Genomic DNA, 57671 nt, shown 5'->3' with positions numbered 1-57671 from the left:
TTTGGTGGGGGAAGTGCTTACCTTGAATTAACCGGTGAAGATTTACTCGATACAGGGGTGACTATTATGGCAAGACCTCCTGGGAAAAAAAACAGTACAATTCATCTATTATCTGGTGGAGAAAAAGCGCTGACCGCTTTATCATTAGTCTTCGCTATTTTTAGATTAAATCCAGCACCATTTTGTATGCTAGATGAAGTGGACGCTCCTTTAGACGATGCAAACGTGGAACGTTTTTGTAACCTAGTCAGGGAAATGTCTCAAACGGTACAATTTATTTATATTAGTCATAATAAAATAGCGATGGAAATGGCTTCACATTTAACAGGTGTTACCATGTTTGAACCTGGGGTTTCCCGTATGGTGGCAGTAGATATAGATGAAGCTGTAGCAATGGCAGAAAATACATAAGAATAATAGGTTTAGTAATGGAAGATAATTTTAGAAATTCATTAATTATAATCAGTGCTGTAGTTATAGGCGCTATTTTTGTTCATGGTTTGTGGACCATCAGAAAAAATAAAAACCCCTATAAATTAAAAGCAAGCAAAGATAAAGTAAAACCTATTGAACGCAATTTTGATCATGGTGGTTTTGACCAAGACGGAGTCGGTAAACCTATTGTAAAATCACAAACAAACAAAGGTGAATCTGTACAACACTCTGCTGAAGATATTAAATCGAGTGATAATTTCTCTGCCCAAGCTCCAAGTTCTTTAGATAATGACAAACGTGAAAATGAGCACTTAACCCCTGAAAACGATTCATTAGATATTCCATCGTTTGATGCTTTTGAAAAAACAATGGAAGAAATATCAGCCAATGAAGACAAACAGCCGACACAAGCGGATGTAACTAAAACAACGTCGTTAGATGAGACCGCAATAAATCTGACTCAATCAACATCTATTGAAAACGACAAACCGTTAAGCGAAAAAACTGAAAATCCAAATATTCAATACCCAAGTACAGAATCTGAAGAGCTTAACGATAATTTAGCAAGTAAAAAAGAGGTTGTTCTCGAAGAGGTTGTAACTCAAAAACCTTTATATTCACAACCAGTTTCAAGGCCTAAGCCGAGAAAAAATACACCTACTAAGGCTGAGCTTAAACGTAATCAAATTGAAATTAATTTTGAAAACACCTCAAGTGAAGACAAACAACCTAAGGTGTCTGCTCAAAAGGAAAATAATGAACAACAAAAAGTTCAGCCTGAGGTGTTATCACTGTCAGTTGTGATGCCGCAAAATCAAATTATGCAAGGTGCTACTTTATTGCCAATGCTATTAACCTTAGGGCTTAAGTACGGTGAAATGAATATTTTCCACCGTCATCAAGACAATGCAGGCAATGGTCCAGTTACCTTTAGTCTTGCTAACATGGTAAATCCGGGATCATTTGAGCTTGAAACAATAGAAACGTTTGTAACACAAGGTATTACATTGTTTATGATGTTGCCAAATGCAGGAAATGCTTTTGATGTTTACCAACAAATGCTCTCGGCAGCTAAACAATTAAGCGAAGAGTTTAATGCCCAAATTTTAGACGATAAAAGAAACATAATGACTAAGCAAACTGAGCAGCATTATGTTAGTAGAATTCGCGATTTTGAAATAAAAAACCGTACGGCTCAAGGATAACTTTTCAATAGACCTTGTAATATTAGCAACCTCTACTAAAGAGGTTGCTTGTGTTGAACACCCCATTAATTCCTTTACCCAACGACCAATGAGATAAGCTACATTTATGTCAGACGCTACCATAGAAAATCGAGTGAACGAAATTCACCACTTAATACAAACTTATAATCACCAGTATTATGTACTTGATGAGCCGAGTGTACCTGACGCCGAATATGACAGATTAATGCGTGAATTAATTCAACTTGAGACTCAGTATCCACAATTTAAAACTCTTGATTCTCCTAGTCAGAAAGTTGGTGGCGAAGCACTAAAATTTTTCTCACAAGTGACCCACAAAATGCCGATGTTGTCTCTTGATAATGTGTTTTCAGAAGAAGAGTGGCAGGCCTTTGTTAAACGAGTAACAGACAAGCTAGGTTATCAACAAACCATTAAATTTTGTGCAGAGCCTAAACTTGATGGTTTAGCTGTAAGCATACGCTATGAAAATGGCCGATTAGTTCAAGCTGCTACAAGGGGCGATGGTGCAGTAGGTGAAAATATTACTGAAAATGTCAGAACAATAAAATCTATTCCGTTAAAGTTACAAGGTGAAAACTTTCCTTATATCTTAGAAGTTAGGGGAGAGGTATTTATGCCAAAAGCAAGTTTTGAAGCTATTAACCAGCAAGCGATTAAAAAAGGTGAAAAGACTTTTGCTAACCCACGTAATGCCGCAGCGGGAAGTTTGCGTCAACTCGACTCAAAAATTACTGCCAGCAGAAACTTATCTTTTTATGCCTATGGCATTGGCTTTGTTGGAGATAATGACAACCAGCTAAACGAGCAATGGTTAGCTAGCTCACACTTTGCAAGATTAGGGCAACTCAAAAGCTTGGGCGTGCCTATGTGCCCAGAGGTTAAGTTACTTGAAAACTCTACGTTAGTTGACGACTTTTATCAGCACATTTTGTCTCAACGTGAGGCATTAAGTTATGAGATTGACGGCACGGTTTTTAAAGTTGATGACATTAGTTTGCAACAAAAACTAGGTTTTGTTGCCAGAGCACCACGTTGGGCAACAGCTTATAAATTTCCAGCACAAGAAGAAACCACCAAGCTACTTGATGTAGAGTTTCAAGTAGGAAGAACAGGTGCTATCACGCCAGTGGCTCGATTAGCGCCAAAATTTGTCGGCGGTGTTACTGTTAGTAATGCGACATTGCATAATCAGGACGAAATAGATCGTTTAGGTATAAAAATTAACGACTTCGTCACTATAAGACGTGCTGGTGATGTAATCCCTCAAATTGTTAATGTGCAAAAACTTAAAAGAGTTGAAGATCAATCAAGCCTCACTGAAAGTGAACAACTTCGAGACATCGTTTTTCCAACACAATGTCCTGTTTGTCAATCAACGGTAATTCGAGCTGAAGGTGAAGCGGTTCTTCGTTGTACTGGTGGCTTATTTTGTGGTGCACAACGTAAAGAAGCGATCAAACACTTTTCTTCTCGTAAAGCGCTCGATATAGATGGATTAGGTGACAAGCTTGTTGAGCAATTAGTTGATGAGCAGCTTATTAAAACACCTGCGGATTTGTTTAAATTAACTGAACTTAATATTAGTACCATGGAAAGAATGGGGCAAAAGTCAGCACAAAACTTAATTAAGGGATTAGTTGCTGCCAGAACGACAAGTTTACCTAAGTTTATTTATGCCTTAGGGATTAGAGAAGTAGGCGAAACAACAGCAACCAATTTAGCCAACTACTTTTTAACTTTCGAAGCCATTAAAAGTGCTAATGAAGAAAGTTTACAAAAAGTACCTGATGTTGGCGCAATAGTGGCGAGAAATATTGTTCAGTTTTTTGCTCAAGCACATAACGTTGAAGTGATTACAGAATTAGAGACCGTGATTTCTTGGCCAGCTATTGAGAAAAAAAGTGAAGATCAACAACCGCTAATCGATCAAATTTTTGTACTTACAGGTACGTTAAGTCAAATGGGACGTAATGAAGCTAAATCAGCTTTGCAGGCATTAGGAGCTAAAGTTTCGGGAAGTATATCCGCTAAAACTCATTATTTAGTAGCAGGTGAGAAAGCTGGCTCTAAACTGACGAAAGCTCAAGATTTAGGCGTTACTATTTTAAGCGAAGATGACATGATTGCGTTATTAGCTAAATATCAGTAAGACTCTATCAAAAGAAGGTTTGTATGCAGTCATTATTTATTGAACTCGGGCTTTGGTTTCGACCTTATCAATACCAAACAGCTATGGCATTAATTGCTACTATATTAGTGATATTTGGCCAAGATATTAATAACTCAATTAAAAAACTAACATCGAAACAACATGTTATTGTTAGAACAGTGATCTTTGTTTTAGTGTGTGCTTTTGGATATGGTTTATTGACGGTGTGGTTAACACAATTGTTAGCTGAGCAGTTAAGCCGTATCCCTAATGTTTATATCCTGCCCACAGTTATCACAATGTTTATTTTACTTGGAGCTTATGCTCAGCGGCAACGGCATTTATAACTACAGACATGGTATTTTGTTAAAATTTAATATCGTTAACTTACCGACAAAATTGCGTACAAAAAGCTGATGGTGGGTAATGGCAGTAAAAATGTAAATAGTAAGGTTTCTGCCCACTCTATAACTCGATAAAAAATAAACCAAGCTTTGGCTGGGGCTTTAGTAGAGGGCAGTACTTGAAAAAAGAAAATAAATGATGAACACACTAATAACTGTAAAGCGGTAAATAAAATAGCTAAGGCAAGCCATATTAATACCTCAGGTGTTGCATGATTCATTTGAAACTCTAATAAAGTGTATAATAAAAAAGCAGCAAAACTCCAAGCAAGTAAACGCCATTTTAGATGAGATAAATTAGTGGCCAAAATATGAAAGGATTCTGGGGTAAACCAGTATTTCATTATGACTCCTTTTGAGCAGTTAAGAAGAAAAAATAATTGTATTCTAGTATACCTAGCTTAATAAACATTGGGTATACACGCGCTAAATATTATATGGGTAAATAAATAGTTACTAGGAAGAAAAATGATAAATAACAAGCTTTGTAAATTAACATTATTGTGTGTTTTATTAGCTAGTCTACCTTTGTTGAATGTGAATGCTAAGACTATGGGGGAATATTTAATGGAAGTGACAGAGCAAGAACTATTTGAAGAAGAGCAACAAAGTTGGCCCCAAAAAGAACACCTTATTGAGCAAGACACTAAAGGAAATGACGGCCTTACACTACAAAAAAACATTACTATTACAGTTAAAGAGCTGAAAGATAACTCTGGATTAGTCTATTTGGGTGGATTAGTTAGCAAAGCAGAAATATCAGCTTATTTAGCAACGCTTAAATTAATTTTGGGCGATAAATATACTCATTATCGTGAAAATCAAGCTAGGCGCGATCATCGGTTATTTCATTTAACATTGATTAACCCATACGAATATCAACATATTGATAAAACTAAGATCGTTCTTGGCCAAAAAATGAATGTGACCTTGCTCGGAGTAGGTCAAGTAAGTAAAGATCAAAAAGAAAGTTTTTTCGTTGTTGCACAATCTTCACAAGCCGATCTTTTTAGGCAGCGACATGTACTTTCAGTAAAAGATTTTCATGTCACTTTAGGTTTTTCACCAGAAGATATTTATAATACCAGTAAAGGAAAAGAAACTCTGATTAACCGAGATAACGTTAAATAACAATAACAAATATACGCTACAGATTTATTCATAACCAAATTGGAACTTTTATGAAATTTACAAACATAGTTACTATTGGCTGCTTACTCACTGCGATAACCGCTTGTTCAACATCTTCTACAGGACGAAACCAAGTTATCTTGTTTTCGTCTTCTGAGTTAAATACGATGGGAGAGCAATCGTTTGAAGAAATGAAGAAAAAAGAAAAAATTAGTAAAAATAAAGAAATCAATCAGTTTGTGCAATGTGTGGCATCTGCGGTAACGGTAAATGTACCTAAAACTGTTCATGACGGAACATGGGAAGTTGTAGTGTTTGAGTCGGATCAAGTTAATGCTTTTGCCTTACCTGGAGGTAAAATTGGTGTATATACTGGAATTTTAAAAGTTACAGAAAACCAAGATCAGCTCGCAGCTATCATTGGTCATGAAGTAGGTCATGTTATTGAAAAACACTCTAATGAACGTTTATCGTCAGATCATTTATCAAAATCAAGTATGGCAGTAGTCGGCGCAACCTTAGAAAGCCAAGGGGTTGTTAACCGTGATTTATATATGTCAGGGTTAGGTTTAGGTTTGCAGTACGGTGTTTTAATGCCTTATGGCAGAACACATGAAAGTGAAGCGGATATCGTGGGGCAAGACCTAATGGCGAAATCAGGTTTTAATCCTAAAGCAAGCATAAAACTGTGGAAAAACATGGCTGCGTTAAATTCAAATGCGACAACACCAGAGTTTATGTCTACTCACCCATCGAATAAAAGACGCATTAATGAATTAACCGAGCATTTACCAATTGCTGAAAAACTGTATGATGAAAATAAAGCGGTAAACTGTCAAAGACCTGCCATGTAATCATTTATGGTGTGTTAAAGGTTGTTGATGAAGGGATTTTAGTTTAACTAAAATCCCTTTTTATTTACTTGGTAATATAACTTATACCAATCTCATTAATTAACTGAGCTACTTTATACGCAGTAATGGCTTATTTTAACCAGAATAAATGATCATATAATTATTGAGGTTGGGTATCACTATACGTTCTCTATTTTCAGGTTATTTAAGTGCATTAGCGTGCCAGTATTGCCATAACATATGATTTTCATCTTCGATTAAATGACTTGGTTGTAAATAATCTTTATATGTGTAGCGATAAAACTGACGAGGTTTCTTAGGATCCGTTTTATCATTGGCTGTCGTAACATTCTCTTTATGATTGATTAACCATTGCTTAAAGTCAGCATTGTTATCTGTACCTGTTTTATCTAACAGTTTTTTATAACCGTCAAAGAAGTCAGTTTTCAAAAAATGCGCCATTTGACGATAGGCTTCTTTATGATTTTCATACATATACCTCACCGCTAAATACCCCCATTTATAAACTTGGTCTTGTCCGTCCTTATATTCGGTATTAAATACTTCCATTAAGCTAGGCCATTCTTCTTGCTCGGTCTCACTCATTAACTTAAAGGCTTTAGGGTTATCATCGCCTTGCGCTATATATTCAGCTAAACCTTCAGACCACCAAACCATATTAGACGGGAAATGATTAAAGGTATCGTACTTTATAAAGCGGCCATCTAAATAATGAACATATTCATGATTTAAATTCCAAACTTTAAATTCAGGTCTTACCCAAAAATGCTCATAAGAATAAAATGTCGCAATATTGTCTGGATCTTGTGTGGTACCTTCAATGTACATGCCACCATTATCAGTGTGAATATCAAACACTAACTGACCATATTTATTGTATTCAGCGGCATTATCAAAAACCACTACACGTAATTTATCATTAAAGTCATTAGGGGCAGGGATATGATTAGTTGCAAGCTTTTCATGAAAGGTCGCTTCTTGAGAAATCAAACGTTCACAAGAATCTTTTAACTGCTCTTGAGTCATTTCTTGCGTCAAAATGTATAAGCTATCAGAGCAAACATGATTAATTGGTAATGCTTGTTCAATGGTTGGTGCAATACATCTATCTTTTAACGTGCCTTCGCTACATTCGGATTTTCCTCGAAAAGTACTTACCACATAAGGCACACTAAATTGTTCTTTTATTGCTTCTGTATTAGCGGTTTTATTACTAGAAAGCGCAGACCATAAGGCATTATCTAAATCATCCATTTGTTGTTCAACAGGCAAAGATAGTTTGTCGTCATCTAGTTTTTGTTGCTCTTCTTCAGAACGCTTATAGTATTCATTCCAGTACTGTTTATTATAAACATTATAATAATTTGCAAGCGCCCATGTAGCATGTTCTTTCGGCCATGAATTTCCGTTTACTATGGCATTTTTAGACACAACAAAATCGAGTAGTGCTTGTTGAAGTTCACCTTTGCCAAGTACAGCATTAATATACGTTTCATTATTTTTACGACGCGCTTCATATGGAAGAATAGCACTTGCCCGTAGCACTTCCCATAATGCGTAATCAACGGCTTTATCGTTAGGTAATGCACCTTTTGCGTACAAATCAATCAATTTGCTTAATGGTTTCGTATGGTCGCTAACTAACGGTTGAAGTGGCTCTAAAAAATATAACCGATATAAAGCGACAGCATAGTTTTCATGTAAGCGTGCTGTCACTGGTGAAATATTATAAAAACCAGGCATGGCTTGAAGAGTTAATAACGCACGGTTTAGTGATTGTGCCGTACCGTCGACCCACGCTTTATCTGGGCCAAAACTACTATAAATGCGTAAGTAATAAGTTAACTTCGCTAATTCCTCTGCAGCTAAGTCACCTTGTTGTGCATAATAGGTGATTGAGTCACTGACATTTTTTAATAAACCCGTCTGATAGTGATCGTAATCTTGCGTCCAAAGATCTTTAACTTCACTAGATAAAATAGCATTAACCTCAGTATTGGTTTTTATATCAATAGAGGAATAAGTAATAGAGTGATTAGGTTGTTGCTCATTATTAACGCTCGTATTGTTCGAACATGCTGTTAAATACATTGCAGTAAATAGTACTGTTAATTTGGTTTTCATTTTCATTCCTATAACGTAGGGAGATATTGATGAAATTTGAAATACTGTACACTTTATACAAAAATAAAGAAAGTAGCTTAAAAAATAGAAGTTAACGAAAAAAAAGTAAATTCTCTCGTCTGATGACTACAGTCTAAGTGATAATTATGCTATGCTTTCGCGCGAAATTTTACTAAGAAGTCCTAATAATGTCTGAAAATAAATTTGAATCAATTGAACAACGTGTAAGTTACGGTGTAGGTCGTCAATTAGGTGACCAATTACGTAATAATCCATTTAAAGATTTCGACAGCACAGCAGTACAAGCTGGTGTTGCCGATGCATTAGCTGGTCAGCCAAGCCAAGTATCAGAAGAGCTTTTAAATGAAGCTTTTACTGTTGTATCTAAAAAGATGCAAGAATTAGAGCAAGCGGCTGCCAAAGAAAAAGCAGCTGAAGGCGAAGCCTTTTTAGCTGAAAATGCTAAGCGTGACGAAGTGACTGTTACTGAATCTGGTTTACAGTATGAAGTAATCGCAACAGGTGACGGCGAAAAGCCAACAGCAGCTAGCACTGTTCGTACACACTACCATGGTAGCTTTATTTCTGGTGATGTTTTCGATAGCTCAGTAGATCGCGGTCAACCAGCAGAATTTCCTGTTGGTGGCGTAATCCCTGGCTGGACTGAAGCATTACAAATGATGACTGAAGGCTCTAAATGGCGTTTATACGTACCATATAGCTTAGCTTACGGAGAGCAAGGCTCACAAGGAGCTATTCCTCCTTACTCAACATTAATATTTGATGTTGAGTTATTAGCCATTATCAGCTAATTACATTGTTTTATAAAGCCGGGTTTTCCCGGCTTTTTATTGCTTGTTAGTTATTACTTATTATTTTTTGCTATCAATGTGAACTTAAATGTTAACGACACAAATACACTCATTATTTACACGGTTTAAAACGGCAATACAAACAACCAATGTAGAGCAATTGCAAGCGTGTTACCACATTCCATGTACGTTAAATACGCCTGATAAATTTACGTTAATTAATAATGATGTTGAACTTGTTACTGCATTAAATGCAATTGTTGAGCAGTTACAACAAGAACAATTTTCACAAGTGGTGATCGAAAACATGAGTTATACCACACTAGATAATGATCTCTATTTGGTTAGTATGGATTGGACGTTTACTGACACAGCCAATCAAGTGTTTTCGGAGTTTTCAGCTTTTTATCATTTAATTTTAGTAGATAAACAATTGAAAATTATCAATGCAACCTCACATCAAATAACTAATTCACAGCAACTCGGTAAGCCTATTGCTTTAAAAGCGTAGCATTAAGTGTGAAATCAATTTTTAAGTAGGATTAATAATGAAAGTAAAAGTCGCAATTTTAGGGTGTAGTGGGCGTATGGGGCGCAATTTAATTCAAGCCTCAGTTGAACATGAAAGTGTAGACTTAGTTGGTGGCTGTGTAAGAGAAAACTCTTCATTTGTTGATTTTGACTTAGGCGAACTTGCCGGTATTGGTGCTATTGGCAGAAAAACAGTAACGGATATTAATCAATTAAGTGAAGCGGATGTATTGATAGATTTTACTTCGATTGAGTCAACGTTTGACAACCTTGCTTGGTGTAAAGCACATAATAAAGCGCTTGTTATTGGTACGACAGGCTTTAGCGATGAACAGGTCGATGAAATTGTAAATGCTGGTCAGAGTATTCCTGTTGTTTTAGCCCCGAATACTAGTGTGGGTGTTAATTTAATGTTTAAGTTATTAGAAGTAACTGCCAAAGCAATAGGCGACTATACTGATATAGAAATTTTTGAAGCGCACCACAGGTTCAAAAAAGATGCTCCTTCTGGTACAGCAGTTAAAATGGGGCAGGTAATAGCTGAAACGTTAGGGCGTGACCTCAATAAATGTGCTGTATACGGACGAGAAGGCATTACCGAAGAGCGAGATCGTGAAACCATTGGTTTTGCTACAGTAAGAGCTGGTGATATCGTTGGTGAACACACTGCATTTTTCGCTGATTTGGGTGAACGAATTGAAATAACCCATAAAGCTAGCTCGCGAATGACGTTTGCATTAGGTGCAATGCGCGCTGCTTTTTGGTTAAAAGATGCTGACGCTGGCTTTTACGATATGCAGGACGTACTTGGTCTTAAAGACTAATTACAATACTTGACCAATTGGATAACTGTTACTTTTGGCTGTTTTAATGTAATAACGTTTAAAACGCCTTGTTTTTATATATTTTACTAGACGAAAGGTCGTTATAGGCGTAGAATAAGTGGATTTTGTCAAAAATTTAGCTAATGCGATGCTTTTTGACCAATTAGCGCTATTCTCACTTGTAGATTAAACATTAATTACAAGTTGGTAAACGGCTAAAAGAACCTTGAGTCAGTTCAATTATTTTATGCTTAATGATAATTACTTCATTGTAATGTTGTTAAGTTACTTTCTTCTTTTTCGGAGGTTAAATTGTCTAAATCTGCTATTTTGGTGCTTGAAGACGGCACTGTATTTAAAGGCACCGCTATTGGTGCGCAAGGGGTATCTGTTGGTGAGGTAGTTTTTAATACTTCAATGACAGGTTATCAAGAAATTCTTACTGACCCTTCATACGCAGAACAAATTATTACGTTAACTTATCCTCATATAGGTAACACAGGCACCAACAGTGAAGATGAAGAATCTAGCACTATTTGGGCAAAAGGATTAGTTATCCGTGATTTACCTTTACTGGCCAGTAACTTTAGAAATGAAGAAAACTTAAGTGAATATTTAATTCGCCATAATATTTTAGGTATCAGTGATATAGATACCCGCAAACTAACTCGAATTTTACGTGAGAAAGGTGCGCAAAATGGCTGTATTTTAACCTGTGAAGATGTTGAAGATACAGCAACTATTAATGGTGCTTTGGCAAAAGCAGCAGCTTTCCCTGGATTAAAAGGAATGGACTTAGCTAAAGTCGTTTCTACTAAAGAACAATATGTTTGGGAAGAAGGAACTTGGCAGCTTGGTCAAGGCCATAGTCAACCATTAGCCAGTCAAAATAACTGCTTTCATGTGGTTGCTTATGATTTTGGTGCTAAACGTAATATTTTACGTATGTTATCAGATCGTGGTTGTAAGCTAACGGTTGTACCTGCACAAACATCTGCTGAAGATGTTTTAGCCATGAATCCAGACGGAATCTTTTTATCAAATGGACCTGGCGATCCAGAACCTTGTGATTATGCAATCTCAGCGATTCAACAGTTTTTAACAACCGATATTCCTGTTTTTGGTATCTGTTTAGGTCATCAATTACTTGGTTTAGCAAGTGGTGCTAAAACAGTTAAAATGAAGTTTGGCCACCATGGTGCTAACCACCCAGTAAAAGACTTTGATCGTGACGTGGTTATGATCACTTCTCAAAATCATGGTTTTGCCGTTGATGAAACTAACTTACCGAGCAACTTAAAAGTGACACATAAATCGTTATTCGATGATTCACTTCAAGGTGTTCACCGCACTGATAAGCCTGCGTTTAGCTTTCAGGGACACCCTGAAGCAAGTCCAGGTCCAACAGATGCTGCACCTTTGTTTGATCACTTTATTGATTTAATCAAGCAATACAAAGCTTAATTGTCCCCTAACAAGATAAACAAGAGAGAAAAAAGAAATGGCAAAACGTACAGACTTAAAAAGTATCTTGATTTTAGGCGCGGGCCCAATTGTTATTGGACAAGCATGTGAGTTTGATTACTCAGGTGCGCAAGCTTGTAAAGCTCTTCGAGAAGAGGGTTATCGAGTTATTTTAGTTAACTCAAATCCTGCAACGATAATGACAGATCCTGAAATGGCCGATGCTACATACATCGAGCCAATTCATTGGGAAGTTGTTCGTAAAATTATTGAAAAAGAGCGTCCTTGTGCTGTATTACCGACAATGGGCGGTCAAACCGCATTAAACTGTGCCCTTGAATTAGAAGCGAAAGGTGTTTTAGAAGAGTTTAATGTTGAAATGATCGGTGCAACTGCTGATGCAATAGATAAAGCAGAAGACAGAAGTCGTTTCGATAAAGCAATGAAAGCCATCGGCCTTGAAACACCAAGAGCTGAAATCGTTCACTCAATGGAAGAAGCTTTACAGGCGAGTAAGCATTTAGGCTTTCCATGTATTATCCGTCCTTCATTTACTATGGGTGGAACAGGTGGCGGTATTGCATATAATATTGAAGAATTCACCGAAATTTGTACTCGTGGCCTAGATCTTTCTCCAACAAGTGAATTATTGATTGATGAATCTTTAATTGGTTGGAAAGAATATGAAATGGAAGTGGTTCGCGACAAAAATGATAATTGTATTATTATTTGTTCAATTGAAAACTTCGACCCTATGGGCATTCATACCGGTGACTCTATAACGGTTGCACCAGCGCAAACACTTACAGATAAAGAATACCAAATTATGCGTAACGCCTCATTGGCAGTATTGCGTGAAATTGGTGTTGAAACAGGTGGCTCTAACGTACAGTTTGGTATTTGTCCTGATACTGGCCGTATGGTTATTATTGAAATGAACCCACGTGTGTCTCGCTCGTCTGCATTAGCGTCAAAGGCGACAGGCTTCCCAATTGCTAAGATTGCCGCTAAATTAGCCGTAGGTTACACTTTAGATGAATTATCAAATGATATTACTGGTGGCAAAACACCAGCATCATTTGAACCGACTATCGATTATGTTGTCACTAAAATACCACGTTTTAACTTTGAAAAATTCGCAGGTTCAGAAGATAGATTAACTACTCAAATGAAGTCTGTCGGTGAAGTTATGGCTATTGGTCGTAATCAGCAAGAGTCAATGCAAAAAGCATTACGTGGCTTAGAAGTAGGTGCTAGCGGCTTCGACCCTATGGTTGATGTTACTCAACCTGGCGCTAAAACTAAAATTATGCACGAACTGCAAGAAGCGGGTGCTGATCGTATTTGGTATGTTGCTGATGCTTTCCGTTTAGGTTTATCGGTTGATGATATCTTTAGATTAACCAAAATAGATCGTTGGTTCCTTGTTCAAATCGAAGACATTATTTTAGAAGAAGCTAAGGTTCGCAATGGTGGCTTAAAAGTATTAACGCCACAATATTTACGTCAATTAAAACGTAAAGGTTTTGCTGATGTTCGCCTTGCCGATATTATCGGTGTTTCAGAAGCTGAAATTCGTAAAAAACGCCATAACGCAGACATTTTCCCTGTTTACAAACGTGTTGATACTTGTGCTGCAGAGTTTAGTTCAGATACTGCTTACATGTACTCAACCTATGATGAAGAGTGTGAGTCTAATCCTACCGATAAAGAATCTATTATGATTTTAGGTGGTGGTCCAAACCGTATTGGTCAAGGTATTGAGTTTGATTATTGTTGTGTACATGCTGCATTAGCCCTTCGTGATGATGGCTATGAAACTATCATGGTTAATTGTAACCCTGAAACAGTATCTACCGATTACGATACATCGGATAGACTTTATTTTGAGTCGATTACCTTTGAAGATGTATTGGAAATTGTACGTATAGAAAAGCCTAAAGGCGTAATTGTTCAATACGGTGGCCAAACTCCATTGAAATTAGCTCGCGCACTAGAAGCAGCAGGCGTACCTATTATTGGTACCTCGCCTGATGCTATTGACCGAGCAGAAGATAGAGAGCGTTTCCAACAAGCCGTTGAACGTTTAGGCTTGTTACAGCCAGAAAACGCCACTGTAACTTCAATTGATGAAGCTATGGCGAAAGCTGAAGCTATCGGCTTCCCACTTGTTGTTCGTCCATCGTATGTGTTAGGTGGTCGAGCGATGGAAATTGTTTACGACTTAGATGATTTACGTCGTTATATGACCGAAGCAGTAAGCGTATCTAATGATTCTCCAGTGCTACTTGATCATTTCCTTGATGATGCGATTGAAGTTGATATTGATGTGATTTGTGATGGTACAGATGTCGTTGTTGGCGGAATTATGCAGCATATTGAACAAGCCGGTGTTCACTCTGGTGATAGTGCCTGTTCATTGCCTGCATATAGTTTAAGTCAAGAAGTTCAAGATGTTATGCGTAAACAAGTTACTGATTTAGCTTTTGAGTTGGGCGTTGTTGGTTTAATGAACACTCAAATGGCAGTTAAAGATAACAAAGTGTACTTAATTGAAGTTAACCCACGTGCTGCTCGTACGGTACCATTTGTTTCTAAGGCAACCTCAGTACCTTTAGCGAAAGTAGGCGCGCGAGTTATGGCTGGAAAATCATTAGCCGAGCAAGGTATTACTAAAGAAGTACTACCGCCGTATTTTTCTGTTAAAGAAGTTGTTATTCCGTTTAACAAATTCCACGGTAGCGATCCACTTGTTGGACCTGAAATGCGCTCTACAGGCGAAGTTATGGGCGTAGGGGATACGTTTGAAGAAGCTTATGCAAAAGCTAATTTAGGCGCAGGTGTTTCGGTTCCTAAATCTGGTCGTGCACTAATTTCTGTTCGTAACAGTGACAAAGTGCGTGTGGTAGAGCTGGCTAAGATTATGGTTGAACTTGGCTATGAACTTGATGCAACGCATGGTACTGCTATAGTTCTTGGTGAGGCGAATGTACCTGTTCGATTAGTGAATAAAGTACATGAAGGTCGTCCACATATTCTTGATAGAATTAAAAACAGTGAATATACCTATATCATCAATACAACAGAAGGTCGTAAAGCTATTGAAGATTCAAAGGTATTGCGTGGCGGTGCATTGCGTTATAAAGTTGCCTACACAACAACACTTAATGCAGCATTTGCTGCTTGTATGGCTCATGCTGCAGATGATAGAAATGTAGTAACGTCAATTCAAGAGTTACATCAACGTTGTTAGTGACAGGTTTCTAACAATTTGATTTTATATGAAAATATTTATATTAATTTGATGTAAAATTTTATAATAATTATACTCGTTATTTAAAGGTGGCTTTTACTGGTTAAGTAAGCCACCTTTGTTATTATAGCGAGTAGTAAAGTAATCGTTTATTTAACGACAATGGAAAAGGTTAATTAAAAATGAGTTTATACCCAATGACATCGCATGGTGCTGATGCACTTCGTGACGAATTACACCAGTTAAAAACAGTTAAACGTCCAGAAATTGTCGCTTCTATTGCTGAAGCACGTGAGCATGGTGACTTAAAAGAGAATGCTGAATACCATGCCGCTCGCGAGCAGCAAGGCTTTTGTGAAGGGCGTATTCAGGATATAGAAGGGAAGCTAGGTAATGCTCAAGTTATCGATATCACTAAAATTACCAATACGGGTAAAGTTATTTTCGGTGTTACCGTTACCTTATTAAATATTGATACAGAAGAAGAAGTAACTTATCAAATTGTTGGTGATGATGAAGCTGATATTAAACAAAGACGAATTTCAGTTAATTCACCTATAGCTCGAGGGTTAATTGGTAAAACGGTTGATTCAGAAATTGAAATTACCACACCAGGCGGTGTAGTTGAGTATGAAGTTATTGCTGTTGAGCATAAATAACTCAAATTTAAATTATTTTTGTCATGCTAAAGCCTTAACTATTTAATAGTTAAGGCTTTTTTATTTTGTTTTTTCATGTGAACCAACAATTTATTATTTGTTAATTGACACACTTTAAATTTCAGTTATATTTACTATATTAAAGTGATATCAAAATGATGTCATTATTGAATAGTAGAAGAAGGGAAAATCATGTCTAGTAAAATAATAAAAGAAACCAATGGCTTTTCGGTAAGTGGTTACACAATGCTTGGGCTACTCGTCATTATAGGCGCTTTAATAGTTAATCAAATTATTGCTCAACAACCCAATACATTGTTTTTTATCTTAATTGTTACAGGAGTATTTATCTTATCTGGCTTTTTTATGGTTCAGCCTAACCAAGGTAAAGTCATGACTTTATTTGGTAGCTATGTGGGGACGGTAAAGCTCAGTGGCTTACGTTGGACAATCCCTTTGTTTATTAGAAAAAGCATATCTTTGCGTATTCGAAACTTTGAAAGTAATCAAATGAAAGTTAATGATAATCATGGTAATCCTATTGAAATTGCTACAGTTGTTGTTTGGTCAGTAGACGATACTGCTGAAGCGATGTTTGAAGTTGATGACTATAATAGTTTCGTTAATATTCAAAGCGAATCAGCACTTAGAAATATGGCGGTAAGTTATCCATACGATCAACACGGCAGTGAAGAGATCTCTTTAAGAAGTCACCCTCAAGAAGTTTCTGAGGCATTAAAAATTGAAATTCAACAACGGTTAGGTAAAGCAGGGGTGAAAGTTCATGAAGCACGTATTACTCATCTTGCTTACGCACCTGAAATTGCTCAGGCTATGTTACAAAGACAGCAAGCGTCGGCCATTATTGCTGCACGTTCTATGATTGTTGATGGAGCTGTTGGTATGGTAGAAATGGCGCTTAAACAACTGTCAGAAAAAGATATTGTTAATCTAGATGAAGAACGTAAGGCATCAATGGTTAGTAATTTACTCGTTGTACTTTGTAGTGACAATAGTACTCAACCTATTATTAACACTGGCTCTATCTACCAGTAAACTGTAAAAAATTCATCATTGAGGAGTTATTTTGGCCACCAAAAAAAGTTTTCCACTTCGTATTAACCCAGATGTTTTAGCTGCAATGCAGCGTTGGTCTGATGATGAGTTAAGAAGTGTGAATGCGCAGATTGAATATGTGTTACGTGAAGCATTGGTAAAGTCTGGGCGGGTCAAGCTGGTGCAAAAAACACTAACTATTGTTGAAGATAATGACAATAGTTAGTGGCATTGTTTGGCGTAATCTTTACCAGATTATACGCAAAGCAACATTTTCAAAAGAATCGTAACCTCGCACCTTAATAAAGTAACGGCCTGGCGTAGATGATATAGTACAGGTCTCCTCATTGCCCGCAGTAGATTGATAGCAATCATTGTCTTGAGCAGTAGGCGCAGCTCCTTGTTTAACCCATAAATCGGCATCACCACTGCCACTCCATGTTTGCACCCAAAATGTAGTGACGCCTTCTGGTATATCTGCCCAGAACAATAATTCTTCAAGATAGTCTCCTGATAAACTCCACTGAACCTGATTATTGGTGATCTCGGTCCCTAAATTATTATCAGGCTCATTAAAACTAGCGGTTAAATTTACATCGCTGTAATTTTGGTATCCGCGAACCATTATGGAATATTGCCCATGTTCTGTTAAGTGGCATATTTCATTATTCCCTGTTTTAAATGGTCGACAATCATAATGAGTTAATGAAGCTTGGCTTTCGTGTTTAACATATAAATCTGCATCACCAATGCCTGAATCGGTTGAAACTGTAATTTGATCTGCCCCTTCTGGCACAATAACATTAAACTCAGATTCAGTACCTTCTTCACCTGATATTTTCAGGGGAACATTATTATCGAGTGTTATCACTGACGGAGCTGCTAACGATATGGCTTTTTTTATTGCAGATTCTGCATTTACCAAGCCGTAGCCACAAATTAAGCCTTGTTCATAACAAGTTGTACCTGCTAGAAATTGATCGGCAGTATCCTTTAATACTTGTTCTATTTCATTGGGAGTTAACGAAGGATTTTTTTCTAGCATTAGCGCGACAATACCTGCCACTTGAGGTGCTGCCATGCTAGTACCGCTTTTATACCCGTATCCGGGTGAAACAGGGCCTAGACTGCTTGAATTTACAGGTGCAATAATGCTGCTACCTGGCGCAGTGATATCAACAGCACCACCTAACATGGAGAAATTTGAATAACTGGCTTTATCACCTGTATTATCACTTGCTGCTACTACGATTACACCGTTGCAATTGGCAGGGGCTTGATTATTTGCGCTTTCATTATTATTACCTGCTGACACAACCACAGTGCTACCTTGAGAGCGTGCATAGTCGATAGCTGATTGATAACTTCCACATGAAGACTGACTGCCTAAACTCAAATTAATAACTTTTGCTGGGTTGGGGTTTACCGGTATATTTTCTAGTGATTTTCCCGCAGCCCAATAGATGCTGTCGATAATATCTGATCGATAACCCGATGAGCATTTCCCCAAGGCCCTAACATGGATAAGGTTTGCTTTAGGTGCAATACCCACAGCACCAATAGTATTATCGATTGACGCGCCAATGATGCCTGCAACATGAGTGCCGTGCCAATTACTGCTTTTGTTGTCGCATCCTATACCTGTACCTGGATCGTGTGCGTCGTTATCTCTTGCATTACCATCAATGGAGTGTGACAAGTAACTGATCATGTCATATCCATTTATCGAACGTTCAGCATAATCAGGATGTTCGGTGTATCCAGTGTCAATTATTGCGACATTAACGTCTTCACCGTAAGATAAGTCCCAAGCAGCTATAGCATTTATGCCTCTATTGCTATTTTCAATGCTATACATACTATTTGCATAGTAATCATTAGGAACGTGATGACTATAAACAACTTCATCTTCTTCAATAGAAATAACGTCACCATTTAAAGATAGATCCTTAAGTAAGTTGTCTATTGTTGAAAAATTCTCTACTTCAACAACAATATCGCCCGAGGCAAGTGTTCGTTGGAATGCTAGCTGGCTTTCACCCTTTTCGTGAATAGGGGTATCACGCACGTTTGCAGATTGTTGTGATGGTAATTGTTTTAGTTGTTTAAACTTAACAATAAAACGGCTTTTGTTCGTTCCGATTACTGTTGAGTTTTGCAGATTCATTTGTGCTGAAGGCAAAACTTCAGCGGTTAAGTAAGATGATAAAATTGCGCTACTTATTGCAGTTGCGATAGTTAATTTTTTAAACATTTTTTGACCTAAAATAGATTGATATTGATATTTTTTTAAATTTATAGTTTTGTTAAACGAGGGCGTATTTACTTTCAAATTCGTTTTTGATGGTGAACACGAAAGCGTAATAGCCCCTTAAGGGATATTGAAAATTTAGGAGCTGAAATGTTGATAAGGTCTACTTCCCTTTAATTTTAATGAATTTGCAGGTATTGCCATTCATTGATAATTATAGACTTCCATTTCTATTATTTTCGATGTGGATTTTATCAAAAAAACCAATATATTCAACACCTTGAGTTAATGAATGAATATGTAAAAATAAACGTTTTTTAGTTAAAGTGTCTAGGGAGAGTAAATTGGCAGATTAAGAGAGTAAAAAGCACTTTAAAAGTAATTGATTTTAAAATGGCCTGATTTTGTGTGAGGTTTGAACGTTTTTGAAATAAAGCACTAGCAAATAAACTACAAGTGCTTAATGAATGCTTTTTTTACTTTATTCCAGTTTAAATAATTAAAGGTGGGTTGGGTGGTTATTCATCTTTATAAAAGCGTGTAATAAAAAATTAATAATTAGTCACATCATTATGTATACATGAGTGGAAGTTGATTTAAGGTAATTGTACAAAGGGGTTGGGGGAGAATAAATGCTAAGAATATATAGAGTAGGTTATTAAGTTATCTATTGAGATAATAATTGCTCAACAGATAACTTAATTAAATCCTTTAACGTTTTACGGTTAAAGTTTAGGGATACGTATTTTCTTTTCTGCCGATTGGCGATAGATTACTAAAGTTTTACCAATCACTTGAACTTTTGTTGCGTTAGTTTCACGACAAATAGCTTCAACAATTAGTGCTTTGTTTTCTCTATCATCAGTAGGTATTTTTACTTTAATCAATTCATGATGATTAAGTGCATAATCAATTTCAGCGACTACGGCTTCAGTTAAGCCATTATTTCCTAATAAAACAACAGGTTTAAGAGGATGTGCAACACCTTTTAAGTGTTGAATTTGTTTTTTATTTAAAGTCATTAACAATTTTCGTTACAAGTTAGCTTGAATTAAGACTATTTTACCCTTATCTAGTTTGTAATACTAATATAAAGCACTTAAATGTTTATTTTTTGACAGATATCTTGTTTAACTAATAATAATTACTATTTAAGTCTGAACTGAGTACAGTATAAACAATGGCTAAAAAGAAATTATCTAATAGCAGCACTAAATGGATGCAAGAGCACTTTGATGATGAGTTTGTTAAAAAAGCTCAGAAATTAGGTTTGCGATCCCGTGCAGTGTTTAAAATTGAAGAAATAAATAATAAAGATAAGTTGATCAAACCGGGCATGAAAGTGGTTGATCTTGGAGCTGCTCCTGGTGGTTGGTCTGAGTATGCCGTAAAGGCTGTGGGTGAAAAAGGGCAGGTAATTGCTTGCGATATTTTACCTATGGACTCTATTGCAGGTGTCGATTTTCTCGAAGGAGACTTCAGAGAAGAAGCTGTTTTAAATGCTTTATTAACGCGTATTGATGGCAGAAATATTGATGTTGTTATGTCTGATATGGCCGCTAATATGACAGGTAACGAATCTGCAGATTCAGCACGTAGTATGTATTTGGTGGAATTAGCCTTAGATATGTGTAATGACGTGTTAAAGAAAAATGGCGCTTTTGTGGTTAAAGTTTTTCAAGGGGATGGCTTCGAACAGTTTATGAAAGATGTCCGCGCAGCTTTTAGCGTAGTAAAAACAAGAAAGCCTGAATCTTCAAGAGCAAGATCTCGAGAGGTTTATCTGGTAGCTACTGGCTTCAAATTGTAGTAAATTAGGCGTTAGGTGTACTCCAGTGTAATTTGGATTATGGCAAAGGAATGGATTATCCATTTTTTATACACTTTATTCACGTAACTTTTAGCTAAAAATAGCAAGGTTACAAATATCAAGAGGTTGTTTAAGTTGAGTGATATGGCAAAAAATCTTATTTTATGGTTAGTCATTGCAGTAGTGTTGATGTCGGTATTTCAGAGTTTTACTCCTAATACTGCAAATGATCAGCAATTAGACTACACAAGATTCATCCAAGATGTTCGTCAAGGACAAATTCGAGATGCAAGTGTTGGCAGAGATGGCGTAATCAAAGGGACAAAACGTAGTGGTGAAAGCTATGTTACGGTAATACCTGGCGCTTATGATCGCGACTTAATCAATGATTTAGTCAAGCAAGGCGTAAAAGCTACAGGTGAATTACCTGAAGAGACTAGCTTTTTAACGACGATATTTATTTCTTGGTTCCCAATGATCTTACTTATTGGTGTATGGATTTTCTTCATGCGTCAAATGCAAGGAGGCGGTGGTAAAGGTGCTATGTCTTTTGGTAAATCAAAAGCACGCCTATTAGGTGAAGATCAAATTCAAACCACATTTACTGACGTTGCAGGTTGTGATGAAGCAAAAGAAGAAGTGTCTGAATTAGTTGATTATTTAAAAGAGCCAACAAAGTTCCAAAAACTGGGAGGACGTATTCCTTCTGGTGTTTTATTAGTAGGACAACCGGGTACAGGTAAAACATTATTAGCAAAAGCGATTGCTGGTGAAGCGAAAGTACCATTTTTCACAATTTCAGGTTCAGACTTTGTTGAAATGTTCGTTGGTGTAGGTGCTTCACGTGTACGTGATATGTTTGAACAAGCGAAAAAATCTGCACCTTGTATCATTTTTATCGATGAGATTGATGCGGTAGGTCGTCAACGTGGTGCAGGCCTTGGTGGTGGACACGATGAACGTGAGCAAACCCTTAACCAAATGTTAGTAGAAATGGATGGTTTTGAAGGTAACGAAGGCGTTATTGTAATTGCTGCAACTAACCGCCCTGATGTATTAGATCCTGCATTACTTCGTCCGGGTCGTTTTGATCGCCAAGTTACTGTTGGTTTACCTGATATTCGTGGTCGTGAGCAAATTCTTAAAGTACACATGCGTAAAGTGCCACTTGGCGATGATGTTCAAGCCTCTTTAATTGCACGTGGTACGCCTGGATTCTCAGGAGCAGATTTAGCTAACTTAGTTAATGAAGCAGCTTTATTCGCAGCAAGAAGCTCGCGTCGTGTTGTTGGAATGGCTGAATTTGATCAAGCTAAAGATAAAATCATGATGGGCTCTGAGCGTCGTTCAATGGTAATGGACGAAGCTGAAAAAGAAATGACTGCTTACCATGAAGCTGGACATGCTATTGTTGGTCGTTTAGTACCAGATCATGATCCTGTGTATAAAGTGAGTATTATTCCGCGCGGTCGTGCTTTAGGTGTGACTATGTATTTACCAGAGCAAGACAGATTTAGTCATTCTAAAGAGCACTTAGAAAGTCGTATATCTTCATTATATGGTGGCCGTATTGCTGAGGAAGTTATCTACGGTGCACATAAAGTATCAACGGGTGCGTCAAACGATATTGAACGTGCTACTGAAATAGCTCGTAAAATGGTAACTCAATGGGGCTTATCTGAAAAAATGGGTCCAATGTTATACGCAGAAGAAGAAGGTGAAGTTTTCTTAGGTAGAAGTTCATCTAAATCAATGCACATGTCAGATGAGACTGCCAAAGCGATTGATATGGAAGTGAAAGACTTTGTTAATCGTAACTATGAACGTGCAGAACAGATGATCAAAGATAATCTGGATATATTACATGCAATGAAAGATGCATTAATGCTTTATGAAACAATTGATGCACTTCAAATTGATGATTTAATGGCTAGACGCGATGTTCGTCCACCTACTGACATACATGATTTAAAGTCAGATAAAGATGATAAAACTCCGCCAAAAGCAAAAAGCGATGAGCAGCCAAAAACAGATGTTAATAAACCTTCTGATATGCCTGCAAGCTAAGTTTTTTTATTAAAAACTTATCAGCCCTAATACTGACTAGTATTGGGGCTTTCTTTTATAAAAACCTTGATAAAATAGAGTATCTAATTTGCCAGTTAATTTAACCTGTAATAATGAAATTTTGTCTCTTGATAAACCATGCGTAATGGGCATATTAAATGTGACGCCTGATTCGTTTTCAGATGGAGGAAATTTTACTCGAATTGATCAATCGCTAGCACAAGCAGAGCAGATGATAAGCGCAGGTGCTTCTATTATTGATATTGGTGGAGAGTCTACTCGTCCTGGGGCAAAAGATGTCTCAGAAAAAGATGAAATAGCGCGTGTTATACCTGTGTTAAAAGCCATTAAACAACGCTTTAATGTGATAGTTTCTATTGATACTAGCAAAGCTAATGTTATGAAAGAAGCTATTGAACATGATGCAGGAATGATAAATGATGTTCGAGCATTACAAAATGAGGGCTGTTTATCAGCGGTTGCACAATCTAATGTTGCGATATGTTTAATGCACATGCAAGGTTTACCGCGCACTATGCAGGTATCGCCTAGCTATGATGATTTAATTAAAGATATTCAACAATTTTTTGAAGCACGTATAATGGCTTGTGAAAATGCAGGAATAATAAAGCGCCGTTTATTATTAGATCCTGGGTTTGGTTTTGGTAAAACCCTAGATCAAAACTACCAATTATTAGCGCAAATGGAAAAGTTTCACACATTACAATTGCCTCTTTTAGCCGGTTTATCTCGAAAGTCGATGATAGGTAATTTATTAAATAGACAAACTGATGAGCGTTTAGCTGGCAGTTTAACAACTGCTATTATTGCCGCACAACAAGGTGCAAAAATTATCCGCGTGCATGATGTAAAAGAAACTGTAGATGCACTTAAAGTATTAAAAAAAGTCAGTTCTTGTCGCTAATAGCGTTGAACTTACTCAATGTAAAGGAATAAAAAATGTCAGAAAGAAAATATTTTGGAACAGATGGGATTCGTGGCTTAGTGGGCGAATATCCGATTACCCCAAGCTTTGTTATGAAACTAGGGTACGCTGCAGGAAAAGTGATGGCAGCTCAAGGAACAAAAAAAGTGTTAATAGGCAAAGATACACGGATTTCTGGCTACATGCTTGAATCAGCCCTTGAAGCAGGTTTTTCTGCTGCCGGTATTAATATTGGTTTACTAGGCCCTATGCCAACACCAGGCATTGCTTATTTAACCAAAACGTTTCGTGCCGAAGCTGGAATTGTTATTAGTGCTTCACATAACCCGTTTTATGACAATGGAATTAAGTTTTTCTCGCAAACAGGTCATAAACTTGGCGATGATGTAGAAACAGCAATTGAAGCTGAACTTGATAAAGAAATGGGCTGTGTTGAGTCTGCCCATTTAGGTAAAGCCACCCGTATCGAAGATGCGGCTGGACGATATATTGAATTTTGTAAAAGTAATTTTCCAAGCCAGTTGTCATTAAGTGGTTTAAAAATTGTTGTCGATTGCGCTAATGGCGCAACTTATCATATTGCTCCTAAAGTGTTTTCTGAGCTAGGCGCAACCGTTATAGAAGTTGGCGCTTCACCTAACGGAGTAAATATTAATGAGAACTGTGGCGCAACTTCGATGGATACTATTGCTGCAGCAGTGGTTGAACATAAAGCTGATCTTGGTATTGCTTTAGATGGCGATGGCGATAGGTTAATGATGGTTGACCATACCGGATATGTTATTGATGGTGATGAAGTCGTTTACATTATCGCATGTAATGATTTAAAAACGGGCAACATGCACGGTGGTGTTGTTGGTACACTAATGAGTAATATGGGCTTAGAATTAGCCTTAGCCGACTTAGGCGTACCTTTTGCTAGAAGTAATGTTGGCGATAGATATGTCATGGAAATGCTATCGGAAAAAGGTTGGCATTTAGGCGCGGAAAACTCGGGTCACGTCATTAACTTAAATCACACATCTACGGGTGATGGTATTATTGCTGCCTTGAATGTATTAACCGCAGTATGTGGTACTGAAAAATCGTTACACGAACTGCGCCAAGGAATGACAAAGCTGCCACAAGTTCTTGTTAACGTACGATTTAAAGGTGACTCTGATCCCATTAATGCTGCTAGTGTATTAGACAGTGTTGCTCATGTTAATGAAGTATTAAAGGGCAGAGGGAGAGTGTTGTTAAGAAAATCAGGCACTGAGCCATTAATTCGCGTTATGGTTGAAGGGCCAGATTTAGATGAAGTCACCTTATTAGCTAATGATATAGCCGAGGCAGTTAAACTAGCAAGCTAGGGGCTGTTGAACTTTCTAGTTGTTTTTTGCTGCGATTAAAACGCTTTTATCTTGAACAAAATTCAACCACGAAAGATCAATAGACCCTAATACTTTCATATAAATTACTTCCTCATTATAAAGCCATTCAATCCTGAAAAATTCTAAGGATTGAATGGCTTTTTCTTTTTACGACGTCAAAGCACCGTTTACCCGATGTTACCTTTAACATTCAAATTTTTTGATTAGTTGCATTTATTATTTTAAATATGTTTAAATGTTAACAAAATACAACTTACCAAATAAACAAAACCACGACATTAAACGTATGGAGTAGGCACAGTGAAAGTGATAAAAATTTGTAAACTGGTGTTATTGAGTTTGCTGTTTTGCAGTAATGTACAAGCGATAAGTACTGACCGTGAAACAGATTTCAATTTTGATTGGCGGTTCACCTTGGTGGGTAACAACCAATTACCTGAGCGACTTCCCCTTGACGATAAAAACTGGCGTAACATTCGTTTACCCCATGATTGGAGTGTAGAACATTCATTTAAAGAGTCGTTAGAAGGAGCAACAGGTTATTTACCAGGTGGTGTTGGCATTTACCAAAAGCATTTTAAAACACCCAGCGACCCTAAAGTCCAATCAAGCTATATTCTATTTGATGGTGTGTATAACAATGCAACGTTTTGGCTAAATGGTCAGTTGCTTGGTGAGAATCCTTATGGTTATTCTCCTGTTTATTTTAATTTAACTCCCCACCTAAAAACTGATGGTTCAGATAACATTCTCACGGTGCATGTTGACCACTCAAGGCATGGGGACAGTCGGTGGTATACCGGTAGTGGTATTTATCGCAATGTAACATTAATTACTGTTGATAAATTGCACATTCCGGTTTGGGGAACGTTTGTCACCACCCCTGATATATCTGACACTGAAGCCTTAATTAATCTCGAAATACAAGTTGAAAATGAACACCCAAACAGAGCATCGTTTGTCTTAAAAAGTCAAATTTTCGATAGCAATGGTAAGTTAGTTGCCACGAAAATGGACAAGTCACGTATAAAAGCCAAAGGGAATAAAGCTTTTAAACAATCGATAACTGTATCAGATCCAATTTTATGGGATACCGACAACCCTGCTATGTATCAAGTGGTAACAACCCTTGTAAAATCAGGTGTAGCTGTTGATACCTATACCACACCTTTTGGTATTCGACGATTGCACTTTGAGGCTAAAAAAGGCTTTTATCTTAATGATAAACCTACCTTAATTAAAGGCGTCTCATTACATCATGATGGTGGTTTAGTTGGTGCTGCGGTTCCTAAAGAAGTGTGGCGACGTCGTATTCAAGCGTTAAAAGATGCGGGTTTAAATGCAATTAGAACGACTCACAATCCATTTTCACAAGAGTTTTTAGACTTATGTGATGAAATGGGCATTTTAGTACAAAATGAATTTTTTGATGAATTTGACTACGCAAAAGACAAGCGTTTAAATTATCACGAACGCCATGACGATGAAGTGACTAAAGGATATGTTGAGCACTTTCAAAAATGGGCAAAAGCCGATTTAACCAATACCATGCTACGTGATAGAAATCATCCGAGTGTATTTATGTGGAGTATTGGTAACGAAATCGAATGGACTTATGTGCATTACCGTTATATTACAGGATTTTGGCAAGATCTAGATGATCCTATGAAAGTCGATAACAGTTTTTGGGGAGCTGCGCCAAAATTCACGCCAGAAGAATTGAAAAAAAGATATCAAGAGTCAACCAAAGGTGAATATGTACTTGCCGATACTGCATTAAAACTTAACCAATGGGTAAAAGCACTTGATACTACACGGCCAACAACCGCTAACCTTATTTTACCGCAGGTTAGTCATGTAAGTGGTTATGCTGATGCGATAGACATTGCTGGTTATAGCTATCGAAATAGTGTTATTCCTTGGGCACAAACTCACTTCCCCGAAAAGCAAGTCACCATAAGTGAAAATCCTGGAACATGGGATGATTGGAAGCAAGTGTTAGAGCACCCAGGTGTGTTTAGTCAGTTTATGTGGACAGGTATTGACTACATGGGAGAGCGACACAAAAAGTGGCCTCATAAAAGTGGTTGGGGCGATATGCTCGATTTAGCAGGCTTTAAAGTACAGGGGTGGAATTACTTTAAAAGTGTTTGGCTCAATGAGCCTCATATTTCTTTGGGGACATTGCCACTTAAGCTATCAGGCTTTGATAAAGATGAACTATCAGGCCTTGCATTAGCAAAAGATAATAACAGCTATAAGTGGCGTAATTCTAATATGCATTGGAATTATGATGAAGGTGAATTGGTGTTGGTTGAAGTGACCTCAAATCATTCTATTGTTGAACTTTTTTTAAATGGCGAATCTTTAGGTTATCGAAGTATGTCTGAAGCCCCCGATCGCATTTTCCGTTGGGTAGTGCCTTTTCAATCAGGCACATTAACCGCGAAAACAGGTTTTAAAGGAAGAGAAATACAAGCAAAGGTTGAAACAACAGAGAAAGCAGTCGGTTTTAGCTTAACCGCTGATAAAGTAAATTTAAACGCAGATGGCTATGATGTTGCTCATTTAGTTGTGCAGTTGCATGATGCGAAAGGGCGGGCAGTTAAAACTGAAAATACTTTAATTACTTTCCAAGTCCAAGGTGATGCAAGATGGTTAGGGGTTGATAATGGAGCTGCGGATAATATTCAAGACTTTCAATCAAAAAGCATTACTACGGCCAAAGGGCGAACGCTTGCGATAATCCAGTCAAATAGAACAGCGAATCAGGTGAAAGTAACAGCAACAGCTAAAGGGTTTACGCCACAAACTTTATTACTAACTATTGAGTAGTTATACGAGGTTATTTTCTTTTCGCATACTTTTCGCATAAAAGGGCAATAGATATCTATTGCCCTTTTATTTTGACTAAATAGACTAAAATAAACCTTCAGTTATTGCTAAATCGATTTTATGGTAGTTTGGGGTAGTTGGAATAATAGTGTGCATATGATAAAAGGATTTTACTGCGAGCTAATTACATAATAATAGAATAGTGTTTACGTTGAAATTTAGCACAAACGAAAAGCCAAAAAATGTAGTTGTCATGTAATAATCTTGGTTATGTATAAAAAAGCAGCGTCTGTAAAAAAAATTAACTGATAATCAATTGAATTGAACATAATTACTTGTAAGTTAATCTCAGGTTGGTTAATATCTCGCGGCTTCATTTTACAATCAATTGAAAAGTGGATAGGGGATATTGTATGGCTCGACGCTCAATTGTTGCAGCTAACTGGAAAATGAATGGTGATTTAGCACTAGTTAATTCAATCATTTCTGGTTTAACAGATGTAAAACTACAAAATAATGTAGACGTTGTAATTTGTCCGAGTTCTCCTTATTTATCAGCATTTGCTGTTAAAGCACAAACTGAAGGGCTTAATAAAGCGATTCAGCTCGGCGCTCAAAACGTTAGTGAACATAATAACGGTGCATTTACCGGTGAGATTTCTACACAAATGTTGCAGGAATTAGCTGTAAATTTTGTTATTATAGGTCACTCAGAACGCAGAAGTTATTATCATGAAACTTCTACACAAATTGCTGATAAAGTTAGTGCAGCTCTACAAGCAGGACTAACACCTATATTATGTATAGGAGAGAGCGAATCTGAACGTGCTACAGAGCAAACAGAAACGGTTTTAGCCTCACAGTTACAGCCTGTTATTGATGTTGTAGGCATAGAAAAATTTATTGATGTTGTAATCGCCTATGAACCCGTTTGGGCTATAGGCACAGGAAAAACAGCATCAAGCGAGATGGCACAAGAGACACATAAATTTATTCGTCAATACTTGTCAAATGCAAGTGAAACTGTCGCGAGTAAAGTGCCTTTGTTATACGGTGGTAGCGTTAATGCGCTCAACTGTGAAGAATTATTCGCACAAGCTGATATAGACGGTGGTTTAATTGGCGGTGCAAGCTTAAAGGTTGAACAGTTCAAAGCAATTTGTTCAGCCGCTAAAGGAAAGTAAAAATGTTGTATGAAATCTTAATTGTTATTTATTTGATCATTGCTTTATGTTTGATTGGTTTGGTATTAATCCAACAAGGTAAAGGTGCTGATATGGGCGCATCATTTGGCGCTGGCTCTTCAGCAACAATTTTTGGCTCAAGTGGTTCTGGTAACTTCTTAACAAAAATGACAACTTGGTTAGCCGTTGGTTTTTTCGCAATTAGTTTATTATTAGGTAACTTAACTGCAAACAAAACAAAACAAGTTGACGAATGGAATAACTTAGCTGTACCAACAGAACAAATTACTGTTGATGCAATCCCTGCTGATGAAAATGCAGAATCTGCAATCATCGAAAATACTGATGTACCAGCGGGTGATGATACAAACCAAGCAAGTGATAGCGACGTTCCAAACTAGTTAACTTCCTCTTAAAAAGTTAACAAAAATAGTAGATAGTATAATTTAGTATTGCGCGGTTGTGGCGGAATTGGTAGACGCGCCAGCTTGAGGGGCTGGTGACTTAGGTCGTGGGGGTTCAAGTCCCCCCAACCGCACCACTAAATATATACAAAAAGATTTTAAAAGGCCGATTCTGAATGAATCGGCCTTTTTCGTTTGGACATGCATATAATTATAAATAGATAGCTGACACTTTTTAAACCACGCTCGTTTTGTGAATATTCAATACTTATTGTGCTTATTTAGTCCGTCACTTTTATTAATGTGGTGTGGTTGTCTTTTGCATGAGCTAAATGCAGCAAGTTATGGGCTAAATGTATTGAAATAGCTTCGAACCTTAGTTTATTTCCTTGATTAGATTGCATTAAATGATCCAGATCCAGAGAAAGCACAGAGCCAATTTTTGGATAGCCTCCTATGGTTTGCCTATCATTTGATAAAACTATAGGTTGCCCATCAGGTGGAATTTGAATCGCTCCTTTACAAATACCTTCAGAATACATTGTACTAATAGTAGATAATACGGGGGCTCCATTGAGACGATAACCCATTCGGTCACACTGGCTGCTTACTTGATATTCATTAGCGAAGAATTTGGTTATCTCGTAAGGATCAAAGAGTGGCTGTTGATAACCTGTAATGACTCTCAGTGTTGATGAGTCAGAGTAAGTGGGTATGTCCTTGTCAGCCAATCGATACAAAGGAATTTTTAATGAGTGAGCAAAATAAAGGGATTGTTTAGCTTCAATGGCACCACCATCAATACCGCCAACTTTTTCTCTAAGCACGGTAGAGACACTGCCAAATTGAGGGCGAACTAAAAAGCCTCCTGCTACTGCCAGATAAAGCCTACAACCTTTTGTGGCAAATCCTAAGTCAATCTTATCACCAGCTGAAACTCTATGGCTCTGCCAAAGCTCTTTAGTTTTACCATTAATGGTTAAAGGGGCATTTGCACCCGTAACAGTGAACGTCGTTGCAGCATGTGCAATAAGTTGTAATCCACCAAAACTAATCTCAAGTGATGGGGTGTTTATTGGGTTATTAACTAGTTTATTTGCCCAATGAAAAGCTTTTTTATCAGCCGGGCCACCTGTTGTTAAGCCTAAATTTGCTTGGCCAAAGCGACCTGAGTCTTGGTAGGTGCTGAGCATTCCAGGTGCTATTACGGAAAAATAATTTTCTGATTGGCCACTCATAATTTCCCCCCGAGCTGTAAAAATTGTGCTTTGGAAATAGCAGTAAATTTAACGCTATCACCGACCTGATATGGGATATAAGGTTTTGTACTCGGATCAAAAAGTGTCAGTGGGCATAAGCCAATTAAATTCCAACCACCGGGAGAACTTTCAGGGTAAATGGCGGTTTGTTGATCGGCAATAGCTACTGATCCTTTAGGAACTTTCTTTCTAGGCGTACTCAATCTAGGCATGGCAATTCGTGAGTCCACTTCACCTAAAAAGGCAAAGCCGGGAGCAAAACCTATAGCATAAACTTGATAAGTGCTTTCTTGATGGATGTTAATCACTTCTTCAATACTTAAACCTGTGTTTTGCGCAATGTTTGTTAAGTCAGGCCCACTTTCTATTGAGTAATAAACCGGAATTTCGATGATATTGTTATGAGCAAATTGGTCATTTAACTCTAAAGACAAGTGACGAGAAATGATCTCTTTCACAGCGAAATAATCGCTTGTTAAGGGATCGAAAATAACTAGTAACGAAACATATGATGGAATTAATTCAACCAGACAGTCATTGAGTTCTTCTTCGAGTATTGTTTTGAGCTGGGAAATTTTTTTGCTTAAACTATGACCAGCTGTATCGGATAGGTAAATAATTAACGCATCTTCACCTGCCACTTCGACACGAGGATAGGGCATTAATTGTTGCATAATAATTTTAGTTGTTTAATCACATTAATCGCTTCAGTGTTATCACCATGAACACATAGTGAGTCTGCATGTAAAGCTAATGGTTCGCCAGATTGACTGATAACGACTTTATTGGCTATTAAGCTTTCTACTTGTTCAATAATTTCTTGTTTGTTAAGTAACGCTTGTGGGTGGTTACGAGATAGCAAATGTCCACTTGGCGTATAACGTCGATCGGCAAAAGCTTCAAATATCAACTCAATACCGTATTGTTTTGCTTTATCTTGATATGTTTTTTGATCAGGAGTAGCTAATAACATTAGTTTTAAAGGTCGATGGTATTGACTTATGGTTTCAAAAATCGCGTTAGTAACTTTGTTGTCATTCATCATGTCGTTATATAAAGCGCCATGAGGTTTAACATAGCTTATCGATATATCCAGATTTTTTGCCATGCCATCAAGTGCGGCAATCTGATAATGCATAAAGTCGATGATTTCACTATCAGAACATTGCATAGAACGACGACCAAAACCTGCTTTATCAGGATAACTAGGGTGTGCTCCTACAGATGTTTGATATTTTTTCGCTAATAATAGGGTATTTTTAATAACACTTGGATCGCCAGCATGAAAGCCGCACGCTATATTAGCCATATCAATGTGTGGCATTAATTTATCATCTTGACCTAACTGCCAAATTCCGTAGCTTTCGCCTAAGTCACAGTTTAATTTCATTTTGCTCAACTTATTTTTAATTTAGAGACGAATTGTCTGAATTATATCTTAAGCTAGTGTTAGAGATTTTGGTGACTAACTCTACTTTTATTATGCATAGCTAAGTTTAAGGGAACATTATGATTAATAGAAGATATAAACGGTAGGTTTTACCGATAGATAGGACTGATAAATAGCAACTGTTTGTGTAAATATCGCTATTTATGTATGACGTGTTACATGGAAGGCAATCATAACCTAGGTTACAACGTTGAAAACATTTCCAAGGCATGATTACATTCCACATAGGTATTGCTACTTTCTTACTAATCAACCACTTTAATCGAAAGGTTATAGTTCTTATACGAGTTAAGTGGTCAAGTAAAGTTGGCCACGGATTTGTAGTTTAACCAATACCTTAGGTAAAAGAGCTTTAAGTGAAAAAAGCAACGCTATGACAATTTAGTCATTTCTTATACTGAATATATTTTATTTTATTTTATATTAGATTTTATTGCTTTGCTTGCAGCGCTAATGTTTGACTCTTTTAACGCATTAACAATTAAACTATGCTCTGCAACACATTCAGTACTTGAGGTGATTCGTTTGTAGTTTAAACGCATTCTCATTACGTAAGGGTACCAAAGGTTAACTAGTTCGTCGCCGCCCGCTTTATGTATTAAATACTTATGAAAAGCAATATCTGTTTTAATGACTTCAGTATCATCTTGTCTGTCGAAGGCACTTTGCAGCTCAGTTAGCAGGGCATCAAGTTCAGTAAATTCATTGGCCGTTAGTTTATTTTTTAACTGCTCAATAGCATACACTTCAATATCTCTGCGAAGTTTAATCATTAACTTTTGTAGTTTAGGCTCAAGAATGCTATTGACCGATGCACCACAATTATTTTTTGATATAAGCAAACCTTCTTTACTTAACTGTAAAATAACGTCTCTAATTGGTCCTCTAGAAACATCAAATCGCTCGGCCATTTCTTTTTCATTTAATTTAGTATTTGGGGCTAAATCTCCTGAAATAATATCGGAGCGTATTTGATCTGCTATTTGATCTTTTACGGATAAAATTCTATTAGGTTTGGTTGCTTTCATTGTGTTCCCTTTTTCATTTGCATAGATTCATTTTATCGTGAAAGACAAAAGTTACAATTGTTTTATAATTTATTGTCTACAAAATACATTAAAAATACTATTTAAACCTATACTTAAGTAAAATAAAGCAGCACTTTTATCTTAGTCTTTATGCTTTTCAAGATAAACAACTCTAAATGGGGTATCTTGCTTCTCATTCCAACTTGGAATTCTAAAAGTGACAATCAAATCAACATGATTAATTTTTTTACTACCAATGGTTAACCATTGATTGTCCTTTTTAATTTGTAAGTCAACAATTTGATTATCTTGTAACCCAATAGGACCTATATAAGCACTCAGCTTCATGACAAAATCTTCACTGGTGCGAGAGTCACTTAAAGAATACATAGACCAAAGGATTGGACCAAACTTTTGTGTTTCATCAACTGAAAATGCTTCACCTTGCATTACCCATTGACTAAACCGATATCGACAACCTAATTTATTTTCAGGTGGATCTTGCTGTTCTAAAGACTCAATAGCAAAGTTACTTACTAAAGCTATATTACCCTCAAGTTCATCAGCAGGTACAAGATGCGTTAAACTACCAATAACTTTATCCGTTGCAGTAATTCTAGCGGTTAATGTTAATAATATAGCGCCTAACTGAGGTTTGGCAGTGACATGCAATAAAACAGCGTGATCCGTTAAGTTTTCAGAAAGTTGAACTTTTTGGTTACCTAAAACAAGAGTATTATTTAAGAGACCCATATCGTAACCATTTTGAATAAAACAGTTACTTTTAACATCGTTTAACTCACTTTTCGCCCCTAAACGGATACCAGCACCACCATCATTATTTTTTTGATCTAAACGTTGTACAACAACAGAAACGTCAAACGTCTTTGTTAAGTCGACCAGTTGGTGCGTTAAAGAATGAATACTACGATTTCCACCGCGTGATAAACATTCAGCACCACCAGAGTTAACATGCCAATCTTCCATCGGATTAGCCCAAAACTCCCCACCTAGCCAGACCCGATCATGTGTATTATCCCAGTTATCCTTAACAGGTTTTAAGCCACTTTTTAGCCTTGGTAAATGCTCATCTTTGGGTGTATTTATACAACTGCTAATACTGGTAGCAGCTACTCCAGCAGCCACAAACTTTAAAGCTGAGCGTCGAGAAATATTGTTATCCATGCTTTTAATATCACTGTTAATTTTTTATTGATGTTTGTTATAACATTTGAATTTACATTAATCAACTTTGTAAATGGTTAACAATTAATTATTTTCCATGTTGTTATTTTTGAAAAAAGATGGAATTTACTATCAATAATTAAAGAAGAAAATATTTTATTATTTGATGATTATATACTTTGGGAAGGGAGTTTAATTTAAGGTGATTTGACTACTTTATAGAGTTGATATAACGATTATTAGGGAATTTTTGTGCTAAAAATAATTGTAAATCAGCTAATTGTTGATCAGAAAACCATCTTTTATGTGCTTGGAAATAATCTTCCGACTGATACAGTTTTGCCAATATCTTATTAATATCTTTGATAATTTCTTGTCCTGTTTCGCTTTTTGAACAATTAAAGTGAGCGATAAGGTAGGGGGGCGCTCCAGCAATGGTATATTGTTCGAGAAGCTTCTTTTGTTCAGGTTCAGGTGTTATATCGACAGGTAAGGCAAGTAAAAAATCGACTCTGGACTTAAATAACATCGATTCCATTGCAACCACTCTATGAGTTCCTCCTCGGTAGTAGATATTATTGGGAGAAATTTCTTTTATTTTTTGATCAAAAAAAGTCCCTAGGGATACATCTTTGGCGATACCAATCGTTTTAGTAGGCAATACTTTAAATAGATCAGGAAGACTTTTTATTTCTCCCTTGGTATTAAATAATTGCTTAGGTAATGATGATTTTTTATTAAATCGATAAAGCTTATGCGTTAAATAAAAACTTTGTGGATCAGAAAAAAGAGAATATTGTCTGCGCTCGAGCGTATTTCCTCTATTAGCAACACAGACATTATCATGGGTACTCAGTATTCGGTTTATTCTAGAAGACGTCATCCGCTGAACTTGGACATTATATTGTGTTAATTGTTGAATAACTAAGTTTTCAATGTAAGAGGCCGTTGAGGATTCTGGCGATTTTTTAGATAATAAATCGATGTTTTCTACTTTATCTTCAACTAACCAAAGAATTGGTGTTTTGTTTACCTGTTCTTTAACATGCATGCTGTAAACTGCACCGCTATAAAAAGAGCCAAAACAAATAACAATACTTATAAACGTAAATATTTTTGGCAATGATAAAAGTTGCTTCAAGAAAAACGTCTTCCAAGTGAAAATTATGTATATAAATATATCATACCCGTACCTTATAAGGCGACTAATTCGTTATACGGTGGGTAGGAATATATATTACTCCCTTAAATGTAAGGTTAATATATCTTTACTGGTATTTATTTCTGACTTTATTCCTGACTTTAGTTCTTATCATTTTAGGTAGTCGAATTGATATACAATGCGCTTTTGATACGATGTCCCTGTTTCTAAAACAATGGAGGGAAAGTGATTAAAGTTAATAGCGTCAGGAAAACCTTGAGCTTCAAGACAAACACCTTGATAACGGATAAATTGATCGCTTAAATACGAACCTGTATAAAATTGAAGGGCAGGTTGGTCGGTAAAAACGCTCATCTTAATTCCGTTAGTTGTTGATATAAGTTCAGCACATGGACTGCTCAATTTTGGCGTGTCAATTACCATACAGTGATCAAACCCTTGGCTTTGATATTTATCATTATTAATGAGTAATTGTTGCTTCTTTCCTATACAGTTTTCATTGTTAAATTCAAACACAGTGTCTTCAACAGGAAGTATTTTTCCTGTCGGTGTATTTGATGTATTTGTTTCTAAGTAGTTTGAAGCATTCATTGTTAGTAATAACGACTCACAAGTACTCTCACCTAAATTAAAGTAGGTATGATTTGTAAGGTTAATAGGGGTAGGTGCATCACAAACACCGTGATACTGTATAATGACTTGATTATTATCAGTTAACTCAACATCGACACCCACACGTAAATTTCCAGGAAAGCCTTGAGAACCATCACAAGAGGTTAACGTTAATGTGACTTTATTTTGCGTTAACGATTTTTTATCTATCTCCCACAGAATATTAGCAAAATTATCAATCCCACCATGTAAACAGTTATTACCATCATTTTTAGGAAGTTGATAGCGCTTGCCATTTAATTGAAACTCAGCATTACTGATTCTGTTACATACCCGTCCACAAGTTGCCCCTAAATAATAACTATCGTGATAATAGTCATTAACTTGCGTATAACCAACAGTTAACTCTGTTGGTATGCCTGCTATAGGGAGCTTAATAGATGTGATGCGTGCGCCTAAATTACAAAGCGTTACTGACATACCGTTACTGTTTATTAATGTGATAACTTCAATGTTAGCCATGTTTAATTATAACCATTAGGGTTTTTAGATTGCCAATGCCAAGTATCAACCATCATTTGTGTTAAGTTTCGTTTAGTTTGCCATTTTAATTCACTATTTGCTTTACTTGCATTTGCCCAAAAAGCAGGTAAATCGCCTGTTCTTCGCGGTGCTACATTAAAAGGAATTTTCTTAGACGTTGCATCTTCAAAAGCTTCTATAATTGAAAACACAGATGTTCCGTTTCCAGTGCCTAGATTAAATGCTTCTACCCCTTTAAACTTTGTATTTTCGTGTAGCCAATTCAGTGCACATAAATGGCCTTCAGCTAGATCCATAACATGTAAATAGTCACGTTCACAACTACCATCTTTTGTCGGATAATCATCACCAAAAACTTGTAAACTTTCTCTTTTACCAACAGCAACTTGTGCTAAATAGGGGAGTAAATTGTTGGGAATTCCTGTTGGATCTTCACCTATTTCACCACTTTCATGTGCGCCAATAGGGTTAAAATAACGCAATGAAATGCCTCTAAATTGATCGTCGGCATTGGCATAATCTGCCATTACCCGCTCAACCATGACTTTACTCGCCCCATAAGGACTGCTTGGTGTGCCTAATTTCATTGTTTCAATATAAGGCACGTCATTATCTTCACCGTAAACAGTTGCAGAAGAACTAAATATAAAGTTATGTACTTTATATTTCGCCATTGTCTCTAACAAATTAACAGCGCCGTAAACATTATTTTGATAATAGGTGAGGGGAATACTGCTAGACTCTCCGACGGCTTTTAAAGCAGCAAAATGGATAACTGATGAAATATCATGTTGATTAAAAACGGACTCAAGCGCTTCAGAGTCACGAATATCACCTTGAACAAACTCAACCTTTTTATTGGTCAGTTGTTCTACTCGCTTTAAAGAAGCGATGCTTGAATTAACTAAATTATCAAAAACGACTACTTGTATGTTGTTTTCCAATAAACACAATACCGTATGAGAGCCAATATAACCTGCACCACCTGTTACTAACACTTTCATTTTATAACCCTAATTATTTCAATTTAATTCAATACTGACTCATATTCTATTGAGGTGAATTAATGACTAAAAGCACCGTTAGTAGCAACACAGACATAAATGTCGGCTTGCAATCCCGTTTCATCTTGATAGTGTTTTTTAATTTGGCTACGCACTTTTTCTACTAAATTGTTGGGCGTTAAAGCAATAACACAGCCACCAAAACCACCGCCAGTCATACGAACACCACCTTTATCACCTAACACTTCATTAATAATTTCTACAAGGAAATCTATCTCTGGTGTGGTAATTTCAAAGTCATTTTTCATTGAAAGGTGGCTTTGTGCCATTAGTTGACTCATTGTAACCATATCATTCGAATTTAATGCTTTTAATGCCTGCGTTGTGCGCGTGTTTTCAGTGATGATGTGTTTAGCTCGCTGGTAAATTTTTATTGGTAAATTCGTCTGCTCGGCTTCTAATTCTTGAAAAGTGACATCGCGTAAGGCGGGTTTGTTAAAGTGTTTTGCTGCTGCTTCGCATTGTTCACGACGTGTATTATACTCGCTGTCGACTAAACCACGCTTTACATTTGAATTGACAATTACCAAGGATAAACCTTCTGGAATAATGGCATGTTCAAAAGTTAGGCTTCTACAGTCGAGTAACATAGCGTGGCCAGCTTTACCCATTGCTGAAATTAACTGGTCCATAATGCCACAATTACAACCAACAAATTCATTTTCTGCTTTTTGCCCCATTAAGGCTGCTGTAACACCGTCGAGTGGAAGGTTATTTAAGCTAGCAAATGTTTTTATTATTGCAACTTCAAAACTTGCAGATGAGCTAAGTCCTGTACCTTGTGGCACATTGCCTGACACGACAATATCCGCCCCATGAATATCAGGGAATTTATTTTGTAATACTTGTAATGTACCGCGAATGTAATTAACCCACATTTGTTCTTGGCTAAATTCAATGCTATTTAAATTAAATGAATTAACTTCACCATTACAATCTACGGCAAGTACGTTAACTATTTTGTCATCTCGTAATTTTGCTGCGATATCAGTACCAAAATTAATGGCGGCAGGCAAAACAAAACCATCATTATAATCAGTGTGTTCACCAATTAGATTGACTCTCCCTGGTGCATGAAACACTTTAGAGGGTTGACAATTAAAATGCTGAATAAAGTGTTCGGTTACCAAAGAAACTCTTGAATTTAATTTATCAGACATTATTTTGACTCCTTATAATGAATGCTTGGCACATCACGCAGTCTTTGGGCAGCTTGTTCTGCGGTTAAATCTCGTTGTGATTCAGCCATCATTTCATAGCCAACCATAAATTTACGGACAGTAGAAGAGCGTAATAATGGCGGGAAGAAACTTGCGTGTAATGTCCACTCTGGATGAGTATCTCCATCGTAAGGAGCACCATGCCAACCCATAGAGTAGGGGAATGAACAATTAAATAAGTTGTCATACTTTATGGTTATTTTTTTTATCGCATCTGCAAGTGAGCGCTGTTGTGAAGGTGTTATGTCCGTCATTCGGCTAATGGCAAAACGAGGTAATAAAAGCGTTTCAAAAGGCCAACCTGCCCAATATGGAACAACAACCAGCCAATCATCATTTTTAACAACAACACGTTCACCTTGCTCTACCTCTCGGTGTGCGTAATCAAGTAGTAAGTTACTACCGTGTTCTTGATAATATTTAGATAAAGCTATTTGCTTTTTATTGACTAACGTAGGAAGTTGCTGTTGTGCCCAAATTTGGCCATGAGGATGAGGATTAGAACACCCCATCATTGAGCCTTTATTTTCGAAAACTTGTACCCACTGGTACATTTTACCAAGCTCTTTACATTGATCTTTCCAAGTACTAACAACTTTATCAATCTCATCAATACTCAGTTGTGGCAATGTTTTACTGTGATCTGGCGAAAAACAGATCACACGACTTTCGCCTTGTTCAGTCGCCATTTTAAATAAAGGATCGTTTGATTCAACTTCGGGAGTGTCTGTTTTTAATGCTGCAAAATCATTAGTAAACACATAAGTGTTGGTGTAGTTATCGTTAACTTCACCGTTAATTCTTGTATTACCGGAGCACAAAAAGCATGTTTTATCATAACTCGGTCTTTCGTCTTCATCTACAGTTTCTACTTGTCCTTGCCAAGGTCTTTTCGCACGATGCGGAGAAACCAATACCCATTCTTCAATAAGTGGATTAAATCTACGGTGTGGGTGTTCTGTCGGATCAAAAGTAGTGCCCATAAATGCCTCAGTCATTGCTTGTTAATATAAATACAGGAAAAGGGTAAACGTTTTCATTTTGAATTGCAATGGCTAAATTTATTTGTATTAATAGGGGAAACGTTATTGTTAATATTGGAATAGAAAAAAGGTATACTATGAAAAATTTAATTAAACGTTTACCTTATGTCTACTATTAAAGATGTTGCTCGTGTTGCTGGAGTCTCTATTGCTACTGTGTCTAGAGTGGTAAATAACGGCCCTAAAGTTGGTCAAAAAACTCGTGATAAAGTTATGCTTATCATGAAAGAGTTAAATTATACGCCCAATGCCAATGCTCGAGCATTAGTCACGCAAAGATCAACTACCATTGGAGTGGTTATTCCTGAATTAACCGATCCATTTTTTGCTTCTCTTGCCAGTGGCGTAGATGTCATTGCTCGTCAAAATAAAATGCAATTACTACTCAGTACCGCACAACAAAGTGCTGACTCTGAACGAGCTGCTATTAATTTACTGATTGAACGACGTTGTCAAGCGATAGTGCTTCATAGCAAGAAAATACCCGACAGTGAATTGATTGACTTATGTGAAAAAATTCCAGGATTAATTTTAATCGATCGAATGATTGAAAGCATAAAAGATAAATGTGTGTGGCTTGATAACGAAGAAGGTGGAAAGATTGCGGCAAGGCATTTAATGGCATTAGGACATAAAAATGTCGCTTGCATTAGCAGTAAGTTTCAAATTGATGATCCAACATTACGATTAAAAGGCTTTTCAAAAGAATATCATCAAGCAGGTATTGATATTACAGACTCCCAAATTGAGTATGGAGAACCCAATCAACAAGGGGGAGAAATTGCTACTCAGCGCTTACTGGCTTCTGGTCATAAATTTTCTGCTATTTTTGTTTACAACGACGCAATGGCAATTGGTGCTATTAGTACATTAGAAGATAATGGTTATAAAGTCCCTCATGAAGTAGCAGTGATAGGGTTTGATGATGTGTTAATCTCACGTTATTCTCGTCCTAAATTAACAACTTTACATTACCCAATTAACGATATGGCGCAGCAAGCAGCTCTTTTAGCCTTAGATGCACACCAAGAGAAGGCATTAAACAATAAAGGATTTAAGTACATCCCTCACTTAGTTAAGCGTGAGTCAACTAGTGAGCGAACTTAAGTGTTGTCGTTCTAAGGATTTAGGTGCTTTAATTGATAGGTTTGATCAACATTAACCGTGTTAATCGTTGGTTTGAGTTTTAAGGTGTTTTTTTGGCAATAAAGTTTTAATTAATTTAACTAAAATACTTTGCAACATAACGATTAGAAAAGCAAAAAAAACACCAGTAGACAAAGCATTGATTTCAATAGGCACAGCAAGTTGAAAGCTCTCTAAAGTGGCTTGAGCCATTGGAACATCTAATTGAAATACAAAATTATAAAGTTTGTTAAAGTAGTCGGTGTTTTGTAGTTGACTTAATTGATACTCAAAGGTGCTCACTCGTTCTGACATCGCTTGGATCACATTACCTGTTTGAGCAATTGCTTGGTCTGCATTTACTTGATAACGCTCAATCATTAATGTTAAATCGCCATTAAATTGTAGATCGGCAATCGTTTGAAACTGTTGTAATTGAAATTTAGCCTCATTTAAATGTCCCGATAAACGTTGCATATACTGCTGCATAAATTCGGGAAGTTGCACACCTACAATAAAACTTAAAGTAAATAAAATGCGATCAAATATTGTTGAAATAAATTTTAACATCACAACCACTATTTTTGAAAAAATTAAAAGAACACCTATTTAGCCTGAAAATGCTTCTTGGGCAAGGTTCTTGTAATAAATTGAAAATACATAACCCAATCTGATGCTAAGCTCCAAAAAGGCCATTTAAAAGTAGCGGGCTTATTGTGCTCAAAAAAGAAGTGTCCTACCCATGCAAAACCGTAACCTAATAAGGGTAAACTCCATAATAACAGGTACTGTTTATAAAACAGGCTAAAAATTAACACACAAAGAACTAAAGTACTGCCGATGTAATGTAAATTTCGGCAAGTTTCATTACTGTGTTCACTTAAATAATAAGCATAAAACTCTTGGTAATTGTTAAAAGATAACTCTTCATTCATAAAGCACTCCAAATACTATATTAAGAATAAGACAATAAGTTAAACCAATAACAAGATTTAATTATCAGATCGTTATTAAAAGGTTACTCATGGTTGAGAAACATATCTACTGCATAATCACAAATTTCTTCAACATGTGTGACATCGGTATATATGCCATCTATTAAAAGTTTTGCTATACCGTGTACCGTCCCCCAAAGCACTTGCGAGGCTCGAAGCGCATTATCTTCACCACTATGGTTGAGTAATTTAAGCTTTTGCCATTCTCGTGTCATTTCAACTTGATACTGAAAACAAGGATAGGCCGTGTCCCGCAATTCGGGTGTGCTATTTTCTTGTTTCCAAATAGTGCGGCCAAACATTAACTCGTAAAGATCAGGGTTGTTCTTTGCAAAGTTAATATATTGATGAATGAACAACGAAAACTTTTCTTTAGCTGAAATTGCCTCAGTATTAAAGCTGTTGTGGTTCATTTGATGTAATTGCTTAAAACCCGATTCAGCTATACCACAAAGTAGGGCGTTTTTATCTTTAAAATGATGATAGGGAGCCGCTCTGGAAACGCCCACACGAGCCGCAATTTTCCTAAGAGATACTTCCTCAATACCACTTTCTTGAAGCATCTTTTGGGCTACATCTAACAGAGTAGTGCGTAGATCACCGTGGTGGTAATTCGATTTTTCTATGATTTTTTTCATGACAAACAATTTAACAGTGTATGGGGTAACATTCAATCTTGACTGCGTCATAAAATAATTGAGACGAATTCACCTCGTTTAAGTATTTGGAAATTCATATAACCACTGCAGTAACTATAAAATATTGATGTTTGTTTAAACGTAAATTGTATAGTTTGTCAGTAATTTTATAGCTTTAATATCGGCAATGCATTTTTCTATTACTTTTTTACAAAAAATTGAAATAAAGGCTTTACAAATATCGCTGTTGTATTTAATATTCGCCCCGTCTTAAGGCAGCACAAGCTTTAAAACAACTATGGTGAGATGGCTGAGTGGTCGAAAGCACCGGTCTTGAAAACCGGCGAGGGTTTGTAGCCCTCCTAGAGTTCAAATCTCTATCTCACCGCCACATTTAGATTAACCCGTTGATTTTATTAGTTTAAAGTTAACGGGTTTTTTGCTTTAATAACGTAATGAATATTTTTAAAGGTTTGTAGCACAACACCTTCGACGTAGAGTTCAAATCTCTATCTCAACGCTACATTTAAAGAAGGCGCTAATCGAAAGGTTAGCGCCTTTTTGTTTTTTTTAGATATTAATTCGTCAAGGGGTCAGAGTATTAGTCCTTTAGTGACGAGCTAAACCGAATTAATAGTTAACTACATGTAAACCAACGGTACTAGAAACGTAAAATAGCCAGTTATATGATTTATATGTTGAAATATTATTAACTTATGTCATTAATAGTGGGAATTTAAATTGTTGAATGGAATCAGGTTTTGACAGAAAAAGAAAAAATTGCATTATTTATTGATGCTGATAATGCACCCGCTGCAAAAATAGATATTATACTATCTGAACTTGCGCGCTACGGTGTTGTAAACATTCGCAAAGCTTATGGCAACTGGAAAAGCCCTTGTATTAAGCCTTGGGAAGATGTTCTTCACGAATACGCTATTCAACCAATTCAGCAGTTTGACTTAACCAAAGGTAAAAATGCCACTGACATAGCTTTAGTCATTGATGCTATGGATATTCTTTATACCAAAGATGTGGACACCATTTGTTTAGTTTCTTCTGATTGTGATTTCACGCCATTAGTTACACGTGCGCTTGCAGATGGTAAGTTTGTTATTGGTTTTGGGGAAAGAAAAGCTCCAAGTGCTTTTGTGAATAGTTGTTCTAAGTTTTTATATTTGGATGATATAGAACCTACAGATCAGCCAACTCAAAAACGTAAACCAAGTATTAAATGTGACACGCGTCTTATGAACCTGTTAAGACAAGCTGTTGAAGCTTCAGAAGAGGATGATGGCTGGGCACAGTTAGGCCCAATTGGCAAACATATATCTAATCATGCATCTTTTGACCAACGTAACTATGGCTTTAAAAAGCTAAGTGATTTATTCGCAGCAATAGACTTATTTGAAATGAAGCGCACACATGGCTCTGCTACATGGGTTAGAGATTTACGAAAGCATAAAGGAAGTTAATCCTTCGTGGATTACTAAAAAAATTAAATGGATTTATCGATTTACCTTAACATGATGATTAATGCCGCTTGGTATTTAATACCGATCTTCATATTCGCTGTCATCATAAAATCTGCATGGTTCAAAGGCGTACTGGGTGAGTGGCAAGTTAACTTGCTCATTAAATTTTTCTTAGATAAAAACGATTATCACCTAATTAAAAACGTAACACTTCCTACTGAAGAAGATGGCACTACTCAAATTGATCATATCATAGTATCAAAATATGGCATTTTTGTGGTTGAAACCAAGAATATGAAAGGTTGGATCTTTGGTAGTGCCAATCAAAAGCAATGGACTCAACAAATTTTTAAGCACAAGTCTAAATTCCAGAATCCACTTCACCAAAACTATAAACACGTCAAAACGTTAGAAGCTACTTTAGAAATAGAAAGTAACGCAAAGAATAATAGTATATTCTCTGTCATTATCTTTATTGGCGATAGTACCTTTAAAACAAAAATGCCAGAAAATGTAAGGTTTGCTCGTGGTGGTATTGAATATATCAAAAGTAAAAATGATATCGTTTTTAATGATGAAGAGGTGGCCGACATTGTTAAAAACATTGAAAGTGGCAGGTTAGACAGAAGTATTAAAACTAATCGTGAGCATGTAAAACATGTTCATGAAATAGTAAAAGAAAAATAAAATATCAAAGCATGCGTTAAGTGGGGTTCTACTATGGTTTTGAGGAAAGCTACCAAAGGTAAAAATTCAGGAAACGAATTTTGGGGATGTAGTGCATTTCCTAATTGTCGGTATATTGAACAGACACTTAAACAAAGTAGAAATTACGATAGAACTCTTAAAATAATCCAATAATAACAAACGTCAAAGAAGATAAATAAATGATAGACGGAAAATTACTTAAAAAGCTTTATAAGCAATATGGGTTTGAGCAACAAAAATCATCGCATGAAAAGATCTTAGTTTTTTCATTGATGGCTGGGCATTATCACAATGTTGATATTGTTCCGCTAGATCGCTGTTTAAACACTGATAAAATTTTTGATGAATATAAGGCTTCAGGTTTTGCTTGCAAAATAAGAAATTACGATAGCATTTCTAACGCTGAAGAAGCACTGTTCAATGGTTTTTTTAGTCTAGAGTCTACACAACGAAAATTTAAGAAAGATTACGAACATTTTACTCAATCAATCGCAAAGCTCTATTCTGAGCATGCTGAATATTCTTACATTAACTCAAAATATCACGTTAATGAGAAGGAAGGTGAAAGCACTGTAATAAAAGAAGTGTTGAGTAGATTAAATTCAGATAAACCAGTTTTATTTCTAATTGAAGCAGCAGCAGGTTTTGGTAAAACATGTACCGCATATGAAATATTACATAACCTAGTAACATCTAAAACTGAATTTGTTCCTTTGTTTACCGAATTGTCACGAAATAGACAGGCAAAGATATTTCGGTATGTTTTACTTGATGAAATAGACAGGAGTTTTCCTTCTTTGCGTTCTACTGTAGTCAATAATGAAATACGGAACGGAAAGGTGCCAGTAATATTAGATGGCTTTGATGAGTTGTTACATGAAAGTTCAGCTGATGAAGGTTTTGAAAATTCTGAACCAATGTTAGAAACAATTGGAGAATTACTTACAGATAAAGCAAAAATAATCCTAACCACAAGGCGCACAGCAATTTTTGATGGTGATGAGTTCCATCAGTGGATGGATGTACATGAAAAAGATTTTGATGTCGTTAGGATTAGAATACATGAGCCTACTGTATCTGAATGGTTAGATGCCAGTCGTATCACAACATTGAGTGAAAGTGGTTTTAATGTCCATGAACTTTCGAACCCCGTACTTTTATCTTATTTGCGTTCTATTAATAAAGAAGAGTTCGTAAATGTAGTGTCTACACCTGAAAAATTAGTTCAAAAATATTTTGATTCGATGCTAGAGCGTGAAAGAACCAGACAAGACCTTCGTATGACACCAGAGGAGCAATACGAAGTACTTTTGAGTATTGCTAGAGATATGATGACATACAACTATACAGGAGAAGAAAGGGAATATATTTTGACTGTAATCTTGGATGCAAACCAAGAAAAGATAGAAAAAATCCGAAAAGATTATCCCGCAGATGTAAGACCCACTTCAGATGAAATTGCAAATAAACTCGCTAGCCATGCGTTACTAGATAGGAGTTCTGATGAAGAGCAAGGTATTGGTTTCGTAAATGACTTTGTATTAGGGAATTTTTGCGCTGAAATAATTATCGAGCACCCCGTAAAAGAATGGGTTGGCGACAAACGTTTTATAGAGCCGAGTATCCTGTCCTATATACCAAGGACTTCAGCTCAAAAGAGCGAACTTTGGGATGCACTAAGCTTCACTCTAGAGTTTGGTGAAGGGAATGCTAAAGTCATAAATAGTATTGCATTAAACAACAATATAATACTGGCGCTAGAAGACGATTCTGTTGAGGATCTTAAAATTGGCAATATAAAAATTGGTGATAAGGCTGAGTTCAAGGGGTCTATATTTGTTAACTGTGTATTTAATTCTACAAAGTTTTTTTGGAAAAGCTTTAAAAATGTCACATTTATGAATTGTCACTTCTTTAATTGTGAAGGATTTGATGAGCCATCAACTATTCACTTGGTAAGCTGTGATACCAATAATAACTTCCTTTTAGACAAAATCACTCACCAAAAAGAAATACAGTCTAAACAAGAAAACGAAGAATCTCTATCAGCTGAAGAGTGTTTCGTGTTAGAAAAGTTTTGGCCAAAAGGTAGACCTACATTTTCTAAGCATAAGGCTGTCAAAGCAATAGTTCAAAATCACAACTCATTTTCACATGAAAGTGTGCTTGAGGCATTAGACTCTCTTAAAAGAAGAGGCTATTTAACTGTCCCAGCAAAGCGTTCATTTTTAGAGTTAAATATTGGAAAACTCACTGAAATCAAAGAAAAGTTAGGTAGAAGTTAATGGAAGCAAGTGATAAACGAATTGCTAGTCAGTTGTTTAATACAATTGAAAGAGAGTTCAATAGAGTTGGCTTATTGCATAGAGTTTTTTATAGAGTAAAGTCTCCAGAATCGTTGGATAGTAAGCTTAAAAAAAATCCAGAAAAATACTCTGAAAATGGAAAAAAAATTCAAGATCTCTTTGGTTTTAGAATTACACTGTATTTTCCTGATGATTTAAATATTGCACAAAATATTCTTTCCACATTGTACAAAAAAGTTGATGAAACTGTTGATGAAGCAGAAAATACTATCTTTGATGCTACACGATGTAATTTTATATATGAATTACCAAATGAAACTTCTGAAATAAGCTCAACCCTAATATCTGAACCTAGGGTTGATTCAACCTTTGAAGTGCAATATCGAACAGTTTTGTCGGAGGGGTGGCACGAAGTAGAACATGATCTCAGATATAAATGTAAGGACGATTGGCGTGAGCATGATGATTTAGGCCGTGCATTAAATGGAATTTTAGCAACTCTTGAAACATCGGACTGGGGAATGTCAAAATTATTTGAGGACTTGTCATACAGACATTATAAGAATTCAAACTGGGACGCTATGATCAGAACAAAGTTTAGACTGAGACTTTCGGGTGTTATACAAGAACAATTGAAAGATCTATTTGGCGCAAATGAACTTGGTAAAAAGTTTTATAGAGTCAATCGAGATAAATTTCTTACTGAAGTATCGAAATCAAGTTTGAAAATGCCTATAAATTCAAACAACATTATTTATTTGTGTAATTATCTTTTCTTAAAAAGCCAACAAATAACAGATTTAACACCTGCGCCATTACTGCATATGTTTGATGAAAACTTTGAATTATCTAATCAACGTTCTAAAGTCATTGATTAGATAACTCAGTAAAGGTATAACTGAGTTGGTTATACCTTTACTGAAAATGATTTATAGCACAGTGTGATTAGGGGATATTATTTGTTTATCGGTAATTTTATTGAACCTTTCTTTCTGAATTAGGTTGCCTTCCTGTGTCAGCGATGATCCATATTCCTAAAGCGCAAGACATTTTTTTAGAATCAGGTTTAATGCAGCAAGGGGAAGATCAAACTGCATGGTTTGATTATTTTAGCAGGTCTTTTAGCCAACTTATTTGGTGGGCTCAGGCGACTAAGGAACATAAGGCTAAGGTTGATCCGCACAAAATAGTGATGGACTTTAAAACAGAACCATCAGCTCGAAATGCTCCATAATGCGCATATGCTATTAATCTAGCACGATGTAATGTTTATACTAACTAGTTAAAGATAATTACGTTAAAATAGCGGCTAATTGCCTTACTTTGACTAGTTAAAAACTAATATAACCAAATGACTTTTGAATCAACGCCTACAAAATTTAATGAGCTTGAGTTAATAACCCCTTTAATTGAACGTTTAGCTGAGCTTAATTATCAACAACCTAGACCTATTCAAGCACGAGCTATCCCTTATGTATTAGCAGGGCAAGATTTGATTGCTGGTGCAAATACAGGCTCTGGTAAAACAGCGACGTTTGCGCTGCCTTTGTTACAACAGCTTTATTTACAAAAAAAGGGTAAAAAATTAGCCACGAAGAAAAGCTCAAATGGAAATTATGTTGCGGCACTTATTTTAGTGCCTACGCGAGAATTAGCTAAGCAAATTGCTGATAGTATTCAGTCATATTCGTCACATTTTAATGGTGTAATTAAAACTGTGGCTGTTTTTGGTGGTGTTTCAGCGAACACTCAAATGTTAACCTTGCGTGGCGGAACTGATATTTTAGTGGCGACACCAGGAAGATTGCTCGATTTAATTTCTAGTAATGCAATTAAGCTTGATTTAGTGAAAACGCTCGTCTTAGACGAGGCAGATCGAATGTTAAGTTTAGGCTTTACAGAAGAAATATCCGCCATATTATCTTTATTGCCGAAGAATAAACAAACGTTGTTATTTTCAGCAACTTTTCCTGAACAAGTTGAGCAATTAACTCAACAATTACTTAATAACCCCGTAACTATCCAACTACAAAATGCAGAGGAAAGCACGTTAGTACAGCGTGTTTTTACAGTAAACAAAGGAGAAAAAACTTCTGTGCTTGCGCATTTAATTAAACAGCACCAATGGCGACAGATGCTTATTTTTGTTAATGCGAAAAATCATTGTGAGCACTTAGCTAAAAAACTGGTTAAACATAACATCACCGCCGCAGTATTTCATGGAGATAAAGGGCAAGGCGCACGTAGCCGAGTGTTAGACGGTTTTAAATCAGGGGAAATTGACGTATTAATTGCGACAGATATTGCTGCTAGAGGGTTAGATATCGAAAAGCTCCCTGTGGTTATTAATTTCAATTTACCTAGAAGCCCATTAGATTATATGCATCGCATTGGTCGAAGTGGTAGAGCAGGCGAGGTTGGTTTGGCTTTATCTTTAATCGATCATGAAGATTTTCATCATTTTAAGGTGATTGAAAAGAAAAATAAATTCCGCCTTGAGCGCGAGCAAGTGGCAGGTTTTGAAGCTGATGAAATTTCAGAAGACTCAATTTTGGCAGCTAAAAAGGCAGTTGCAAAACCTGCTGGTAGCGGAAAGAAAAAGGGTAAGAAGAAAGTCGAGATTAATCAAGATATTTGGTCAAGCAGTCCTAAATAAGTAACGAGAGTATAGTTAACACTGTACTTTCTTTAAGGCTAAAATAAATACGATACTCTATATTGTCTAAAGTGTTATGTACAAAGTGATTTTTTGATGTTATCAATAGGTTATTCATATATTAAATAAGAATTAACAATGGATAGATTAAAAGCATCACAAAAAGTACTTAGCCTAAGCTATAAAGCATACAATGAAGTGGCAGCAAAGCCACTTGCACCTCTGAAAATTGATGATTCTGATGTATTGAAAAAACTACTTGATACCGTAATGAATCGAGAATCTATTTCACATTTGAAAAATAATAAAGCACAAAAGGAAAGCACTGAACTTCGCAGTGCTTTAGCTGATGTATTACTGTTATTAGATGGTTGTGATATTAAGGAAATTAAAGCGAAAATGAAAAAAGAAACAGCTTAAGTAACATTTTATAAAAATTAATTAGCTAATTTCTCAAAAATAACTATTAATGTCAAAAAGTTAACTATACTCAAAAAAAATGAATTAAAAATTTATTATTAAGGAAGTTAATATGCTGTTTGGTAAGGGTAAGTTGTTATCGAAAATTGAAATGTTAGAAAACGAATTGACGGTATTTAAAGACATTCAAAAAGATTTACAAGATGAAATGGCATATTTTTCACTAACTTTAGAAGGTAATTTTACTGAAGTTAATGCACTGTTTTTACAAGCTTGCCAATACAGTGAAAATGAAATACTTAATAAGAATATTAAAGAGTTGATTCCTACTAAAGCATTGGATAACGAATTAACTCAGCAAATGCTCTTGTCTATCAGAAAAGGCCAGCATTGGCATGGTGCTATGCAATTGCATAGCCAAAAAGGTAATGATATTTGGTTTCGAACGATTATCCAGCCGAAAAACAATTCAACATTACTGTCGGTATACTCCGCTGAATTGACAACCACAATTTCTCAATCTCGTGAACATAAAGATATGCTTGCTGCTTTAACACGGTCCTCTGCTGTTATTGAATTTGATTTAGACGGTATTATATTGACCGCTAATGAAAATTTTCTTAACGGGATGAATTATCAACAAGAACAAATTGTTGGTAAGCACCACAGTATTTTTTGTGATCAAGAACATGTTAATTCAGCTGAATACCAAAGTTTTTGGAATCGATTAAGGGCAGGGGAATTTGTTTCTGGTCGTTTTAAGCGTATCGACAGTTATGGAAATGATGTATGGCTAGAAGCGTCTTATAACCCCATTCATGATGATAGTGGTGAGTTGTACAAGGTTGTTAAATTCGCAACGGTTATCACTGATCAAATGAATAGAGAAACGGCTATGTCTGAAGCTTCTGAAATAGCATATGAAGTGTCGAAAAAAACCGATGAAGGCACGCTCAACGCCATTAACGTTATCGAGTCTACGATTAAAACAATGGGGCAATTATCCACACAAATGAGTGGTGCAAGCCAAGGTATATTTGAATTAGATACTCAATCACAAAAAGTAGCTCAACTAGTTGAAAGTATCAGAGGTATTGCTGATCAAACCAATTTGTTAGCACTTAATGCAGCGATTGAAGCGGCACGAGCAGGAGAGCAAGGTCGAGGATTTGCTGTTGTTGCAGATGAAGTTAGGCAACTTGCTTCAAGAACCAGTACTGCGACTGAAGAGATTATTAGTGTTGTTTCAGAGAACAAACTGCTAACTAAAAACGCAGTATCGCTGATTGAAGAAAGTATGAAAGAAGCAGATAAGGCACTCGAGTTATCTAATGAGGCTGGTGAAGTTGTAAATGGTATTCAAATAGGTGCTAGAGAGGTGGTTGACTCTATTGCTCAGTTTAATAAAAATTTATAACTTTAAACAAATTTACTGTAAATATAAAATCTTTAGATATAAAAAAGGACCTAATAAATAGGTCCTTTACTTTGTAAACTTATATCAATTTAAGTTGTTTAGTTTTTAAAACTTAGCACGAACACCAAGAGTGAAACGACGATCTGCCTCAGTGTATTTCCATGCACCACCCAATTCAGATACATAAATTGAAGCTTCACCTGTTAAGTTAGTAGCATTACCGACTACAGTAAAGTGCTCATTAATTTCCCAACTTGCAGAGAAATCTAATTGACCTCTATCGTCGCGATAGTTATTACCATAAACTGTGCCATCGTCTGTTTTAATCGTACCTAGGCTGTTAATATTTTCTACACGTTTTTCATTTTCTGTGTCAAGAAAACTATCACGGTAGTTGTATGCTAAACGCAATTCAACATCTGCATAATCCCAAAATGCTTGTACGTTATAAGTATTTTTAGAGATTTGTAATAATGGACTGCCATTAGGTTGTTCACTATCTGCATAGGTGTAGTTTGCGCTTAACCCTAGACCTGAGAATGCTCCAGGTAAGAAAGTAAAGAATTGTTGATAGCCAACTTCGAACCCTTGTACTGTACCATTTTCACCATTGGTATCTTTAGTTGTTGCAATACCAGTTTTTCCTGCATCACGTAAACTTGATACATGAGCAAAACCTGCGGCATCTGTAAATTGTGTACTGTCAGAGTAAATCATATCTGATTGACTAACACCGGCAGTATCAAGCTGACATACGTTGTTCCATTGTGTAACGTTTTGACCAGCTACCGTTGAAGAGTCTGCAATACAACTTACTTCATTACTTAAGAAAGATTCCACGTCTTTATAAAAAACAGCAAAAGAGACCATGTTACCTTCATCGAAATAATGCTCTACAGATAAGTCAAACTGAGTGGCGCGGTAGGGATCTAAGCCAATAGCACCTTGTGTAGCGCCAGTTATATCATTATTTATTACAAATGCAGGGCTTAACTCACTAAAGTTTGCACGGCGCATAACTTTAGCAGCAGCGAAACGAAATAGAGTCTCGTCTGAATAGTTATAAGTTAAGTTAACACTGGGTAAGAAATCAGCGTAATCATTATTACCAGTAACTTTAGCACCATCATGATAAACCGTTGATTCAAGGTCTGTTTTGATATAACGACCACCAACAATTGCAGTGATATCGTCAAAGTCTAAGTAAGCAGATAAATAAACGGCGGCAGTATCTTCTGCAACGTTTTGATATGCACTTTCTTGAAATTCTTGATTGTCAGCTAAGCTTCCTGTTGTTGCATAATTAGTACCTGCAAGTAATTGTTGTAGCTGACTATAAGCATTGTCTAGATCTGCTAAGTTATTGTAAACTTGATAAGTTAATAGGTCATTTTGTCCTGTATGACCTATTTGATCAAACGAATTATTATGACTAATTGTTGAGAAGCTTCCAGGAAATGCTGCATTGTAATCATCAATCCATATGGTCGCTAAAGAACCGTCATCATCGTTGAATGCTCTTTTGTATATGTCTTTAATTTCTTCTTTATATTGCTCGTATTCATATTCACGTTTAGTTGCGCGAACACCCGCTTTAACCTTCGAAACCCACTCCAGACCTAGCGGTTCATCAATTGTTATATCGAAGCGAACAGCTGTTTCATCATTGTTGGTGATTTTTTCTTCCGCTTTAAATGTACGTAGTGCTAGGTTTTGCTCACTAATAAAAGCATCAGATTCAGAGTGTATGATACTAGGAAGCTTATTACCAGACTGTGAAAATACGCCGTCGTACACATGGTTTACTAAATCGACACCGCCGCTGTCAATGAAGGTTTGTTTCTCAATAGGGCGTAGAGTAAATTCAGAATCAGGTCTAATGCTTTCAGATGAAGCAACAGCAATCTCACCTGAAATTAATATTCTGTCAGTAAGGTTCCACTCAGCACCAAGGGCATTTGAGAATGATTTTGTATCACGGAAATCACTATAGGTTTTAGGGATACCAAACTCATTCGTTAACGTATAGTTATTAACGCCATTTGCATCTTGTGTAGTGTTTGCGTTAGTTTGAAGAGCACCAACCACACCTAAAATTGAACTACCTTCTTGTGAGCCTGAACGTTCGGTGCCATTTAAATCAAGGTACACCATGCCATTACCTGACTGTGGAGCCCACTGAAGTGATAAATTTAAAGCAGTACGTTCACGAGATTCTACATATTGTTCAACACTGTGTTCATCTCTTAAGATAATGTTACCACTTGGTGTATTACCTTCTTCTCCATTAATATCAGTATCTACAGGTCTTGCTTTACTTGAGAATTGATCTTGGCGCAGCTCACGATCTTGGTATGAAAGCATTACTAATGCGCCGAAACTACCGGCATCACCTAAATCCCAGTTATCACCAAACGACCCGCTAAAAATAGGGGCTATATTTTCTGTTTTATCTGCATATTCACCATCAAGTGATACCGCAGCTGTAAATTTATCTAGTTCCAAAGGACGTACAGTTTTTAAGCTTACTGTACCACCCAATGCACCTTCAATCATATCTGCAGTAGGAGATTTAACCACTTCTACTGTTTTTAAGAAACTTGATGGAAAATCAGAAAGGTTAATACCGTCACGTGAATCACCAATAGTAGAGCGGCCATTTAATTCAACACGGTTTTGAGGTAAACCACGAATAGAAACACTGTCACCCACACCAAAATCACTGTTGATAGAAACACCCGTAATACGCTGAAGTGCTTCTGCAATATTGTTGTCAGGTAATTTACCAATATCTTCAGCAACAATAGCATCAACAATTCGACCATCTGTTCGTTTAAGTAGCGCAGCAGCTTTCATACTACCTAGCATACCTGTCACTTCTATTACTTCGATATTGTCTTTTTCAGTAGCTTTAGTGTCAACCTCTGCCGCATACGACTGCATAGTTAGCATTGCTGTTAATGTAGCCCCGAAAATTGTGAGATTGCTTTTAGTGTGTCTATTTGTATTAAATACTGAACTTATTTTGTTAAGTTTCATTAATTTCCCCTCGTACTATTGTGAATATCTATTTGTTGGTATACCAATTTATTTTTATTGGTTTTACCGTTATGGTTATTTTAATTATTAGACAGTCAAGAATATGTCTGAGTTATTTATATTTCATTTTCACCTGTATTACAACACTTGGTTTAAAATTAATAATTGGTAAGGTAGGTTTGGTAAGTTTGTTGGTTTTTCGATGTGATTCTTAACGATTTCTTTTATGAATTGTAACTAAATAGTTTTTTATAATTAAATTTAATTAATATAAATCAATGGTTAATGTTTGTTTTTTGTCTGTTGGTTTTACTTTTTTTGTTTCGTACAAGTTATGATAGTTAATTTAAATTAATGAAAATCTGTTTGAATTACTTATAAAGAGAAATAATTTGATTACTATGTTTTTTTGTAATACCAATTAATTGTCGATTTAATGAGAACGCTTATATAACAGTGATAATGAAAGGAAAATGTATTCAATAACAGGTGATATTGAGATGTGAATTGACATTTTTCGAGTAATTTATATATAACTTATAAGGTATAGTTATACTGGGTTTATTACCATAAATTATATTTGAATTTTTTATTTTTATAAAAAAGCCTCAAATAAATGGATATTTGAGGCTTCGATTATAGTTTATTAAACGAGATTTACTAAAGTTGGTTGATCGTTAACTTAACGCCACCAAACTCACCATCAAGTGTAATATAGTGCCAGTATTTGTCTGGGTTTAATTCAACGACTAAACTATCAAAATTACCGTCACCATTGGCATAACCATCGTTATCTTGTGCAGAAGCCCAACCATCGGCTTTAAATAAGATGTCAGCATTTCCCCAACCGCCACTTGTTGTTAGTTCAAAACGGGTTGCTAAACTTTCTTCGTTTCGAATAAAGAAAGAAGCTGAGCCACTCGATGAGTTAATACATTCAATGACTTGGTTTGTAGTTACTGTATTATTATCAGCATCATGGGCATTATCAGCAATACTCACTACACAAGGAGAGAAGTCAGTACTGATTGTGACAGGTTCGCCAGCCCAGTTACCCGTGTTACCTGAACCGGCAGAATCAGTATCATTTGGACCAAATTCAACAATATTGCTATCGCCTAATACAACGCCATTAACTAACCAGTTATTGAACTCTGCATCGTACGAAGTTCCAATACTATCCATAAACGCTTGATATTCTGGGTATTGACCTGTACGTGTTAAACTTAATATTTGCTCAACATCACTTCTATGATTTTCAAACATGAAACGTACTGCTAAGTAACCCCAACGGTAAATTCGAGTTTGACCTGAGTTGTAATCGTTTTTAAATATTTCTGACAATGCCACTTCTTGAGATTGACCAACAGAAATAGCATATTCATTACCATCGCCTTGAGAAATATATTCGCCTAAGCCTTCTGACCACCATACAGTATTCACTGTCATACCAAGTTGGAAGTCACCATATAAATCGAAACGACCATCTAAATAATGAACATATTCGTGTTGTAAGTTCCATACATGGAAGTCAGGTTTCATCCACTCAGCTTCATAAGCAATGAAACGAGCTTGGTTTTTCTCATTAATTGGCGCGCCTTCTAGGTACATACCACCATTATTGGTCGCTATACCAAAAAATTGGCCTGCATAGGTTTGATAGTCGGTAGCAGAATTAAAAATAACTAATTCTAATGCTTCGTTATTATCATCAGCAACTGGTTGATAATTACTGCCTAAAATTGTGTGGAAGTTAGTTTCTTGGTTACCTAGTACCTCACAAATCCATGCAGCTTGATCGTTGTACATATCTTGAGCACGAATCTTTAAGCTATCAGAGCATTTATAATTAAATGCTAACGTTTCAGCTTCAAGCGTGTATGCGAAACCACAAATATCGTAATAACCACAATCAGCACGATCGTAATAATCAGCCATACTTGCTGCTTTTATCCATAATGCCTTGGTTTCATCGTCTTTACTTGTGCTGTTAATTACAGCTTTTACAAGAGATTTAACACGAGGGAATAGCTCATCGATATGATATAAACGTGCCATTTCATTCACTGCATTTTGCAATACATATTCCGCATCAGTACCTAGTAAGTCACGGTGATTAAGTTGGAAGTTATTTAAAGCATCTAAAATACTATCATCCGCAATAAACAATTCTTGCATTGACTCATCCCATTGTGCGCGGAATAAAGTTGTGAAAATGGAGTTAGCAGCGCCATTCATATTAAAGCTTGCTTTCCATTCAGCATTGTAATCATTCAATACGCGAATAGTGATATCATTAAAGTCTGCACCTAAGCCTGCTGAGTCAACAGTGATTAACGCTTCTCTTAGCACGCCACCATTAGATTCACTTACCGTCCAGCTATTGTTGTTATTAAAGAATGTACGCAATGCTGTTTTAATTGATGCTTTTACAGCTTCAGAATAAACAGGAACATCGTCAGGATGTGCAAACGATACATAAAAAGAACCACGTAAGAAGTAGAATAAGG

At 36.3% G+C, this 57671-nt stretch carries 49 protein-coding genes, 2 tRNA genes and 2 pseudogenes (2 of these 53 running past the window's edge); 34 read left to right on the top strand and 19 right to left on the bottom strand.

Annotated features, from left to right (window positions below; translation table 11 throughout):
- The 4 genes from smc to AC27G3_RS05960 all read left to right on the top strand — a co-directional run.
- Positions 1-411, top strand: partial view of a chromosome segregation protein SMC gene (gene smc / locus AC27G3_RS05975; protein WP_487119709.1) — the 3' end only. 3075 nt of this gene lie to the left of the window's left edge; the window shows 411 of its 3486 coding nt (coding positions 3076-3486); its start codon lies off the left edge, out of view; it ends in the stop codon at positions 409-411.
- Between the two features lie 17 nt (positions 412-428).
- Positions 429-1640: a cell division protein ZipA gene (gene zipA / locus AC27G3_RS05970; protein WP_487119707.1), complete on the top strand. Its 1212-nt coding sequence runs from the start codon at positions 429-431 to the stop codon at positions 1638-1640.
- Between the two features lie 106 nt (positions 1641-1746).
- Positions 1747-3813 carry an NAD-dependent DNA ligase LigA gene (ligA, locus tag AC27G3_RS05965; protein WP_487119705.1) on the top strand — a complete coding sequence of 689 codons (2067 nt, stop codon included), beginning with the start codon at positions 1747-1749 and terminating at the stop codon, positions 3811-3813.
- A gap of 23 nt (positions 3814-3836) precedes the next feature.
- A complete protein-coding gene (locus tag AC27G3_RS05960) occupies positions 3837-4160 on the top strand; it encodes a DUF3392 domain-containing protein (protein ID WP_487119703.1) in 324 nt (107 codons plus the stop codon).
- A gap of 35 nt (positions 4161-4195) precedes the next feature.
- On the opposite strand, the gene AC27G3_RS05955 is transcribed toward AC27G3_RS05960, so the two are convergent.
- The gene (locus AC27G3_RS05955) at positions 4196-4561 is read right to left on the bottom strand and encodes a hypothetical protein (protein ID WP_487119701.1); all 366 of its coding nucleotides are present in this window, start codon (positions 4559-4561) and stop codon (positions 4196-4198) included.
- A gap of 124 nt (positions 4562-4685) precedes the next feature.
- Between AC27G3_RS05955 and AC27G3_RS05950 the strand changes: the two genes are divergently transcribed.
- On the top strand, positions 4686-5348 hold the full coding sequence (locus AC27G3_RS05950) for a hypothetical protein (RefSeq protein ID WP_487119699.1): 663 nt from the start codon (positions 4686-4688) through the stop codon (positions 5346-5348).
- A gap of 50 nt (positions 5349-5398) precedes the next feature.
- Positions 5399-6202: a M48 family metallopeptidase gene (locus AC27G3_RS05945; protein ID WP_487119697.1), complete on the top strand. Its 804-nt coding sequence runs from the start codon at positions 5399-5401 to the stop codon at positions 6200-6202.
- A 201-nt stretch (positions 6203-6403) separates the two neighbouring features.
- Here AC27G3_RS05945 and AC27G3_RS05940 read toward each other — a convergent pair whose 3' ends face one another.
- Positions 6404-8347, bottom strand: a complete 1944-nt coding sequence (locus tag AC27G3_RS05940) for a collagenase (protein ID WP_487119695.1) — start codon at positions 8345-8347, stop codon at positions 6404-6406.
- Between the two features lie 188 nt (positions 8348-8535).
- Here AC27G3_RS05940 and bamJ point away from each other — a divergent pair, with 188 nt between their 5' ends.
- The 8 genes from bamJ (at position 8536) to AC27G3_RS05900 (ending at position 17172) form a co-directional block, all read left to right on the top strand.
- On the top strand, positions 8536-9159 hold the full coding sequence (bamJ, locus tag AC27G3_RS05935; protein WP_487119693.1) for a BamJ family beta-barrel-assembly machinery protein: 624 nt from the start codon (positions 8536-8538) through the stop codon (positions 9157-9159).
- Positions 9160-9247: 88 nt separating this feature from the next.
- Positions 9248-9670, top strand: coding sequence for a hypothetical protein (locus AC27G3_RS05930; protein ID WP_487119691.1), 423 nt, complete (start codon positions 9248-9250; stop codon positions 9668-9670).
- A gap of 37 nt (positions 9671-9707) precedes the next feature.
- Positions 9708-10514, top strand: coding sequence for a 4-hydroxy-tetrahydrodipicolinate reductase (gene dapB / locus AC27G3_RS05925; RefSeq protein WP_487119690.1), 807 nt, complete (start codon positions 9708-9710; stop codon positions 10512-10514).
- Positions 10515-10826: 312 nt separating this feature from the next.
- Entirely contained in the window at positions 10827-11978 is a 1152-nt protein-coding gene (carA, locus tag AC27G3_RS05920; protein WP_487119688.1) for a glutamine-hydrolyzing carbamoyl-phosphate synthase small subunit, read from the top strand.
- A gap of 37 nt (positions 11979-12015) precedes the next feature.
- Positions 12016-15231 carry a carbamoyl-phosphate synthase large subunit gene (gene carB / locus AC27G3_RS05915; protein WP_487119686.1) on the top strand — a complete coding sequence of 1072 codons (3216 nt, stop codon included), beginning with the start codon at positions 12016-12018 and terminating at the stop codon, positions 15229-15231.
- Between the two features lie 182 nt (positions 15232-15413).
- Positions 15414-15890: a transcription elongation factor GreA gene (greA, locus tag AC27G3_RS05910; RefSeq protein ID WP_487119685.1), complete on the top strand. Its 477-nt coding sequence runs from the start codon at positions 15414-15416 to the stop codon at positions 15888-15890.
- Positions 15891-16082: 192 nt separating this feature from the next.
- A complete protein-coding gene (locus AC27G3_RS05905; RefSeq protein WP_487119683.1) occupies positions 16083-16946 on the top strand; it encodes an SPFH domain-containing protein in 864 nt (287 codons plus the stop codon).
- 31 nt (positions 16947-16977) lie between these two features.
- Positions 16978-17172 carry a type II toxin-antitoxin system antitoxin gene (locus AC27G3_RS05900; RefSeq protein ID WP_487119681.1) on the top strand — a complete coding sequence of 65 codons (195 nt, stop codon included), beginning with the start codon at positions 16978-16980 and terminating at the stop codon, positions 17170-17172.
- 21 nt (positions 17173-17193) lie between these two features.
- On the opposite strand, the gene AC27G3_RS05895 is transcribed toward AC27G3_RS05900, so the two are convergent.
- The gene (locus AC27G3_RS05895; RefSeq protein WP_487119679.1) at positions 17194-19200 is read right to left on the bottom strand and encodes a S8 family peptidase; all 2007 of its coding nucleotides are present in this window, start codon (positions 19198-19200) and stop codon (positions 17194-17196) included.
- Positions 19201-19922: 722 nt separating this feature from the next.
- Positions 19923-20219 carry a ribosome assembly RNA-binding protein YhbY gene (yhbY, locus tag AC27G3_RS05890; protein WP_487119678.1) on the bottom strand — a complete coding sequence of 99 codons (297 nt, stop codon included), beginning with the start codon at positions 20217-20219 and terminating at the stop codon, positions 19923-19925.
- Between the two features lie 158 nt (positions 20220-20377).
- Here yhbY and rlmE point away from each other — a divergent pair, with 158 nt between their 5' ends.
- The 8 genes from rlmE to AC27G3_RS05850 all read left to right on the top strand — a co-directional run bounded on the left by rlmE (position 20378) and on the right by AC27G3_RS05850 (position 29953).
- Positions 20378-21007 carry a 23S rRNA (uridine(2552)-2'-O)-methyltransferase RlmE gene (gene rlmE, locus AC27G3_RS05885; RefSeq protein ID WP_487119676.1) on the top strand — a complete coding sequence of 210 codons (630 nt, stop codon included), beginning with the start codon at positions 20378-20380 and terminating at the stop codon, positions 21005-21007.
- A gap of 144 nt (positions 21008-21151) precedes the next feature.
- On the top strand, positions 21152-23074 hold the full coding sequence (gene ftsH, locus AC27G3_RS05880; RefSeq protein ID WP_487119674.1) for an ATP-dependent zinc metalloprotease FtsH: 1923 nt from the start codon (positions 21152-21154) through the stop codon (positions 23072-23074).
- Positions 23075-23219: 145 nt separating this feature from the next.
- Positions 23220-23999, top strand: coding sequence for a dihydropteroate synthase (folP, locus tag AC27G3_RS05875; protein WP_487119975.1), 780 nt, complete (start codon positions 23220-23222; stop codon positions 23997-23999).
- 35 nt (positions 24000-24034) lie between these two features.
- The gene (gene glmM, locus AC27G3_RS05870) at positions 24035-25372 is read left to right on the top strand and encodes a phosphoglucosamine mutase (RefSeq protein WP_487119672.1); all 1338 of its coding nucleotides are present in this window, start codon (positions 24035-24037) and stop codon (positions 25370-25372) included.
- 321 nt (positions 25373-25693) lie between these two features.
- Positions 25694-28228, top strand: a complete 2535-nt coding sequence (locus AC27G3_RS05865) for a glycoside hydrolase family 2 TIM barrel-domain containing protein (RefSeq protein WP_487119670.1) — start codon at positions 25694-25696, stop codon at positions 28226-28228.
- Positions 28229-28641: 413 nt separating this feature from the next.
- Complete coding sequence (gene tpiA / locus AC27G3_RS05860) at positions 28642-29412, top strand: triose-phosphate isomerase (protein ID WP_487119668.1); 771 nt, start codon at positions 28642-28644, stop codon at positions 29410-29412.
- A 2-nt stretch (positions 29413-29414) separates the two neighbouring features.
- On the top strand, positions 29415-29813 hold the full coding sequence (secG, locus tag AC27G3_RS05855; protein WP_487119666.1) for a preprotein translocase subunit SecG: 399 nt from the start codon (positions 29415-29417) through the stop codon (positions 29811-29813).
- A gap of 55 nt (positions 29814-29868) precedes the next feature.
- Positions 29869-29953, top strand: a tRNA-Leu gene (locus AC27G3_RS05850).
- Positions 29954-30097: 144 nt separating this feature from the next.
- Here the strand turns inward: AC27G3_RS05850 and AC27G3_RS05845 are convergent.
- The 10 genes from AC27G3_RS05845 to AC27G3_RS05800 form a co-directional block, all read right to left on the bottom strand.
- Positions 30098-31054 (bottom strand): 5-oxoprolinase subunit C family protein, encoded by a 957-nt coding sequence (locus AC27G3_RS05845; RefSeq protein ID WP_487119664.1) that lies wholly within the window; start codon positions 31052-31054, stop codon positions 30098-30100.
- Positions 31051-31737 (bottom strand): 5-oxoprolinase subunit PxpB, encoded by a 687-nt coding sequence (gene pxpB, locus AC27G3_RS05840; protein ID WP_487119663.1) that lies wholly within the window; start codon positions 31735-31737, stop codon positions 31051-31053. Before pxpB ends, AC27G3_RS05845 begins: the two co-directional genes overlap by 4 nt.
- On the bottom strand, positions 31737-32465 hold the full coding sequence (locus AC27G3_RS05835; RefSeq protein WP_487119661.1) for a 5-oxoprolinase subunit PxpA: 729 nt from the start codon (positions 32463-32465) through the stop codon (positions 31737-31739). Before AC27G3_RS05835 ends, pxpB begins: the two co-directional genes overlap by 1 nt.
- 473 nt (positions 32466-32938) lie before the next feature.
- Positions 32939-33553, bottom strand: a complete 615-nt coding sequence (locus AC27G3_RS05830; RefSeq protein WP_487119659.1) for a GntR family transcriptional regulator — start codon at positions 33551-33553, stop codon at positions 32939-32941.
- Positions 33554-33694: 141 nt separating this feature from the next.
- Positions 33695-34738: a hypothetical protein gene (locus AC27G3_RS05825; RefSeq protein WP_487119657.1), complete on the bottom strand. Its 1044-nt coding sequence runs from the start codon at positions 34736-34738 to the stop codon at positions 33695-33697.
- A 211-nt stretch (positions 34739-34949) separates the two neighbouring features.
- Entirely contained in the window at positions 34950-35879 is a 930-nt protein-coding gene (locus AC27G3_RS05820) for a transporter substrate-binding domain-containing protein (protein ID WP_487119655.1), read from the bottom strand.
- Positions 35880-36050: 171 nt separating this feature from the next.
- Positions 36051-37034: an aldose epimerase family protein gene (locus AC27G3_RS05815; protein WP_487119653.1), complete on the bottom strand. Its 984-nt coding sequence runs from the start codon at positions 37032-37034 to the stop codon at positions 36051-36053.
- Between the two features lie 2 nt (positions 37035-37036).
- Positions 37037-38059 (bottom strand): UDP-glucose 4-epimerase GalE, encoded by a 1023-nt coding sequence (gene galE, locus AC27G3_RS05810; RefSeq protein WP_487119651.1) that lies wholly within the window; start codon positions 38057-38059, stop codon positions 37037-37039.
- A gap of 59 nt (positions 38060-38118) precedes the next feature.
- On the bottom strand, positions 38119-39279 hold the full coding sequence (gene galK, locus AC27G3_RS05805) for a galactokinase (protein ID WP_487119649.1): 1161 nt from the start codon (positions 39277-39279) through the stop codon (positions 38119-38121).
- The gene (locus AC27G3_RS05800; protein ID WP_487119647.1) at positions 39279-40322 is read right to left on the bottom strand and encodes a UDP-glucose--hexose-1-phosphate uridylyltransferase; all 1044 of its coding nucleotides are present in this window, start codon (positions 40320-40322) and stop codon (positions 39279-39281) included. Before AC27G3_RS05800 ends, galK begins: the two co-directional genes overlap by 1 nt.
- Positions 40323-40487: 165 nt before the next feature.
- On the opposite strand from AC27G3_RS05800, the gene AC27G3_RS05795 reads away from it, so the two are divergent.
- Positions 40488-41489 carry a LacI family DNA-binding transcriptional regulator gene (locus AC27G3_RS05795; RefSeq protein WP_487119646.1) on the top strand — a complete coding sequence of 334 codons (1002 nt, stop codon included), beginning with the start codon at positions 40488-40490 and terminating at the stop codon, positions 41487-41489.
- 60 nt (positions 41490-41549) lie between these two features.
- Here the strand turns inward: AC27G3_RS05795 and AC27G3_RS05790 are convergent, their stop codons facing one another.
- The 3 genes from AC27G3_RS05790 to AC27G3_RS05780 all read right to left on the bottom strand — a co-directional run bounded on the left by AC27G3_RS05790 (position 41550) and on the right by AC27G3_RS05780 (position 43140).
- Positions 41550-42077: a DUF2937 family protein gene (locus AC27G3_RS05790; RefSeq protein ID WP_487119645.1), complete on the bottom strand. Its 528-nt coding sequence runs from the start codon at positions 42075-42077 to the stop codon at positions 41550-41552.
- Positions 42078-42112: 35 nt separating this feature from the next.
- Entirely contained in the window at positions 42113-42442 is a 330-nt protein-coding gene (locus AC27G3_RS05785; protein WP_487119643.1) for an Mpo1-like protein, read from the bottom strand.
- An 83-nt stretch (positions 42443-42525) separates the two neighbouring features.
- Entirely contained in the window at positions 42526-43140 is a 615-nt protein-coding gene (locus AC27G3_RS05780; protein ID WP_487119973.1) for a TetR/AcrR family transcriptional regulator, read from the bottom strand.
- Positions 43141-43440: 300 nt separating this feature from the next.
- Here AC27G3_RS05780 and AC27G3_RS05775 point away from each other — a divergent pair.
- From AC27G3_RS05775 to AC27G3_RS05725, 11 genes and pseudogenes are all read left to right on the top strand, one after another.
- Positions 43441-43531: transfer RNA gene (locus tag AC27G3_RS05775), tRNA-Ser, on the top strand.
- A 370-nt stretch (positions 43532-43901) separates the two neighbouring features.
- Positions 43902-44615, top strand: coding sequence for an NYN domain-containing protein (locus AC27G3_RS05770; protein WP_487119641.1), 714 nt, complete (start codon positions 43902-43904; stop codon positions 44613-44615).
- A 27-nt stretch (positions 44616-44642) separates the two neighbouring features.
- Complete coding sequence (locus tag AC27G3_RS05765) at positions 44643-45302, top strand: nuclease-related domain-containing protein (RefSeq protein WP_487119639.1); 660 nt, start codon at positions 44643-44645, stop codon at positions 45300-45302.
- A gap of 3 nt (positions 45303-45305) precedes the next feature.
- Positions 45306-45476, top strand: coding sequence for a topoisomerase DNA-binding C4 zinc finger domain-containing protein (locus AC27G3_RS05760; RefSeq protein ID WP_487119971.1), 171 nt, complete (start codon positions 45306-45308; stop codon positions 45474-45476).
- 26 nt (positions 45477-45502) lie between these two features.
- Positions 45503-47608, top strand: coding sequence for an NACHT domain-containing protein (locus AC27G3_RS05755; protein WP_487119637.1), 2106 nt, complete (start codon positions 45503-45505; stop codon positions 47606-47608).
- A complete protein-coding gene (locus AC27G3_RS05750; protein WP_487119635.1) occupies positions 47608-48507 on the top strand; it encodes a hypothetical protein in 900 nt (299 codons plus the stop codon). Before AC27G3_RS05755 ends, AC27G3_RS05750 begins: the two co-directional genes overlap by 1 nt.
- A 104-nt stretch (positions 48508-48611) precedes the next feature.
- Positions 48612-48863: pseudogene (locus AC27G3_RS05745) on the top strand (NADPH-dependent oxidoreductase); the annotation flags it as partial.
- Positions 48864-48980: 117 nt separating this feature from the next.
- A complete protein-coding gene (locus AC27G3_RS05740; RefSeq protein ID WP_487119633.1) occupies positions 48981-50285 on the top strand; it encodes a DEAD/DEAH box helicase in 1305 nt (434 codons plus the stop codon).
- A 138-nt stretch (positions 50286-50423) separates the two neighbouring features.
- Entirely contained in the window at positions 50424-50705 is a 282-nt protein-coding gene (locus AC27G3_RS05735) for a hypothetical protein (protein WP_487119631.1), read from the top strand.
- A 112-nt stretch (positions 50706-50817) separates the two neighbouring features.
- Positions 50818-51582: pseudogene (locus AC27G3_RS05730) on the top strand (PAS domain-containing protein); the annotation flags it as partial.
- Positions 51583-52122, top strand: coding sequence for a methyl-accepting chemotaxis protein (locus AC27G3_RS05725; protein WP_487119970.1), 540 nt, complete (start codon positions 51583-51585; stop codon positions 52120-52122).
- A gap of 105 nt (positions 52123-52227) precedes the next feature.
- On the opposite strand, the gene AC27G3_RS05720 is transcribed toward AC27G3_RS05725, so the two are convergent.
- Both AC27G3_RS05720 and AC27G3_RS05715 read right to left on the bottom strand, forming a co-directional pair.
- Entirely contained in the window at positions 52228-55074 is a 2847-nt protein-coding gene (locus tag AC27G3_RS05720; RefSeq protein WP_487119968.1) for a TonB-dependent receptor, read from the bottom strand.
- Between the two features lie 747 nt (positions 55075-55821).
- Positions 55822-57671: the 3' portion of a collagenase gene (locus tag AC27G3_RS05715; protein WP_487119629.1), read on the bottom strand. 1432 nt of this gene lie beyond the right edge of the window; only the last 1850 of its 3282 coding nucleotides appear in the window; its start codon lies beyond the right edge, outside the window; it ends in the stop codon at positions 55822-55824.

It is taken from the genome of Colwellia sp. SU-HH01217 (assembly GCF_057543495.1).
The sequence above is the reverse complement of the archived record's forward strand: the minus strand, read 5'-3'. Positions and strand labels throughout refer to the sequence as shown.

What these genes read in the sequence shown, in the direction of transcription:
- bamJ (WP_487119693.1), top strand. Translation starts at nt 8,536, where the DNA reads ATGTCTGAAAATAAATTTGAATCAATTGAACAACGTGTAAGTTACGGT.
- ftsH (WP_487119674.1), top strand. Translation starts at nt 21,152, where the DNA reads ATGGCAAAAAATCTTATTTTATGGTTAGTCATTGCAGTAGTGTTGATG.
- AC27G3_RS05825 (WP_487119657.1), bottom strand. Translation starts at nt 34,738, where the DNA reads ATGGATAACAATATTTCTCGACGCTCAGCTTTAAAGTTTGTGGCTGCT.
- AC27G3_RS05950 (WP_487119699.1), top strand. Translation starts at nt 4,686, where the DNA reads ATGATAAATAACAAGCTTTGTAAATTAACATTATTGTGTGTTTTATTA.
- greA (WP_487119685.1), top strand. Translation starts at nt 15,414, where the DNA reads ATGAGTTTATACCCAATGACATCGCATGGTGCTGATGCACTTCGTGAC.
- AC27G3_RS05740 (WP_487119633.1), top strand. Translation starts at nt 48,981, where the DNA reads ATGACTTTTGAATCAACGCCTACAAAATTTAATGAGCTTGAGTTAATA.
- galK (WP_487119649.1), bottom strand. Translation starts at nt 39,279, where the DNA reads ATGTCTGATAAATTAAATTCAAGAGTTTCTTTGGTAACCGAACACTTT.
- AC27G3_RS05815 (WP_487119653.1), bottom strand. Translation starts at nt 37,034, where the DNA reads ATGGCTAACATTGAAGTTATCACATTAATAAACAGTAACGGTATGTCA.
- AC27G3_RS05755 (WP_487119637.1), top strand. Translation starts at nt 45,503, where the DNA reads ATGATAGACGGAAAATTACTTAAAAAGCTTTATAAGCAATATGGGTTT.
- ligA (WP_487119705.1), top strand. Translation starts at nt 1,747, where the DNA reads ATGTCAGACGCTACCATAGAAAATCGAGTGAACGAAATTCACCACTTA.
- zipA (WP_487119707.1), top strand. Translation starts at nt 429, where the DNA reads ATGGAAGATAATTTTAGAAATTCATTAATTATAATCAGTGCTGTAGTT.
- tpiA (WP_487119668.1), top strand. Translation starts at nt 28,642, where the DNA reads ATGGCTCGACGCTCAATTGTTGCAGCTAACTGGAAAATGAATGGTGAT.
- AC27G3_RS05895 (WP_487119679.1), bottom strand. Translation starts at nt 19,200, where the DNA reads ATGTTTAAAAAATTAACTATCGCAACTGCAATAAGTAGCGCAATTTTA.
- folP (WP_487119975.1), top strand. Translation starts at nt 23,220, where the DNA reads ATGGGCATATTAAATGTGACGCCTGATTCGTTTTCAGATGGAGGAAAT.
- AC27G3_RS05845 (WP_487119664.1), bottom strand. Translation starts at nt 31,054, where the DNA reads ATGAGTGGCCAATCAGAAAATTATTTTTCCGTAATAGCACCTGGAATG.
- AC27G3_RS05955 (WP_487119701.1), bottom strand. Translation starts at nt 4,561, where the DNA reads ATGAAATACTGGTTTACCCCAGAATCCTTTCATATTTTGGCCACTAAT.
- AC27G3_RS05790 (WP_487119645.1), bottom strand. Translation starts at nt 42,077, where the DNA reads ATGTTAAAATTTATTTCAACAATATTTGATCGCATTTTATTTACTTTA.
- AC27G3_RS05720 (WP_487119968.1), bottom strand. Translation starts at nt 55,074, where the DNA reads ATGCTAACTATGCAGTCGTATGCGGCAGAGGTTGACACTAAAGCTACT.
- AC27G3_RS05835 (WP_487119661.1), bottom strand. Translation starts at nt 32,465, where the DNA reads ATGAAATTAAACTGTGACTTAGGCGAAAGCTACGGAATTTGGCAGTTA.
- AC27G3_RS05765 (WP_487119639.1), top strand. Translation starts at nt 44,643, where the DNA reads ATGGATTTATCGATTTACCTTAACATGATGATTAATGCCGCTTGGTAT.
- AC27G3_RS05960 (WP_487119703.1), top strand. Translation starts at nt 3,837, where the DNA reads ATGCAGTCATTATTTATTGAACTCGGGCTTTGGTTTCGACCTTATCAA.
- AC27G3_RS05940 (WP_487119695.1), bottom strand. Translation starts at nt 8,347, where the DNA reads ATGAAAACCAAATTAACAGTACTATTTACTGCAATGTATTTAACAGCA.
- AC27G3_RS05735 (WP_487119631.1), top strand. Translation starts at nt 50,424, where the DNA reads ATGGATAGATTAAAAGCATCACAAAAAGTACTTAGCCTAAGCTATAAA.
- AC27G3_RS05795 (WP_487119646.1), top strand. Translation starts at nt 40,488, where the DNA reads ATGTCTACTATTAAAGATGTTGCTCGTGTTGCTGGAGTCTCTATTGCT.
- yhbY (WP_487119678.1), bottom strand. Translation starts at nt 20,219, where the DNA reads ATGACTTTAAATAAAAAACAAATTCAACACTTAAAAGGTGTTGCACAT.
- AC27G3_RS05780 (WP_487119973.1), bottom strand. Translation starts at nt 43,140, where the DNA reads ATGAAAAAAATCATAGAAAAATCGAATTACCACCACGGTGATCTACGC.
- AC27G3_RS05750 (WP_487119635.1), top strand. Translation starts at nt 47,608, where the DNA reads ATGGAAGCAAGTGATAAACGAATTGCTAGTCAGTTGTTTAATACAATT.
- galE (WP_487119651.1), bottom strand. Translation starts at nt 38,059, where the DNA reads ATGAAAGTGTTAGTAACAGGTGGTGCAGGTTATATTGGCTCTCATACG.
- AC27G3_RS05930 (WP_487119691.1), top strand. Translation starts at nt 9,248, where the DNA reads ATGTTAACGACACAAATACACTCATTATTTACACGGTTTAAAACGGCA.
- glmM (WP_487119672.1), top strand. Translation starts at nt 24,035, where the DNA reads ATGTCAGAAAGAAAATATTTTGGAACAGATGGGATTCGTGGCTTAGTG.
- AC27G3_RS05800 (WP_487119647.1), bottom strand. Translation starts at nt 40,322, where the DNA reads ATGGGCACTACTTTTGATCCGACAGAACACCCACACCGTAGATTTAAT.
- AC27G3_RS05945 (WP_487119697.1), top strand. Translation starts at nt 5,399, where the DNA reads ATGAAATTTACAAACATAGTTACTATTGGCTGCTTACTCACTGCGATA.
- AC27G3_RS05830 (WP_487119659.1), bottom strand. Translation starts at nt 33,553, where the DNA reads ATGAAAGCAACCAAACCTAATAGAATTTTATCCGTAAAAGATCAAATA.
- rlmE (WP_487119676.1), top strand. Translation starts at nt 20,378, where the DNA reads ATGGCTAAAAAGAAATTATCTAATAGCAGCACTAAATGGATGCAAGAG.
- AC27G3_RS05905 (WP_487119683.1), top strand. Translation starts at nt 16,083, where the DNA reads ATGTCTAGTAAAATAATAAAAGAAACCAATGGCTTTTCGGTAAGTGGT.
- AC27G3_RS05725 (WP_487119970.1), top strand. Translation starts at nt 51,583, where the DNA reads ATGAATAGAGAAACGGCTATGTCTGAAGCTTCTGAAATAGCATATGAA.
- dapB (WP_487119690.1), top strand. Translation starts at nt 9,708, where the DNA reads ATGAAAGTAAAAGTCGCAATTTTAGGGTGTAGTGGGCGTATGGGGCGC.
- secG (WP_487119666.1), top strand. Translation starts at nt 29,415, where the DNA reads ATGTTGTATGAAATCTTAATTGTTATTTATTTGATCATTGCTTTATGT.
- carB (WP_487119686.1), top strand. Translation starts at nt 12,016, where the DNA reads ATGGCAAAACGTACAGACTTAAAAAGTATCTTGATTTTAGGCGCGGGC.
- pxpB (WP_487119663.1), bottom strand. Translation starts at nt 31,737, where the DNA reads ATGCCCTATCCTCGTGTCGAAGTGGCAGGTGAAGATGCGTTAATTATT.
- AC27G3_RS05785 (WP_487119643.1), bottom strand. Translation starts at nt 42,442, where the DNA reads ATGAATGAAGAGTTATCTTTTAACAATTACCAAGAGTTTTATGCTTAT.